Source organism: Endozoicomonas sp. G2_1 (assembly GCF_017744155.1).
Lineage (GTDB): Bacteria > Pseudomonadota > Gammaproteobacteria > Enterobacterales > Alteromonadaceae > JAGHQT01.
In genome coordinates this window covers 346,030-403,700 of record NZ_JAGHQT010000002.1, presented here as the reverse complement: position 1 = coordinate 403,700, position 57,671 = coordinate 346,030, and the positions used below count along the sequence as shown (strand labels likewise).

Genomic DNA, 57,671 nt, shown 5'->3' with positions numbered 1-57,671 from the left:
CTATGGATATTGCCCGCGGTGGTCGCTTTCAACAGGTGCCAGCGCAATATCCCGAAGGCGCCTGGTATACTTACGACGACAAAACCTGTGACTACAGTTGTATGGTGACTGAATACACGTATTGGGCATTAACCTCAATATTGGGCGGTCAAGAATTTAATGGTCGCTTAGCAGAAATTCAAAATGAATGGCGTTTAAACACCCGTGAAAAAGTCCGATTAGGTGATCCAAGGGTTTATGCTATTTTAACCAATCAAGCGTATTTGTTACCGACAACACTACCTGACGGTGTTTACAACTCCACTCAGTTTACCATTCAAAACAGTGTGACAGGGCAAACACCTGCACCTACGCCAACCCCAATAACTGGCGTTATTGGCGCCAGTTCAGAAACGGCATGTCGTCAGGCACAAGACAGTGACAATGGTAGTGCATGTTTTATTATCAATCAGAACAAAGCGGAAATGTATGGCTCAATAGGATCGCGCATTGTCGCAAAAGTCACTGAATTAACCGATAAGTATCCGGCCGTAAAAACGATTGTGCTAAGAAATGTTCCAGGTTCAGTTGACGATGACAGCAATTTACGAGCAGCTAGACTCGTTTACGATAAAGGCTTAAATACTGAGTTATTGGCCAATAGCGATATTGCCTCCGGTGGTGTCGACTTTTTTCTTGCTGGCAAGCGTCGAACCATCGCCAGCGGCGCTCGTCTTGGTGTTCACTCATGGGGCACTGACGACGGTACCATTGCTGCGCAATTACCTCGCGACCATGCTGAACACAAACCATACATTGAGTTTTATCAGCATATTAAGTTAGCAGAACCAACAGAGTTTTATTTCTTTACCTTGAACGCGGCACCCGCCGAGAGCATTCATATTATGACGCCAGCTGAAATTACCCGTTGGAAGATGGCGCGGTAACAAATACGGTTTGCTAGATTAAGAAGGCGCAGGTAACAAGTTATCTGCGTTTTTTTATCAGCTCTAAGCAAGTGTTGCTTGCTTAGTGGCTTGGAAAATTGTTTAAGCCGCTGTTTGTTTAGTGGAAGCTCGAACCTATTGGTAATCTATCGCGTTTTTTATCTATTTAGTTTTATGTATGTGCTTGTTTTCAAATGTAGCCTTTTATTGAAAAGTGCTACAAATCACATAAATTTCGCCTACTTATCAACACACCTTTTCTAACAATGCCAGTTTTGTAGCTCGTTAGTATTTCGTCACTTAGTACATTTTAGGTGTTGTGATGAAAAAAGACTATCGAGATAAACCCAAAGGCATCAAGCGAATCTTTTTTGCGTTTGTGAATACCGGTAAAGGCTTTGTTTGGCTGAGTAAAAACGAAGCAGCCTTCAAGCAAGAATTAGTGTTTTGTATTGGGCTAGTTGTGCTGAGTTTCAGTATAGGGCTTGGCGTGTTAGAGCAGGTATTGCTGATCAGCACTTTGCTGTTTGTTTTGTTTGCAGAGATTGTTAATACCGCGATTGAAGTGGTTGTTGATCGCGTTGGTTTAGAGCGTCACCCGTTGTCAGGTTTAGCTAAAGATTTGGGCTCAGCAGCCGTATTTCTCAGCCTAGTTATGGCGGTGATTGTTTGGGGAGCAGTGCTATGGACAGCTTAGTAATAACGCCTATTTACTCTAAACAAAAGACGCTCAAAATCAGCCAGATAACAAGATCTTGGTTGTTGTCTTGTGGACAATCCTTAGGGCCAATTTGGCCGTTGTTGGTGTTTTTCTTTGCTGGTTTAGTTGTGCTCTCTAGTTCTCGTCTTGCTTTGATGGCTTGGCAAAGTGAACGCATTGATAGTGATGTTTGGTTGTACATGATTACACAAGGTATTCGCGTTGATATTTCAAGCTTAGCTTATTTGTTGGCAATACCTGTTCTGATCAGCAGCATCAGTTGGCTAATAGGTAAAGGCACAAAATTCACCTACTGGTTCTGTAAAGTATGGTTGGTCACCATGCTAGCCACTCTAGTCTATCTGGAGGTACTAACCCCGACTTTTATCAATGAATACGATTTGCGTCCCAATCGATTGTTTATTGAATACCTGATTTACCCCAAGCAAGTTTTTTCTATGCTATGGACGGGCTATAAGCTTGAAATAGCACTGAGTACCTTGGCACTTATAGCTACTGCAGGCGTTGGTATTAAGTTATTTAAACGTCATTGGGGACAAACCAATAGGTTAAATATATGCCTCAAACTGTTGGTGGTTGCGGCATTGATGGTTGCTATGTGTATTGGTGCTCGATCGTCTTTTGGACACCGCCCTATGAACCCGGCAATGGTGTCTTTTTCTACCGATCATTTACTCAATGATTTAGTGCTGAATTCGAGTTACTCAGTGAGCTTTGCCATTAAACAAATGGCACATGAAAAATCGAGTGAGCACTATTACGGCGCGATGCCGATTGAACAGGTAATAAACACCGTTAAACAGACCACTATCACGCCACTGTCTGAATTTAGTCATGATGACTTTCCCACTAACCACTATTTGTCAGCCAGTTATCAAGGCAAGCCGAGAAACTTGGTGATTATCTTACAAGAAAGCCTAGGTTCTCGTTATGTTGGTGGCTTGGGGGGACTGCCATTAACGCCAAACTTAGATAAATTAATGCGAGAAGGTTGGAACTTTACCAACTTATATGCCACAGGTACCCGCTCTGTGCGTGGCATTGAAGCCGTAATCGCTGGTTTTACGCCAACACCAGCAAGATCAGTGGTTAAGCTGGATAAGTCTCAACACAATTTTTTTACTCTCGCCAGCTTTTTGAAAAAGCATGGTTATCACAACCAGTTTATCTATGGTGGCGAAAGTCATTTTGACAATATGAAAAGCTTTTTCTTAGGTAACGGCTTTAACGATATCGTTGACTTACCTGAGTTTGCCAAAGCTGATTTCGTTGGTTCATGGGGCGCATCTGATCAAGATTTATTCGACCAAGCTCACCTCGAGTTCAGCCAATTGGCTCAACAAAAACAGCCGTTTTTTAGCTTGGTGTTCACCAGCTCAAACCATTCACCTTATGAGTTTCCCGACAATACCATTAGCTTGTATGACCAAGAAAAACACACGCGTAACAACGCGGCTAAATATGCTGACTTTGCACTGGGACAATTTATTGAACAGGCCAAGAATTCTGAATATTGGCAAAATACTGTTTTTATTGTTATCGCCGATCACGACTCGCGAGTCGCAGGTGCTAGCTTAGTTCCTATTGAGCACTTTAAAATTCCCGGCGTTATTTTTGGACAGGGCATTGAACCAAGAGTTGACGATCGTTTAGTCAGCCAAATTGATATTGCGCCTACGTTGTTGTCATTACTCGGTACTAGTGGCTATACGCCAATGATTGGCCATGATTTAACCCAACAAGTCCCTGTTGATAAGCAACGGGCGGTTATGCAGTACGACAAAAATTTTGCCTACATGAGCCCTTTAGGCAACAGCCAACAAGTCACTATTCTTCAACCGAAGCGAGAGTCGATGACCTTTCAATATGGTTATCAGCAGTTTAGTCGGATGAAGCTAGATCACGATCAGGCCAGTAAGGCGAAAGCAATCGCTTTGTTTGGCAGCTACGCCTACCACAATCGCTGGTTTTAATAATTTTCATTTTCGACAGGACATCATCAAAAATGCCAAAAAGCACCTTTATTTGCCGAAAGATTAACCTTTGTCTCTTCACTTATATCGCTACTATTAGCATAGCTAACGGACAACAAGAAAATACAAGTAGCGATACGCCATCAGTTGCTGACGAAGTCATTGAAGTGCACGGTCGCAAAAACCAACCCTATACCGAAGTGAGTCAAACCACGAAAGAGCTGCTCAATGTCGCTGGCATCGCTAGTGATCCCTTAGCAGCGGTTTACAGTTTGCCGGGGGTTGTATATGCCGGAGGTGACGATGGCGGTCAACCCGCAGTGAGAGGATCATCGCCAGATGACAACGCTTTTTACGTTGACGATATTCCCGTCAATTATATTTTTCATTTATTCGGCGACAGTATTTTTAATGAAAATGTCATTCGGGATTTTGATTTAAAGGCGGCAGCTTTTGGCAGTGAATACGGCAATGCGACTGGTGGCATCTTTGACGTTCAGCTCAGGGACCCGAAAAATAAAGATATCCAAACAACTCTTGAAGCGAGCATGATTAAAACTGGTTTCTTTGTCGAAGGAGGTATTTCTGAAAATCAAGCATTTTACTTTTCTTATCGCCGCAGTTTAATCCACTTGTTTTTAGAGGAGGATGAAGAAGAAGATGGTTTGAAAATCCTCAAGCACCCAATTAGTGATGACTATCAAGGTAAGTATCAGTGGTTGATTGGCGATGATCAAAAACTTACAGTGACCGTTGCCGGTGCCAGTGATTTAGGTGCGATTAATTTATCGGCCGCCTCTGAAGAGGGGCGAATTGATCCTGACAATATTGGTGAAACCAGTTTTAACAACAAGTTTAATAGCCAATCGCTATCATGGCAGTATTTTGGTGATCACAATAGTGCATTGAAAGTGGTGCTTGGTCACAGTCAAGGGCAGCGCAAAGAGAAATACGGTACCGGCCAGTTTTTAAATTTAGAAGATCAGGAGGTTAATCTGCGCCTCCAATATGGACAAGATTGGCTGACGGATCATCGGTTTTTTGTTGGTGCAGATTGGCAAAATATAGATTACGATTACCAATACGACACCATTCCATACTTTTGTACTGAACACACGGAGGATTGCCAAAGCCAGCGCGGTTTACGCACTCAAGATCGCGGCAAATTATCAAGGGGCACATCGGCGGTTTTTGCAAAAAACTTATGGCGTATTAATCAAGACTGGCAGTTAGAGTTGGGTTTTAGAGCTGAGCGTCAAGACTCGACAAAGCAGAGTTTTATCCACCCTAGAGCACAGCTGACCTGGTTAGCTACTGATAATTTAACCTTAACAGCAAAAGCAGGGACCTATAGCCGTTTACCCAATATTCTCAATACCTTTACTAAAATTGGTAATCCTAAACTAAAAGCGCCCAAAGCGACTCATTATGTGCTTGGCGCTGACTATCAACTGAGCGATTTGTGGAATACTAAAGTAGAGGTGTATTACAAAGACCTTAGCGATTTGGCGCGAGTAGCTGAGAATCAACAAGGAAACAATCAGCCCTTATTTACTAATGATTTATCAGGCAGTGCCTACGGAACCGAGTGGGTACTTAAACGCGAACAGCAAGACGGTTGGTACGGCTGGCTCTCGGTGAGTTGGTCCAAAAGTGATAGAACCGATGATATTACTGGCAAAACAACTGAATATTTTTTAGATACACCGCTCTTAGCTAATTTGGTTGTCAATTATCAGTTAAACGAACGCTGGGACTTTGGTTTGCGTTGGTCAGTGCGCAGTGGTCAGCGTTATACCCCAATTACCGGAATTCGAGTTAACCCCAATCACCCAGATAACTTTTTACCGGTTTATGGCGCGCTTAATTCAGGAACACTGCCAACTTATTCTCGATTAGACGTTCAGGCTAATTACAAGAGAAAATTCTGGGGCCTAGACACAGAGCTCACTTTTGCCATATTAAACGCCACCGATAGCGCTAATATCTCTGGTTATTACTACGAGCCAGATGATAACGATAGTGTCGATAACTATAGAGTGACAGGAGAAAATGGTTTTGAAGTGTTTCCTTCGATAGGAATTAAAGTGACTTTTTAATACTATAGAGCCAGCAGAAAAATTTGTTGGCTAATTAAGGAATCAGTGTATGAAAAAAGTGGCAGTAATTTTAAGTGGTTGTGGCGTTTTTGACGGCAGTGAGATTCACGAAGCGGTGCTGACATTACTCGCGATTGAACAAAATGGTGCCCAGTATCAATGCTTTGCCCCAGATGTTGAGCAACTACATGTGGTTAATCACCTGTCTGGCGAGGTTGCTGAAGATCAAACGCGCAATGTTTTGGTTGAATCAGCTCGTATTGCTCGCGGTGAGATTAAAGCAATTACTGAACTAGCGGTTGATGATTTTGATGCACTGATTTTACCGGGTGGTTTTGGCGCGGCCAAAAACTTGTCTGATTTCGCTGTTAATGGCGACCAAGCTCAGGTACAAAACGACGTTTTGACCGCTTGTCAGGCTTTTGCTAGCGCTGGTAAAGCGGCAGGTTATATCTGTATTGCGCCAGCGATGTTACCGCTTGTTTACGGCACAGGCGTGAAAGGGACCATTGGCAGTGATGAAGGCACAGCACAAGCGATTGCTGCCATGGGCGGACAACACGTTAATTGCCCAGTGACTGAATTTATCGTCGACGAGCACCATAAAGTTGTTAGTACGCCCGCTTATATGCTTGCCGGTTCGATTAGCGAAGCAGCGACAGGTATTAACAAGCTGGTCGAAAAAGTTATTTCGCTAGCGTAATCATTTGTGCCCAGTTGATTAATACAAGAGGTTAACTGGGCACAAATGCTTAACGAATGTAAAAGGCGACTGGTACCGCGATAGTTAACGCACTATCTGGGCTGTCCTTAGGTGGAATAGGCAGTGGTTGTGCGCGCTTTACCAGTGCAACTACTTCTCGGTCTAATGCGTTAAAACCACTGCTTTTATGGAGTTCAACCGATAACACCTTACCTTGTCGATCAAGGGTGAATTTAACCCAAGGCGAGCCTTGCTGCCCTCTCATTTTTGCTTGGCTTGGATAACGTTTTCTGCGTTCTAAATGGGCCAGTAAAATGCTTTGCCAATCGGCAATAGCTTCAATAGTTTGTTGACTTATCGCACCTATTTGTGGCGCTGTTACTTGCTTTGCATTGTCGCTGTTTATCGATATTGGTGCACTACTGGTCTCAACATATTTTTCTCCACTATTGTTGCCTGAGCTGTTGGCGTTTTGTTGACTTTCTATCATTTCGATGACGGGCTCTGGCACGTGCTCAGTTGGCGCTTGCGTTGGTTCTTGTGCTATTGTCGTTTTTGTATCTTTAATCGTGCTATCAGGTGTTTTTGGGTCAACCGTTTCTTGAATATTGACCTCAGCTTTATTCTCTAATAATGGGGCTAAGAGTTGTTTTGTATTGGATGAAGCGACAACTTGTTCATGCTTGTGATGTTTTTTTTGTGGTGCGGGCGATGACTCTTGTTGTGCTGGTGCAATTGTTTGTTCTGATTTTGGCATTTTAGGCGCAGCGACGACACTCACTTCAACATAAATGGGAGCGGCTGCCGGTGCTCTCGTCAGTGGATTGTTATCTGGCCAGTATAAAACAGTAATAATGAGTACATGCAACACTAACGCTCCGGCAAATGCCGCCAACCATAGTGGCCTTTGCTGAGAGCGCTGCTTAGCGTTTTCGGTACCAGAAAATATACTCATTGTGAGTTTTTCTTTGTCAAAGTATCTAATTCAGCTCCTGCGTCCAAGTTTTCCTGTGCTAGACCGACCAATGCTATTTTTTGGTAACCCGATTTGGCAAGGGCATTCATCACCTTGATAAAATCACCGTATGAAACGGCTTGGTCAGCCCTCAAGAACAGCTGTCGTTCAATATTGATATTATTGTTTTCTAATTGTTTTGCCAATTGCTCCAACAATATGGTTTGATCTTCGCCCAACACTAAGGTCAAATCTTGTTGCAGGGTTAGATAAACCGGCTGATCGGGTTCTAGTGCGGGCTCGGTATCAACTCCAGGTAGGTCAACAGGCACACTGACAGTTGCCAACGGCGCCGCAACCATGAATATAATCAATAATACAAGCATAACGTCTATAAACGGCGTAACGTTAATCTCGTGCTGTTCGCTTAATTGATCACTGTTTTTAGATTGTTGTGAAAATGCCATGATTGCGTCAACACTTAGCTTGGGCAGTGACAACGCTATTATTACCACTGACAATTGATGTTAACACTTGTCTTTCTCGATGCTGCTGGTCCAAATCTCTACTTAGGGTAATCATTAACGCAGTTGAAATATCTGTTAATAGCGATCGATAACTATTAATCGCTCGAGCGAAGTAGTTGTATATGATGACTGCCGGGATTGCCGCGACTAACCCCAATGCGGTCGCCAATAGAGCCTCGGCGATACCTGGCGCTACGATTGCCAAATTGGTGGTTTGACTTTCTGCTATCCCAATAAAGCTGTTCATTATGCCCCATACGGTACCAAATAAGCCGACAAATGGCGCCACTGAGCCGATAGTTGCTAGTACACCAGTACCTGTGTTGATGTCAGCGAGTAAACTGTTTTGCACGCGCTCTAAGCGCGCATTAACTCGCTCTTTAAGGCCGTGGTCAGTGATCTGTCCTTGTCTTGATAAGTTAAATTCTTGGCGACAAGCCTTTACTAAAAGTTGAGCTGATTGCGTCGCCTTGTCGCCACTCGGCTTGAGGCTCTCTTGAGCTTTACGCTCAACTTGCGCAAAGCTCTGACAGTCAATGAGTTGTGCAAGTAGCAACTGACTTCGACGACGAGCAAATGCCAATTGAACAACCTTAAAAAGCCATATTGTCCAAGTAAGTAAAGAGGCCAAAACAAGGCCAACCATCACGCTTTTAACAACAATGTCAGCTGCTTGATACATGCCCCAAGGTGATAAATCATGGCCTGCGAAAGCACTAGTGACGCTATTATGATTCTGTGGCTGAGCTGTTTGTGCGTTGGCAGAGGTGTGAAAAAAGGTCAATTGTAGCAAGCACAATAGCAAGCCAATTCGGGTTTTCATCGCTTAGTCCTTATCGGTTTAATCATTAAGCAGATTGAGTTATGAGAAAATGTCGTGTCAAAAAACTTCTAGCAGTAAAGCAAGCGGAGTATGGGCCTTATATCAATATCGTATTTTATGCCCTTTGTAAGAGTGACGAATGAAAGTCTGATTCCCGTACTTTTTGAACAAAAATTTATTGGGTATAAAAAACATCAGTTTATATAAGACTTTGCTATCAACCTTCTATTTTTAAGTAAAAACTAGTCTTAAATCACTCACTATATCACTTTAAATGAGAATGAATATCATTTAATATTTGCGCCCGTTAACTTGCATCAGCAATCCAACTTGCGTCACAGGAAGTCATTTTGTCCTCTAATAGCGACTTATCAATTAATATCGACAAGCTTTATCAAGACCACCATCAGTGGCTGGTCAGTTGGATTGCCGGCCGTACATCCGGTTGGGATAATGCGCAGGACTTGGCTCAAGATACCTTTATGCGTTTGTTAGCAAGACCAAACACCACGGAAAATATTCGAAGCCCGAGAGCTTGGCTTGCTAAAATCGCCAACAATTTGGTGGTAGATCAGGCTCGTCGAAAAATATTAGAACAAAACTATTTGTTGGCACTGGCCAATGTGCCCGAAGCAGAACAACCTTCACCTGAACACCAACTGGCGTTGTTAGCGTTACTCGAACAAATAGATGATTTGCTCTGTAGTTTGCGGGCAGTAGAAAAAACGGCTTTTTTAATGGTGCGATTAGAGGGCGTAAGCTATCGACAAGTGGCCAAGCAACTTGGCGTTAGTTTGTCATCGGTGGAGAAGTATGTCGCTAAAGCGATGTTCCAGTGTTACAACTTGGTATATGGCGACTTATAGCCTGAGTAAATAAAATGGCGGTAAAAAAAGTACCCGAAAATATTGTTCAGCAGGCGATAGCTTGGCATATTCGATTGGCGTCGAGCCAACAGCAGAGCACTGATGTAGAAGCTTGCAATCATTGGCGCGCTCAGCATACCGATCACGAACTCGCTTGGCAACGACTGCTGGAGATGGATAGCACCTTTGCTCAAGTTGCTGATCAAGCGCCGACCTTAGCTCAATCAATTTTATTAAAAACAGACAGCGATTACAGATCTGTGAATCGACGCCAAGCACTAAAAGTTATGGCGAGGTCTGCAATGACGGTCGCTGTGGTTTCAGGTATTGCCTATCAGCAAGGAGCTATCGATTATTTGGGCGCTGACTACGTTGCGTACAGCGCATCAAAGTTCTATTTGTTACAAGACAACAGTGAGCTTTGGCTAAATAAAAATAGTGCAGCTAAGCTCAATTTTAGTTCGTCCAGCCGCCAGTTGGACCTGAGTCGTGGAGAATTAAAGCTCAATGCGGTGGCAGAGCATCGCCCTTTTAGTATTCAGTTGCCCTTTGTCAAAATAAGCAGCCAGCAAGCAAGCTTTTTTGTCCGGCACCACGACGAAGAGGTCATTGTTCAGGTTATGGATGGTAGTGTCTCTGTTAATCATTTGTCCCAAAATAGATTTGATATAAAGGCCGGGCAGAGTTATCGCGTTGGCGCTCACTCAGTGCAATTGCTCGACAATAAAATGTTTGACTATAGCAGCTGGGTTGATGGAATTTTCTCCGTCCGCAATATGCCTTTATCGGCGCTGTTAGCTGAACTCTCGAATTATCGTTCGGGTTTTTTGCGCTGTGCCCCCAGTTTAGCTGAGCACCTTGTTTCAGGTGTTTACCAACTTAGTGATACCGATCTTATTTTGAAAACACTCGCCTTATCAGCACAGGCTGAAGTTAGATATCTCACTCGTTGGTGGACTGAAATAATCCCGAGTAGATAAACGTTTAATCGATAAAAATAATCAACACAAACGCGCTTTCTTTTGACCGTTGTACATCATTTTTTCAACAAAAAACTTTATTAAAAATAATTCTCATTTAGTTTACGGCTTTTGGTTTTTTGTTCGGCTTAATAGGTATATCAACAAAAACTGGATAGAACTCAATGCGCTTTGCAGCGATAAAGCCGATTAAATTTGTCATTCATTTTATCTTTGTGTGTTTGTTATTAAACACAATAACCGTGTACGCAGAGCAAGCGAGTAAACTACTGATTCAATTTGATTTACCCGCTGGTGAGCTTGGTGATGTACTCAATTTGTATTCGCGCCAAGCGGGCGTCACTTTATCTTATGAAGAGCGAATTGTTCAAGGTATCAAAGTGCCAGCGAACAATGGCAATTACAGCGCAGAAGCAATGTTGTTTTCACTGCTGAATAGTACCAATTTATTGCCAGTGAAAGTGGCTGATAACGCTTGGCTTATTCAAGATAGAGGCCAGCAAAGTATTACAACATTGGAAACTATTCAAGTTGAAAGTCGTCGCGACCAAGTAAAAGACAAAGCCTATCGCGAGTCAGCGTCAGTAAATGTGTTAACTCAAGAAAACATTGAGCGCTTTCGGGGGACAAGTGTTGGTGACATTTTTCAAGGTATTCCTGGCGTTTTAATTAGTGAAAACCGAAATTCAGGCGGTTTAGATGTCAATATTCGCGGTATGCAAGGGCAAGGCAGAGTCCCTGTATTGATAGATGGTAGTCGTCAAGAAACGACTGTCTATAGAGGTTACTCAGGAGTGTCTAGTCGCAGCTATATTGATCCTGACTTGATTGGAAATTTACAAATTAGTAAAGGGCCAGTAATGACAGCTCAAGGCACGGGTGCAACGGGTGGCTTGGTTAGTGTTAATACATTGTCTGTCGCTGATATTGTTAAACCCGGCGAAGACTTGGGCTTTCGTCTAAGAGCTTCTGGTATAGGCAATAGTTCATCAGCACCAGCGCCGGGTACATATGCCGGCTATCACCTGCCGGGTACGCCTTTGACACCAGATCAAAATGCGGTTCGATTAAATAATCAATTGTCACGAGTTGTCTATCGTTCTGATTGCCGTTTTGCTCAAGATTGTCCAACAAGTTACCTGATGCCAGAGCGATTTGCACCAGAGCAGGGCATGGATAGACCTGCGCTGTTTGAGTTTTCTGATTACGCAGCTAGTTTTGCCGCGGCTAAACGCTTTGATTGGGGCGATGTTGTCGCCGCGTATGCCAAACGTGAGCAAGGCAATTACTATGCAGGTACTAAAGGTACAGTGCCAGTAGTTCACGTTAATGAGCCAATCAAATTGCCTTTTTACACTGAAACTTTAGTGACGTTGAACGGTGTCGCTCGTTTTCGTGCTGGTGAACGAGTTGCCAATACCAACTTTAGCAGTGAGTCGTTATTGCTGAAATCTAGTGTTTATCTGCCCGACGATCAAAGTTTAGAGTTTAGTTATATTCGCTACGATAGCGACTATGGTGAAATGATGCCATCGCAAATTCGCGGCTTTGGACAAATTCGTCAATGGCTTAACAGTGAAGTGCTTAACCAAACCTATACCGCTCGTTATCGCTGGCAACCAGTCGAGTATGATTGGGCTGATCTGAAGATAAACTTATGGCACACCAATGCAATCACTGATTTAAACACGCCGTCTGTTGGTTCAATTGAACTTGCTGACAATATCGCCCGCACTGACGACTATCAGCGTTGGGGCATTGATATTGCCAATACTATGTTGTTTTATCCCATCGGGGAACTCAAGTTTGATTATGGTCTTGCTGGTCAGTGGGAAGATATGGATAACAACACCCCAGAGGCTGATAGTGGTTTTTACGCTGGCTCTCGCAGAGGTTGGCGTAGAGAATTTAGCGCTTTTACTCATTTAAGTTGGCAGCCGTGGCAAGACTGGACATTCGCTGCAGGCCTGCGTTACACCCATTTTAGTGCTAAAGACAATAATCCAATCGATGACCTCACACCAGAGCATCCAGCTTGTCAATCAGACGGCAATAGCGGCTGTTTGCCAGTAACTTATCGCAATAGCCAATCTGGTGGCGCGCCATCGTTTACTGTGACTTGGGAACCATTGGCTGGCTTACAGTTTTATTTACGTCACGCTCAAGCGTTGAGAATGCCGAGTTTATTCGAGAGCAGTTCAGGTTTGTCGGTAAGTCCTGCGTTGGATATTACTCTGAAACCTGAGCACGCTAAGAACAGCGAATTTGGTATTAATTACTTAGCGAGTCAAGTCTTCAATGACAGCGATAAATTTAGAGTCAAATCAGCGTATTTTGCTAATCACGTTGATGATTATTTGACTCGCACCGGCTTGAATGCTTTTGAAACACCGAGATCATCAACAGATTTCTTCCGTTTACGCAATATTGACAGTCTTGACTTACGCGGTATTGAATTTGACCTAAGTTACGATGCTACGACTTGGTTGTTCGAGCTTAAAGGCACAAAATATAGCCATATTGAAGTCTGTAATGTTGCTAGTTATGTTCGCTATTACTGCACTGACTGGGGCTTAAATCAAAGTTACTTCAATAACATGATACCACCGAATTGGCACGCTAGTGCTCATGTAGGTGCGCGTTTGTTCGATCAAATCTTAGAGCTTGGTCTGCGTGCAACCTTAATGGGTAAGCGCAATAGAATTCCTCAATACAATGCAAGACCAGGTTTTAACAGACCTGTGTTATGGGAAAATTATCGGGTTTTCGATCTCTATGCCAATTATCAAATCACTCCTGATGTTGCTGTCGATCTCACTATCGACAACATTACCGATCGCTATTACCTCGATGCTTTGAGTTTAGGGCTAGTACCGGCTCCAGGCCGCACAGCAAGGCTGAGCGTTAATCTACAGTTTTAACTCTTCGCTTTAGACATTCACTTTAGAAATTAGATGGAGAACTTTATGAAACGAATAATTGGCCTTTGGGCCATATTTGCCTTATCACTTGTGCTTAGCGCTTGTGGTGGCGGTGGCGGCTCTAGTGCGCAAACACCGGCGGCAAAACCTACCGCTAGTATTAGCATGCAATCTCCGGCGAGTAAGAGCTTTTCGCTCAAAGATGGTGCAGTTACTGTGACCCTTGATGGTTCGAAAAGTACTACGCCAAATAATGGCACTATGACTTATGCTTGGGAAATAGCCAGCCGTCCTGACAACAGCCAAGCAACTTTGACCAGTGCTGATGGTAAAACAACAGGTTTTATCGCAGACGTAGCCGGTGATTATATCGTTAGTTTGGTGGTTAAAGACGGCGTTGAAACTAGCGCCGTTAATCGCTTTACTGTAACGGCAACTGACGCTGTACCAGTGCCTAAGCCAACCGCTTCAATTGACATACAAGCACCTGCGCAAAGTACGTTTTCACTGAAAGATGGTGCCGTTAAAGTAAACCTTGATGGTAGCAAAAGTGAGAGTCCTCGCGGTGGCAATGTTAGCTACTTGTGGGAGTTAATTGCTGCGCCTGATTTAAGTATTGCAGCGCTAACTAGCGCTAACACGAATGCTACAGAGTTCACTGCTGATGTTGCCGGTGAATATATTATCAGCTTAATTGTTGACGATGGCACGGCTAAAAGTGACGTTAGTCGAGTGACTATCACGGCGACTAGTCCGGTACCTGTTGCTCATACTGAAACCGTTCACAGTGCTGTATTGGGGACCAAGTCGATTAGCTTGGATGCGAGAAAAAGTACATTGCCTACAGGTGAAACGGGTGAACTCACTTATCAGTGGACACTGACGAACAAACCCGAAAATAGCGATGGCCACATCACTAACGCTGATAAGGCACTAGCAAACCTAGTGATTGATCTTGAAGGTGAATATAGAGTTGCTCTGGTTGTTAAATTTGGTGACGTAGAGAGTCAGCCAGTTGAGATCAAAGCAACGGTTGCATCGGGTAACGCACAACCGGTTGCCAAGGCTGATGATATTACGATTAAACTTGGCCAAGAAGCCGTGCTCGATGGCAGCGCTAGTAGCGACCCTGAAGGTAAGAGGTTGCAATACCGTTGGCAGTGGACGCATAGCCCTGTTGAGCCAGACGAAAATCCAGTACCTGAGCTTGTTGACGGAAAAAAATCAATTGCCCGTTTTACCCCGAAAGCGGTCGGTGAATATAAGTTAACCTTTTTTGTCTTCGATGGTAACCGCAAGAGTGACGAAAAGGAAATTACTGTTAAAGTTGAAAAAGACACCAATGCAACCACAAACCAATTGCCCGTAGGTAACCTAGTAGCAACGGGTTATTACCCCTCATATAGTATCGGTGAACAAGAGCTGGGTTTACGTGCTAACTTTGAATTTGTTGGCTACGACCCAGAAGGTGAACCACTGCAAATTGTTAGTGCTGAGCTCATAGAGAAGCCAGCAGGCAGTTCTGCCCAGTTAGTTAATATTGGCAGTTGGGCTCCGCTGGGTAAAAAAATTCAAAAACTGGATAAGCTTGGTGATTATCGAGTTCGTATGACGGTATCAGACGGTGTTAATGAGTTGGTTTCAGAAGCCACAATGACAGCGCGCATCGGGCAAGTAAATGGCCAACCGTCTACTCGCGGTGTTGATGTTCAAGCTAAATCTGTATTGTTGGGACAAGCGCTAGTTTTTGATGCTTCAAGCCGTGACCCTAACGATGATCCGATGACTTTTCATTGGGAATTAGTCGACAAGCCAGATAACAGTAACGCTAAAATCGAGCCGATCGTAGAACCAAATAGCGGAGAGTTGCGCAGAGCACGTGTCCTAACTGATGCTCCGGGCTCATATACCGCGCGATTGATTGTTGAAGACGATCGCGGTTTACGCGCCAAGTCTTATGAGCAAGATACCGGCTTTGCTAAGTTATCAAACAGTAAGCCTGAAATTCGTTCTGTGGTATGGGCGCGCAATTGGGGACGTTTAAAGCCGGGCGAAAATTACTATCAGATTTTGACTTGTATGTCTTTATTGCACCGCCCAATCGTAGTTGATCCTGACGGTGATGAAATTGATATCTTTAAGCACACTCGAAATGAGTTAGTGACTACCCCTGAAGGCGGTACTTTCACAAGTTCATCATCGGCGAAAGCAGCTGATTGTCCTGATGCTCGTGGTCAAGTGTTTACTAAGCCTGGTACATATGTCTTCCGTTACTACGCCAGTGACTTGATTGAAGATGCCGATCCATATGACTTTGTTGTACAAGTGGATGACGTTGCCAATGCCAAAGGTGTGCGCTTACGCAGCTTAAATTCTCGAGATCAGAGCTTGTGGTACCCGTTGCCTTATGAGAACAAGCCGCCATATGGCAATGTCTTTAGACCTACGACTCGTCCGATTGAAGACGATCAAGCTATTCGTTGGTCACTTGAAGCTACCGATGGCGACTACACCATAGAAAACGTTAAGGTAAGCCATATTAACGGTGGCTTAAAAGACTTAACGCCTTACTTTGAGGGATTAGAAGAGGGACAAGTGATTAAAAAAGGCGAATCGCTAGAATTTAAGACTTGGATGCGAGCAATTCCATGTGTGCGCACCGATATTAAAGGTGAAGGTTTCCACTTTTCTTTTAATATTAAAGAAATTCCAGAAATTACTTTTGTTTACGAAAACTGGCTGGGGGCAAGCAGCAGCCGATTCAGTAGATGGAAACAATGTGAACCTGGTCAAATAAACTAATGAAATCTTAGTGTTGATTGAGCAGTATCGAGATTTTTATCCGATACTGCTTTTTTCAGTATATACCTAGGGTAGTTCAAGGTGTTTTTATTAGCTGTAATTTATAGCGAGTTTGACAATATGCTGATTGCTAATGATATTTTTAGTTCGCTTAAGACACCGTTGTGAACAGAGTAGCTTTTAAGTTATTACCCAATACTGGCAGTTATTTTGATGGTGTTTGTTCTTGCTTTGCCAACGCTTCCTTACGGGCTGCTTCGGCAATACGCCATTTTTTTAGTTCGGCGTAGTAGTGATCCCATACGCATGGGCAACAAGCGCCTCCGCCGCAGCAATCGTCGTCAGCAGGTGGTTGTGGTTTTGGGTTAATTGTGGTCATTTTTTTCGAGCTGTTTGCGTAATATAGCGCTATTTTAAAACAAAAACCTCAAAGTAAAAATCTCAAAACCCAAACCTTAAATAAAAAAGAGGATCGCAATGCGATCCTCTTTTATATTTTATAATGATTGATGTTATTAAGGGGTTAGCCGTTAATAAAATCAACACCTTCTTGGATATCTTTGTTAAGTGTCGCAAGCATGTCGTCTTTTGCTTTTTGCTCAAACGCGCTTAACTCACCGTATGGTAAAATTTCAACGATACCGTCTTTACCTAGGCGAACTGGGTGTGCGAAGTAAGGCGCGTCACCGTTTTCAATGTCAACGTAAGCGTAGTCAACCACTTCTTCACCTTGAAGGCCTTTAACAAGTGATAAACAGAAACGAGCTGCCGCTTGACCCATAGAAAGCGTCGCACTACCGCCACCTGCTTTTGCTTCAACAACTTCAGTACCTGCGTTTTGGATGCGTGGCGTTAAACTCGCAACTTCTTCGTCAGTGAAGCTAGCGCCTTCTACTTGAGAAAGTAGTGGTAAGATAGTCGTACCTGAGTGACCACCGATAACTGGTACTTTCACTTGGCTAACATCTAGGCCTTTTAATTCAGCAACGAATGCTTCAGAACGAATCACATCAAGCGTTGTTACACCGAATACGCGGTTCTTGTCGTAAGTGCCCGCTTTTTTGAATACTTCAGCAACAATTGGCACAGTGCCGTTAACAGGGTTAGTGATAACACCAACAAGTGCTTTTGGACAGTTTGCAACAATGCCTTCAGCAAGTGTTTTAACGATACCAGCGTTAACGGCAAATAAGTCAGCGCGGTCCATACCTGGCTTACGTGGCATACCAGCAGGAATAATAACAATATCAGCACCAGATAAAGCAGGAGCTAAGTCGTCAGCGCCGTAACCTTTTACGTCAACAGCAGTAGGGATGTGTGATAAGTCAACAGCAACACCCGGAACAACAGGGGCAACGTCGTATAGTGCTAGTTCAGAGCCAGCTGGTAATTGAGTTTTAAGTAGTAAAGATAACGCTTGGCCGATACCACCAGCAGCGCCTAATACAGCAACTTTCATTTGAATGTCTCCGGAATTGAGTAATTACGTAAAATCTGCCGCCAAAACTTAACGCATCTAATGGAAAAAAACAATGAATATATTAACGGCTCTGTGCTGTTTTATGGAATAATAACTATGGATAAAATGAATACTTATCGAATTAATTTAGATAAGTAACTTAGATTAAAGTAACAGCGTAACCATAGATTATGTCAGCACAACAAAAACAAGAAGCTTTGATACAAGCCTTTAAAGAATTATTGAAACAGGAACAGTTTGGTTCGCAAGGGGATATTGTTAACGCCCTTAAAGCGCAGGGTTTTGACAATATCAGCCAGTCAAAAGTGTCGCGCATGTTGAGTAAGTACGGCGCTGTTCGCACCCGCAATGCACGTCAAGAAATGGTTTACTGCTTACCGGCAGAGCTCGGTGTACCAACGGCTAAAAGCCCGTTAAAGCAATTGGTGTTAGATATTGAACACAATGATGTCATGATCATTATTCGCACCAGTCCAGGTGCCGCGCAGTTAATTGCTCGTTTACTGGATAGTTTGAGCAAGAAAGACGGCGTGTTGGGTACCATTGCCGGTGATGACACTATTTTTATTGCTCCGACCGATACCAAAGATATTAAAAAGACTATCGTCAAACTTGAATTATTGTTCTTGAAGAACCTTTCTTAAAACGTTTGTAAAAGAGCAGGGTACTAATCCTGCTCTTTACTGTCTTCACTCACTTCTTGGTGAGTTTCTTTATCGGCCAAACTGGCTAAAAAGTTCAAACTTGGGGCAAAGAACGCCGCACCGGTCTCTGCTTGGGTGTATTTGAGTAAGTGATCAAAATGACCGTGATCATCACTGTGAACCATGGCTTTTAGCATTAGCTCGAATGGTTTGGCGGAGTGGCAGTAGGAAACAAAAAATAAGCCCTGATGCTTAACGTCACCGTAAGGCATACTTTGGCGCAGTATCTCTATACTATTACCGTCATCATCCTTTAAGTTGACTCTTTTAATATGTGCCGTCGCGGGTTTGTCTTCGCTGGCGTATTCAATGTTATCAATTTTAGTTCGGCCAATGGTATCTTCTTGTTCTTTTTGCTCAAGGGTATTCCACAAGCGCATATTGTGTCGATAGCGTTGAATATGTAAATAACTGCCGGCAGCAAACGCTTGGTCTTGATCATCACTAACTAGTGCGACTTTGCGACGATGCTGACCTTGCGGGTTTTCAGTTCCGTCGACAAATCCAGTTAAATCGCGCCCGTCTAAATAGCGAAATGAACGCACTTGTTCAATTAACTCAACGCTGTCGCCGAGTAATGAGCACACCTTCTCACTGACAATGTGATTAACGTCAGCGCGATCACTGCGAATTTCGATGTATAAATCGTAGCTCATGGCGGGGGCAAAGCGATCATCACAGGCCATTGCTGAAAACGGTTTTAACTCTTTTGGTCGGCCATTTGGTGAGAGTTCGTCCCAGTAGGTTGCGCCAATGGCAATGACACCGGTTAAGTTAGATTCCGAGAAACGGTCGGCGTAGTGGTCAAACAGTTCAGGTAAACTTGCGAGTGCTTGACGAATGTAACGATTGTTATCGTCAATGACATTGAATAATAAATAGTAACCGTGCAGGTTGGGTTCCGCACAAACGCCAAATTGCTCTCTCGCCATCTTAACTTTCTTTTTATTTTGTTGTCATTAATTTGATTTTATATGGTTTTTCAACAATCTGCTACGAGGATTTATGCGATTATGACTCATAGCTTTTACTGCGACAGATGCAACAAAGCCCAGCTAAATAGTTAGCTGGGCTTTGTTTTAGTTTACTGAGTAAAGTTTAGCGGTGATTAGCTTTTTACTGAAACGAACTCAGGGTAAGCTTCAATACCACAGTCTGACTTATCAACACCGTTGTATTCCTCTTCTTCACTTACGCGGATACCCATAGTTTTCTTCAATACAGCCCATACGATGATGCTTGCTGCAAATACCCAAGCGAAGATAACTGCACAGCCGTATAGTTGAGTTAAGAAGCTTGCATCGCTGTTGTTTAATGGCACAACCATAACGCCGAAGAAACCAACAACACCGTGAACTGAAATTGCGCCTACTGGGTCGTCAATTTTTACTTTGTCTAAGCCAACAATTGAGAATACTACAATAACACCTGCAACCGCGCCGATTAAGCTAGCAGCAATTGGTGATGGTGACAATGGGTCAGCAGTAATTGCCACCAAGCCAGCTAATGCACCGTTTAGAATCATGGTTAAGTCAGCTTTGCCCCAGAATGTTTTATTCAATAGTAACGCGGCTACTGCACCAGCAGCGGCAGCGGCATTAGTGTTTAAGAAGATTTGACCAACAGCAGTTGCATTTTCTGTATTTGATAGGGCTAATTGAGAACCACCGTTAAAACCAAACCAACCCATCCACAAGATAAAAGTACCTAAGGTTGCTAAAGGCATGTTAGCACCAGGAATTGGTTGAACTTCACCGTTCTTACCGTACTTGCCTTTACGAGCGCCTAATAATAAGACACCAGCAAGCGCTGCGGCAGCACCGGCCATGTGAACAATGCCTGAACCTGCGAAATCACTAAAGCCAGCTTCTGATAAGAAACCACCACCCCATGTCCAGTAGCCTTCAATAGGGTAGATAAACGCGGTTAATACCACAGTGAAGGTTAAAAATGCCCATAATTTCATGCGCTCAGCAACTGCACCCGAGACGATTGACATTGCCGTAGCAACGAATACAACTTGGAAGAAGAAGTCAGACTCTAGTGAGTGATCAGCATCAGCTGCTTGACTGCCAATTAAGCTACCAAAGCTTGGGATAATGCCACCTTCGGCGTTATCAACATACATGATGTTGTAACCAACTAATAAGAACATGACGCAAGCAATCGCGTATAAACAAATGTTCTTGGTTAAAATTTCAGTGGTGTTTTTAGAGCGAACCAAGCCTGCTTCAAGCATGGCAAAGCCCGCCGCCATCCACATAACAAGGGCACCTGAAATCAGGAAATAAAAAGTGTCTAAGGCGAACCTGAGTTCAGTGACACTAGTTGATACTTTTGCTAACTCTTCCATCTGGAAATCCTCTTACTAATTTTATTATTCTTTTATCTTTGCGTTATCTCTGAGACTAAATAGCTTCGCTGTCCAATTCGCCAGTACGAATACGCACAGCTTGTTGCAGGTCGTAAACGAAAATTTTACCGTCGCCGATTTTGCCGGTGTAGGCCGCTTTAGAAATGGCTTCAACGAGGCGCTCAACGACGTCTTCGTTAACGGCGATTTCCAATTTAACTTTTGGTAGGAAATCGACTTGATATTCGGCGCCGCGATAAAGTTCGGTGTGGCCCTTTTGACGGCCAAAACCTTTAACTTCGCTAACGGTTAACCCTTCAACACCGATTTCTGAAATTGCTTCTCTAACGTCGTCAAGCTTAAATGGTTTTATAATTGCACTGACTAATTTCATTATTATATCTCCTAGAGTATTTGCGTAAATTAATCCAATCCCTGTGCCATGGTTTTAAAATCAATGTTTTTCAATGTCTTAAGTTGGTTTTACGATTTTGTTTATGGGGTTTTGCACTATTTTGGTGCGCGAATTGTGTGGGCTTGCTTAGTGTTTGTGCACAGACTTTGCGCATTGTGTTTTACAGCTAAGTTTTTAATAAAAAATCTTTTTAAATTTATTTAACCCCTTTTTTTTATCCGCAGCGTTTCTATTAATAACCACTGCGGTGAGTTACCGGAATGAACGCCGATAGTGGTGAGAAACAGGCCGTTTCACTTGACACTATTTTTTTAACTGAGGGGATAAATATGACTAAATACATTCCAGTTACCGGCCTTGCGGGCGTAATAACTTTTGCACTATTCACTTTTATGGCATTTCTGGTTGCGGAAAAAATGTCACCGACCATTGTTGATGATCCGACACCTGTGATTACCATCGCGCAAACGCCTGATATCAGCAAAGCAATTCCTAGAGTGAAGTCGTTACCTGAGAAACCACCAGTACCGCAGCCAATGAAGCCAAGTGTTACTGATGTAGAACCGACGGGGACTGATTATGATTTTTCGGTTGATGTGCCAAGAGTTTCAACCGGAGGCATAGGTGATGACATTGGTCCGAGCTTTACCATGACTGATGGCGACGCTAGGCCAATTGTCAGGGTTGATCCTAAATATCCGATTGACGCTGCCCGTGACGGTAAAGAAGGTTGGGTGATCTTGTCTTTTAACATCAATAAATTAGGTGAAGTGACCAATATTGCTATTGTCGACGCTGAGCCTAAGCGGACATTTAACAAGGCAGCGAAACAAGCGCTGAGAAAATGGAAGTATCGCGCTAAAATAGTTGATGGTAAGCCAGTCGAACAGCACAATTTAAGTGTACAATTAGACTTTAAATTAGATGCGTAAATAAATATTCAAGGAAAAGGTTTGAAGTTACCGTCAATGATAAAAGGCTGGTTTAATAATAGTAGCTCTCCTGAGCTACTATTACAGCGTTATATTGAGACTCAGCAGCAGAGCTATTTAACATCTCTTGTTGAGCTGTTTAACGACAATCTTTACCACTATTTATTAACGCAATCTGACGCTGAATTGGCGAAAGACGTCCTACAAACAACTTGGCTAAAAGTAATGACCAAAGCTGCTTGTTTTCAACCTCAGCATCCCAATAGCGGCTCGCAACCTAGCGTTAAGGCTTGGTTGTTTAGTATTGCGAGAAATAGCTTGATTGACGAACTGCGCAAGTTAAGCCGCTGGCAATTTGAACAACTTGAGCAGGAACACATAGTTAGTGAAAATTTGCTGGATAGCATTGCCTCAGAACAAACACTCGCCCGCTTCAACCGGTTATTGGAGTCATTGCCTTTTCATCAAAAGGAGGCCTTTGTTTTACAGCAAGAGGGTTTTAGTTTAGTGGAAATAGCACTGTTGACTGGCGTTGAGCACGAAACGGTAAAAAGCCGACTTCGCTACGCGCGTAATTTTATTAAACGTTATTTGGAAAAAAAACAATGAGTGCTGAACACGACGATCAGTTAGCTAAGCTGTATCAAGCGCGCAAGCAAAGTATTGTTGCGCCAACGCCACAACTTGAGCAACAAGTCTCGCCGACTAAACCCAAAGATGGCGGCTGGTTAAAAACGCTGGCCTTGCTAGGCAGTGCGACTACGGCATCGTTTGGTGTTTTTGCGTTAGTGAGTTACTTAGCCAAGCCTCCTTCAGTTGCACCTGACGTGAAGGCTGGAGTTAGCCAAATGCAAGTAGTAACAGCTAAGCAAAATCGAGTCACTAAGCAAGACAGTTTGCCTGTGGTACCGCCATTACCCGATTTACCTGCGCAGCCATCATTACCAACTCAGCCAAACTTAATTAAGCCTGAGGCTAGCGAGAGTGTTACCAGTGAACCTATTGACACTATAGTGTCGACTAATGATATCGCCGGCGCCAATATTCCACGTGTACATTGGTCTGAAGACAGTGCTGCACCAACCCTTATTCGCAAGGTATTGCCCCAATATGACCAGCAATCTCTGAGTAAAAAACTTGAGGGTAAAGTGGTGTTTAGCTATCAAGTTAATAGCACCGGTGAAGTGACAGATATCGTGATTGAGTCGACTAGTGCTCGTAAACCATTGCAAATAGCAGCGCGAAAAGCGTTAAAGCAGTGGCAATATCAGGCGTCTAAAAACGCCAGTAGTGGGACTCGCTATCAAGTTGAGTTTGATTTTTCTTTACAGCAATAAGCGCAATAAAAAAGAGCGCATGTTGAGTGCGCTCTTTAAGTTGGATAAGTAGATTTTTAGCATTAAACGCAGACTATTTTACCGCGACGGTGCCAGCATCTGGACGTCTTGGGTCTGATACACCGAAGAACTTACCATCTTTATACATAATTGATTGTACGCTACCCATGGTACGGCCATCTTTGACGTTTTGACCTTTAGCTTTTAACAACTTGATTGTGTCTGGGCTAAAGCCCGGCTCAAGTTCAAGTTGGTCAGGTAACCATTGATGGTGAATACGCGGCGCGTGAACGGCTTGAGCGATATTCATATCGTGGTCCATAACGTTGATCAGCACTTGTAAAACGGTCGTAATAATGCGGCTGCCACCTGGGCTACCGGTAATAACAAAAGGACGATCATCTTTGAAAATCATGGTTGGCGTCATTGAACTCAATGGACGTTTAGTCGGTTGAATGGCGTTGGCTTCGCCGCCAATTAAACCAAAACCGTTAGGAACACCTGGCTTTGATGAAAAGTCATCCATTTCGTTGTTCATTAAGATGCCAGTACCTGGAATCACAATGCCTGAGCCGTATGAAAAATTTAACGTGTAAGTATTGGATACTGCGTTACCTTGGGCATCCATCACCGAAAAGTGAGTCGTGTCTGGGCTCTCATAAGGTGCTGGGTTGCCCGGCTTAATCGCTGTTGATGGCGTCGCTTTGCTTAGAGATATTTTGTCAGCAAGCTCTTTTGCATAGGCTTTACTGGTTAGGCCTTTAATTGGTACCTCGAAGTGATCTGGATCGCCGAGATATTCACTGCGGTCAGCATAGGCAAGCTTCATCGCTTCAGTAATCGCTTGAATACTGTCGGCGCTGCCGTAACCCATTTTTGCCAGTGGGAAGTGTTCCAAAATATTGAGCATTTGTGCTACGTGAACACCGCCAGAACTAGTCGGTGGCATTGAAACTACCTCGTAACCGCGATAGTTTGTCGTGACCGCTTCGCGTTCAGCAACCTTGTAGTTAGCTAAGTCTTTCAGCGTGATTAAGCCACCGTGCTTTTTCATATCAGCAGCAATCTTTTTCGCGATTTCACCACGGTAGAATGCTTGAGGACCGTTTTTCGCAAGTTGCTTCAAGCTCCATGCTAAGTCGGGCTGCACTAATACTTCACCCGGCTCGTAAGGTACGCCCTTAGCTTTGTAATAAGCATTGGCAGTAGCTTGATTTGCCGTTAACCACTTGTGACGACTTTTTAAATTTTCAGCCAGGTCGTAAGAAACTAAAATACCTTGCTCAGCTAGCTTAATTGACGGTTTTACCACGTCTTGCCAACTCATAGTGCCGTACTTTTTAAGCGCGTGAGATAAGCCCGCCACTGTGCCTGGAACACCTGAAGATGCGTGGCTAAAGCGAGCTTTTTGGTTATCAACATCGCCGTTCTTATCTAAAAACATATCGCGATGAGCGGCAGCTGGCGCCATCTCACGGTAGTCGATGGCAACGGTCTTGTCTTGTTCGGCTAAATAAACCAACATAAAACCACCACCGCCTAAGTTACCGGCACGTGGCAAGGTCACTGCAAGGGCAATACCTGTTGCTACTGCTGCGTCGATGGCGTTGCCACCTTGACGTAGGATCTCTGCACCTACTTGGCTAGCCAGCATACGCTGACTTGACACCATACCGCCTTCACCAATCACTGGGTGATGAATGGTGTTGTAACGAATAATGGCGTTGCTTTCGTTAACATGACTCGCTGCTTGCAATTGTAGTGGTGCGCTGATTAAGGTGACAGCAAGCGCTGAGCCTAGTATCGATTTGTTCAATAGTGTTTTTAAGAGATTTTTTTTCATTGGATAAAACCTATTGTGAGCATAAAATAAAAAGGTGAATCAGTTAGCTGATTCACCTTTTTGGTATGTGGGGTGAACAGTACGCCACCTCAATGTGATTCGTTAATGTTATACTATCACATTAACGTGTGGCGACAATGTTTAACCAAGATTAATTTAGCCGATTAACGCCATCATTGATTCAAGCGTTTGTTGGGCGCGATATTCTTCTAACTCGAGAGTACCGTCTTTTTCTTCATAGCCGTAAACAGCCGATGCTGGTAGTGAGTTGTAGAAAAACGGGTTAGAGAAATAGTAAGCGCCAGTGTCGTGAATAACAACACAGTCACCGCTGTTCAATTTTGGCAATTGACGTTGATGCGCGATGACATCACCAGCGAAACAACACGGGCCAGCGACGTCTTGTTCAATAACGTCTGACGTTTTGTGGTTACCATCAGCATCGAATGCTGACAGTCTTAGTGGCCAAGACTCGGGCATAAAGATGGTACGAGCTGCTATTTGAGCACCGGCGTGACTAGTGGCAATATGACGTCCGCCGCTGTTTTTAGCATATTCAATACGGGCTAAAATGGCACCGTTTTTCGCCATTACCGCACGGCCAAATTCAGTTTTAACACGGAATTCGCCAGTGAATAAATCTGGTACATTTTCTTTCAAAAATTCAGCGTAGTCGGCGAACGTTGGAGTAATTTCTTCTGTTTCAAAGTTAACGCGTAAACCACCACCCATATCGACTGATACGATGCGTTGTTCACCTGCACGCTCATTGACTTCTTTTGCCAGTGCAATAATTTTATTTATACCTTCAGCGATTAACTCAAACGGACAACCTTGAGAACCAACGTGAGTGTGCACCGTGCGCATCCAAGGATTGGCTAAGTAATCTTGAATAATACGTTCGCGATTACCTTCATCTTCAAGTGGTACACCAAACTTTGAGTGTTGGCCGGCAGTACTCATTGCTTTAATTTTACCGCTACCCACTTGTGGGTTGATTCGGTAACCAACTTCACCGTCGTAACCGTCGGCGAGCAATTCTTTTACGCGCGCCATTTCTTCAAAGTTGTCAACGTGTAGCGTTGCGCCAATGGCAACAACTTCTTTCATCGCGTGTAAGGTTTTGGCTGGTTCGTCAAAGACGATTTCGCTACCGGTAAAGCCTGCGCCAAGTGCTTGCTTTAGCTCACCCGGGCTAGCCGTTTCTGCGCGCATACCATTTTCGCGCAATAGCTTTAATACCGACGACATACCGTTTGCTTTTACTGCAAAGTGATGCTCAAAGTGGTCGGGAAAGGCTTGTTTCAACGAGGCAACGGTTTGTCGAACACCAGCAATATCAATAAAGCCAACAACGGGCTTCTCTTCGGTTAACAAACCTTTCGCAATAGCAGTTTTTACTAGTGGTGCATTGGCGGCTGCCACTGCAATCTCCCTGTCACCATAGCCATTTTGAAATGTCATCTCGCTCATTTTTATACCTTTTTTTATTGTTATGTCGTCGTTTTTTACTTTGTATTTAGTTGTTCAAACAACCAGAAAGTTCGCCGACATTTGATAAATTGTTATTTGATTATGGCGAAAATGTTATCAATAGCCATTGACAGTGATTAAGTTAACTATAACTTTCGGCTATGAATGCGGGTTTTTTGCACTATCTCAAATAAAAAAGCCTAGTTTAATAAAATTAAACTAGGCTTAGTGGTTTTCGCTTAATTAACGAATATTGTCTTATTCTTCTTCAGCAAGTTTTTTCTCTAGGTAGTGAATGTTGGCACCACCGTTAACAAAACCTTGGTCAGATAAAATATCTTTGTGTAGTGCGATGTTGGTCTTAATACCATCAACCACTAATTCGTTAAGTGCGTTACGCATACGCGCAATAGCGACATCGCGGTTATCACCGTATGAGATCAGTTTACCAACCATTGAATCGTAATAAGGCGGTACTGAATAATCAGCGTATATGTGAGAATCCCAGCGCACACCCATGCCACCCGGCGGATGGAAACGAGTAATTTTACCCGGTGAAGGGATAAAGGTACGTGGATCTTCGGCATTAATACGACACTCGATAGCATGGCCATTAATTTTGATATCGTCTTGGGTGTAAGACAATGGCTGACCAGCAGCAACGCGCAATTGCTCTTTGATTAAGTCAACACCGGTGATCATTTCGGTAACCGGGTGCTCAACTTGAATACGAGTATTCATTTCAATGAAATAGAACTCGCCATTTTCGTACAAGAATTCAAAGGTACCTGCACCGCGATAGTCAATCTCGATACAAGCATTACAACAGCGCTCACCAATTTTGGCGCGCATTTCTGGTGTAATACCTGGAGCCGGAGCTTCTTCAACAACTTTTTGGTGACGACGTTGCATTGAACAGTCACGCTCACCTAAGTGAATAGCATTACCTTGGCCATCAGCGATTACTTGAATTTCAACATGACGAGGGTTTTCAAGGAATTTCTCCATGTAAACCATGTCGTTGTTGAATGCTGAGCGAGCTTCAGCTTTGGTTAATTGAATCGCTTCAATAAGCTCTGACTCTTCGCGAACAACGCGCATACCTCGACCACCGCCGCCACCTGATGCCTTGATGATGACAGGGTAACCAATACGCTTACCGTGTGCTAGGTTGACTTCGGCATCGTCAGTTAATGGCCCGTCTGAACCCGGTACACAAGGTACACCGGCAGACTTCATTGCTTGAATTGCGGCAACTTTGTCACCCATGATGCGGATGCTATCAGCTTTTGGACCGATAAAAGTAAAGCCAGATTGTTCAACTTGCTCAGCGAAATCGGCATTTTCGGCTAAAAAGCCGTAGCCAGGGTGAATAGCAACGGCATTGGTTACTTCGGCAGCCGTTAAAATGCTTGGAATATCCAAATAACTTTCTGTTGCTGGTGGCTTACCAATACAGATGGTTTCATCTGCTAGCAATACGTGTTTAAGGTTTTTATCGGCAGTTGAGTGCACTGCGACTGTTTTTATACCGAGCTCTTTACACGCGCGCAGTATGCGTAGTGCAATTTCTCCTCGGTTAGCGATAACGACTTTTTCTAACATGGAATTACCCTTACTTAGTTGGGCTTATTCAATGACGAATAGCGGTTGGTCAAATTCAATAGCGTCTTCGTTTTTCGCTAGAATTTCTTTGATAACACCCGACTTGTCAGCTTCGATTTGGTTCATCATTTTCATTGCTTCAACGATACACAAAGTGTCACCGGCGTTAACGTGTTGACCTACTTCAACAAATGCTGGTGCATCTGGTGAAGCTGCTGAATAGAAAGTACCAACCATAGGTGAGCGAACAATATGACCTGATAATGCAGGTGCCGCTGCTTCTGCTGGAGCGCTTGCCACAGGTGCTGCTGGCGCAGCAGCAGGGATTGCTTGAACTACTGGAGCAGCTGGCGCAGTTACTACGGCACCACCACGGCTGATGCGAACAGACTCTTCACCTTCAGCAATTTCTAATTCATTGATACCTGACTCTTCTACCAATTCGATCAGTTTTTTAATTTTGCGAATATCCATTGGAACACCTTAACTTTGTTTATTAGTTTAGTTGCTTTGGCAACTGTTAGTTGTTAATTGGTTTACTGCAGCGGTCAAGGCAAATTGATAACCTTGAGCACCTAAACCACAGATAACGCCTTTGGCGACATCTGATAAATAAGAGTGTTGTCTAAATGGCTCACGGGCGTGAACATTAGACAAGTGAACTTCAATAAAAGGAATGCTCACTGATAACAGAGCATCTCTCAAAGCAACACTGGTATGAGTAAATGCTGCTGGATTGATAATGATAAAATCAATTTGTTGATGTGCTTGGTGAATCGCGTTAATCAAATCAGCTTCAGAATTTGATTGAAAGTGACTGAGTTCAACTGAAAGTGTTGCACTAATTTTGGTCAAGTCGTCGATAATATCGGCGAGCGTTTGGCTGCCGTAAAGCGCTGGTTCACGCTTGCCTAGCATGTTTAGGTTTGGACCATTTAGAACTAAAATCTTATATTTTGCAGTCATCTTCGGTAAAAATGTTTCTATCTATTGTTTTTTCTTCATGTTTACATACAACAAGCAAAAATCAAAAGAAAAATTAAGTTTTATCAATATTCCTACAGATTATAGCTTTTTCGCAGTATTTCGCAGCAAAATACTGGTCTAATCAGCTGCAAGGTTTATTTTTGACCATTTTTTTGGGGATGTTGTAAAAAATAATGACACTTGTTATTGTGTTGTAAATGCATAACAAAAAAGAAAAACAACGCAAAACTTCGCGTGCTTTCAAAAAGGTTTATCACAGGCTGCAAGTAAAATGATAATGATAGTAGTATTTCTTGCAAACCCTAATACAGAGGCGCTAGATGGTTAAGGTACTTATCTTAGCGATCTGTATGCTGTTTAGCATCACTCACACTCATGCCAGTGCGGCGGTACAGGTGATCATCAATAGCAGTATGAAACTTGATTCACTCACTACGACGCAGCTTCGGCGAATATATTCAATGCGTCAGTCGGTTTGGCCTAACGGCCAACCTATTACTGTTTATGCGTTGCCAAGATCACATCCCACTCATCAAGTATTTAGTAAAAAAACATTAAAGATATTCCCTTATCAGCTCGATAGAGTATGGAATAAGCTTGTTTTTTCAGGCACAGGTAAAAAACCTATTATTGTTGATACCCAGGCGCAGCTACTCGAGGCAGTGAGTAGCACAGAAGGTGCGATAGGTTATATTGATAACATGGAAATTAAGGATGCAGTCAATGTTGTTAACGTTCATAAATAAGGGAAGAACTCATACCTGTAGGCAGCTACTAGCGCTGTTTTCTACTTTGGCTTTATATAGCCCAATGAGCAATGCTAACAAAAATTTTGATTGGCATGGCTTTATTGCTCAAGGTTTAATTCAAAGTTCAGACAGTGATTTTGTCAATAATGACGGTGATTTATCAACTGAGCTTACCGAAGTCGGTGTCAATGCTAGCTACCAACTAACACCTACGCTAAGAGCAACTGGGCAACTCGCTTACATCAATGGCGGCAATCGATTGAGTGAAGGGGTTAAGCTCGATTATTTATTACTTGATTGGACGGCATTTAACAACCTTGATTGGCAGGTTAATTTTTATTTAGGACGAATTAAAAATAACCATTGGCTGTATTCTAGTATTCGCGATGTGCCGGTTGATCGCCCGAGTATTGTGTTACCGCAGTCCATATACTTTGATGGCTTTCGCGATACTGCCATTGGCGGTGATGGCGCGGCAATGAACGTAAGTTACAGCGATGAAAAACTCGGCGAGTTTGATTTTAGCGTGAGCTCCGGACCCACTGAGCTATCAAGTAAGCAAGTGATGACCTTACTCGGAGAATTTGCACAAGGAGAGCTTGAACACGATGATGACCGGCAAGCCAGTTTTTATTGGCAGCCCAGTTTGTCAAATTGGCGTTTTGGTGTTGTTGGCCTCGATAGTAAATTTACCTATTTGTCTGAACAGCAAGATATTTTTGTAGATGGCTGGCTAGTCGTTCAGCGTTTGATGGTTAACGCCATCTACCAAGGTGAAAACTGGGAGTTTAGTTCAGAACTCATCCAGGAGCGTTTGAATCAAGAAGGTTTCTTCTCGTCAAATTTTGTTATTGATGTCAAAGGGCAAGGTGGCTTTGTACAAGCAAGGTATCATATTAGTGATAGGCTGCGCTTTTTAGCGCGTTACGAGAGATATTTTGGCAACAAAGATGACAAAGATGGCTCGCAAATCGTCGCATTGTCTGGCGGCCGTATTCCAGCATACTTCGGTTATCAACATGATGCTACCATCGGGCTTACTTTTGATGTTTTAGATAATTTAAGACTACAAATAGAGCAACACTGGGTACAGGGCACGGCTCGTTTAACGCCCGTGGTGGCGCCGAATGTTGAACTCAATGATAGTGAATTTTGGCAAATTTCTGCTGCTCAATTGATCTATTGGTTCTAGTAGAAATAATTTGAGTTATAACTCGAGAAAATAGTAAGAATCTGTAATATCATAAGCACTTAGATGGAAATTTCTAATACTTACTGATATAAATAATAGTAGGTTTTAGCGATATGTTAGATTGCGTTTAATGCATTTGTTTATTAACAAGCGAATGTAGAACAATAGTAGTTGACAAGACATTGTCTTGTTTGTTGATTCGGTTGATCTAGTTAGTGTTTTTTCGCCGTTTGTTGTAATGAAGTTTTTTCTTGGTTAACAAGGATATAGTTATTAAACGTTTGCCTTTCTTAATCATATTTGGCTTTTGCTCATTGCTTAGCCCAATGACCCATGCTGTGGAAGTAATTACACACCGTGGTCTAGATGTTGACGCCTTGTCAACGACGCAGTTGCGGCGAATTTATTCCATGCGCCAATCGGTATGGCCGAGTGGCGAAGCTATTGTTGTCTATGTCCTACCTAGTGAACACCAAGTCCATAAAGCATTTAGTCGCGAAGTTTTAAAGATATTTCCCTACCAACTCGATAGAATCTGGAATAAGCTAGTATTTTCGGGTGTGGGCAAAAAGCCCATTGTTGTCGATTCACCTGAAGCATTGCTCGAAGCAGTAAAAACTACGCCGGGTGCAATTGGTTATACGCCGATGCTGAATTCTCAGGAAAGTATAAGTGTTGTTAAAATTAATCAATAAGCATAAGTTTACAGTGGCCGCTGTTGGCGTGCTACTAAGCAGTATGAGCTATGCTGATGAGCAGAGTTTTGTTTGGCATGGCTATATTTCTCAAGGTGTTGTTCAGAGCGAGAATAGCAACTTTATCAATGACGATGGTGACCTGTCATTTGAATTGACTGAGCTTGGTATTAATGGCTCTTATCAAATATCACCGAGCTTAAGAGCAACAAGTCAGGTGACCTATATCAATGGTGGCAATCGATTAAGTGATGGTGCCCGGTTAGACTATTTACTGCTTGATTGGGCGGCAGTTAACACCTTTGATTGGCAGGTAAATCTGTATTTAGGGCGAACCAAAAGCTATAACCTACTTCATTCTAGTACCCGTGACGTGCCTATGGTACGCCCGAGTATTATCTTGCCACAATCTGTTTACTTTGATGCTTTTCGCGATACTGGTATCGGTGGCGATGGTGCTGTGCTCGCTGCTAGTTATTCCTCGTCAAAATACGGTGAATTTGATTTTACGTTAGGGTCAGGGCCGACCCAATTAACAACAAAGCAAACTAAAACTTTGCTGGGAGAGTTAGCAGAAGGCGATTTAGATCACAGAAAAGATCTACAACTTGCACTTTACTGGCGACCTATTGATAGCAATTGGCAGTATGGTATCGCTTTACTCGACGCAGCTTTTCAATACAAGGCCTCTGAATTTGATCGCGTTTATCAAAGCGGCAGATTTATTATCGAGCGCGCTAATATTAATGCGATGTATCAAGGTGAGCACTGGGAATTTGTCACCGAGCTTAATTACAGTCGTTTGATTATTAATGACTTTATTGCACCGGGCTTTTTTAGAGACAGTGTCGGTCAAGGCTTTTATTCGCAGGTGCGTTATCACTTAACCGATAAAACCCGTTTGTTAGCGAGATACGAGCGCTTCTACAGCAATCGAGATGACAAAAATGGCAGTTTAGCGTCTGCGGCAACGGGTGGGCGCGTACCAAGTTATTTTGGTTTCCACAACGATGTCACAGCTGGCATTAGTTATGATGTTGCCGACAACCTGCGCTTGCAGTTGGAGCACCACTGGGTTAAAGGTGGTGCTCGTTTAGCTCCAGCATTGACGCCTAACGTTGAGCTCAATGACAGTGAGTATTGGCGTGTTTGGGCCGCTCAACTAACTTACTGGTTCTAACTATGAAAAAAATATTTGTAAGTGTACCCAATAAGTTGATGGCGTTGACCTTGGGAACTCTGCTATTTGTCAGTATTGGTTTTAGTTTGTTGTCTTTGAATCGACTGCAAACTGAATTCGAACTATATCAAGTCGATGCTTTTAAGCAGGGGCAACAACAATTCGACATGCATCAGCATCAATTGACCAGTCAATTGCGAGTTTGGCTAGAGTCTTTTGCTGATATTATGCAATTTCAAAATAGCGATGACTTTGGCAATTTTGCCAGTGTGTTGTCAAAGCAGTTTGATGGACTACAGCTCCACTTAGGTGTTGAAAATCTTTGGTTAGTGAGTAACAAACAAGAAGTTATCTATGCCTCTAGCTATTTGCCTGATTACGCTCAAGTTAGTATTGCTAACGTATTACTGCGGCAAGAACCGATAAGCCAGCTTTATTGTGATACCTTGTGTAAGCAATTTATTGCTGTGCCAGTATTGAATCAAGCAGGCGAAATTGCTGTTGTTGCTTTGACAGCTTCGCTAGCTGATATGTTGTATTCAATGAATAGCGTATTAAAGAGCGATATTGCCATTGTTAGTGTTAATCGCCAGCTATATAGTAAGTTAGCTGATGTTGAGGTTCACTCCAGTTCTAACCCAGCTATTTTCGAACAGATTTTAGCGGGCGAAGACCAAGTTTCACTGCGTGATGTTGAACAAATAGGGCTCAATAAACAAGTCGGTGAGTATTTTTATTTATTCAATTTACTGCCTTTATCAAATGACGGGAAAAAGGCCTATTACTTGGCGATGGTCGGTGATTTAAGTGCTTATAAAGCAGAAAGCGACCAGTATCGTTATCAGTTTTTGCTCTCAGTCTTAGTTATTTTTATTACCTTGATGTCGTTTATTTTCTTCGTCGCCAGTCCATTTACTAAACGCCTGCTGCGTTTGTCTAATGCTTTACCCTTACTCGCTAAGAAAGAGTTCGCCCAGTTCAGAGAAGCAAAAATTGTTCAACAGCGTTTGGTTCACGATGAACTCGATATTGTAACAACGGCTGCTCAATCGCTGAGTTACGAATTAGAACAACTCAATATCGAAGTCGAACAAAAGACCAAAGAGCTTGAAAACATTGCGATGTACGACTTACTCACGGGTTTGCCGAATCGCAATATGCTCAACTATCAATTGCGCAAAACGGTTGCCAAGCTCGGCCGTTATGAAAGCAGTGTTGCGGTCTTGTTTTTAGACCTCGATGACTTTAAAAAGGTCAACGATAGCCACGGTCACAGTGAAGGTGATCGACTATTAATTGAAGCGGCAAATCGCATTCGCTTGAGTATTCGAGAATTTGATCTCGCATGTCGTTTTGGCGGCGATGAATTTGTTGTCATACTAAGCCAAATGAATACCAAACAAGATGCCATTGATGTAGCAGAGCGCATTTTGGCTAACTTTAAAGAGCCAATTCGCATTGGCACCAGTATTTTTTACGTCTCGACCAGCATCGGTTTAGTGTATAGCGAAGAGGTTGGTATTAAAGCTGATGATTTGGTCAGTTTTGCTGACATTGCTATGTATGAAGCTAAAGAACACGGTGGTGGTCAGCTCTTTGTGTATCACGACGATATGTACCAGAGAGTGGCTCAACGAGTCATGTTAGAAGGTGAAGTCAGACAAGCGTTAGCCAAGAATCAATTTAGTTTGAGCCTACAGCCGCAACTAGAAACCAAGAGTAAAAAATTATTTGGTTTTGAAGCCTTATTGCGTTGGCATCATCCTGAACGAGGAATGGTTTCACCCGATGACTTTATTCCTATTCTCGAAAATTCAGAACACATGATTGAATTGGGGTACTGGGTCATTCGTCACAGTGTCGAATTATTAATCGAGCTTAAAGAGCAAGGGTTAGAAGACATTAAAGTCGCGATTAACTTGTCTGCCGATCAGTTTTTAGACCCTAACTTAGCGAATTACTTAATTGGCTTAATGGATGAATTCAGAATCTCAGCGAGTCATTTCGAGTTAGAGTTGACTGAACAGACGCTAGTGAAAGATATCGAACACGCTATCGATGTAATGAAAACGCTCAAAGATATCGGCTTTAGCTTTGCCATTGATGACTTTGGTACAGGTTATTCGTCTTTGGCTTACCTTAAACGGATGCCAGTTGATGTGATCAAAATTGATAAGAGCTTTATCTTCGGCATGTTGGAGAACCACGCCGATTATCAAATCATTATGTCGACTATCGCAATGGTTAAAAACTTAGGGCTAACTGTAGTTGCTGAAGGGGTTGAAACCGGTGCCCAGCTTCGACACTTGCGCTCAAATGATTGTGACATTATCCAAGGCTATTACTTCTCTAAACCAGTACCTGAAGCTGAGTTGGCTGAATTTGTCGATAACCAGTTAATCGACGGTCACTGGAAGACCGAAGCGAAATAATACCGAGCTCCTATAGGCATTTGGTTAATTTATGAGTTTTCGCTGATAACTACTCATTAAGGCTGTTTAAGCGTGAGCGCTAAATATCTCGTTAGTCAAGTTGAGGCTAGTAAGCTCTGGTATAAGAACTCATAAAGCGCTTATGTAATTTAGCGCCACTTAAATAAAAAAAGACAAAGAAAAAAGCGGCTAACACTTGGTGTTAGCCGCTTTTTTGTGTTTGTTAATCAACCCAAAAGCCGATTAACTGTATACTGTACATTACTGATTAAACGTACTGTTAACATGAGCTGCGAATTCATCGGCACCCATAAAGCCCGTCACGCGTTTTAAATCTAATTCGTTGCCGTTTAAGTCAAAGAATAAAATAGACGGTAAGCCAAACACTTCAAAGTGTCCCATAAGCTCGACACTTGATTCTGAGCCTGTATCAGTCAAGTCAATTTGAATTAACACACTGTTAGCTAGTGCTTGTTGCACCTGTGGTGTTGGGAAGGTGTACTTCTCAAATTCCTTACAAGCGATACACCAATCGGCATATAAGTCTAACATCACGGTTTTACCGTTGGCGTTAGCCTCTTTAACCGCTGATTGCAATTCAGCTAAATTAGCCACTTTGGTAAAGTGCTGTTCATGACTTTCGGTTGAGGCTTGGTGTGAACCTGTATTTGGCAATACTGTTTGATACAAAAGATTAGCGCCAAAGAACATCATCACGAAGATAACCATGCTTCTCAGGCCAAACCAGAAGTTCTTAGTGCTATCGCTATTGGCAACGTAGAAGTATGTTGCCGTTGAAAGTATTAACAATGCCCATAAAACATTGGCTGCCGCTGCTGGAATAAAGCGCTCGATTAAGAACACAGGTACCGCTAGTAATAAGAAACCAAAGATGTTTTTAATCACCGTCATCCAGTTACCGGCTTTTGGTAAAATCTTACCACCTGAGCTACCCAAAACTAATAGTGGTAAACCCATACCTAAGCTAAGTGCGTAAAGTGCTGAAGCGCCTAAAACGATATCACCCGACTGCGAAATATAAATTAACGCGCCAGTTAACGGAGCTGTAGTACATGGCGATGCCACTAAGCCTGAGATTGCACCCATAGCAACAACACCTTTGTACGAGCCACTTTTTTGTTGGTTACTCAGGTTGTTTAATTTGTTTTGCCAGCTACTTGGCAGGGCTAAGTTGAAAACACCAAACATTGAAAGCGCTAAGAAAATAAACAAAATACTCAGGGCGATTAATACCGCAGGGTGCTGGAACATCGCTTGGAACTGAGCACCGGCAAGTGCGACGACAACACCTAACAAGGTGTAGGTAATCGCCATACCTTGAACATAGAAAAACGACAAGCTAAACGCGCGCTTAGTGGATAAGTTATCCCCTTGGCCAACAATGATACCGGTTAAAATAGGGTACATTGGGAATACACATGGCGTGAATGAAAGTAACAAGCCACCACCAAAGAAGGCAATTAAGGTAATCCAAACGTTACCACTGGCCAGCATGTCGGCAAGTTTGAACTGTTCGCTACTTTCGCCGCCAGCCGCTGCTTTAGCGTCTGTTGTTTGAGTGGCTGATACTTGCGTTGATTTTTGTTCGCCGGCTAATGCGTTTAATACCGCATCTGAGCTTGCAGTAACGGCCGACAAGTCAATTTTCTTGGTTGTTGGTGGGTAACACAACCCTTTTTCGGCACAGCCTTGGTAGCGAATGCTAATGACACCGTTAGCGTCAGCTTGGTTAATATCAACAACAAACTCTAAACTATCTTTGAAAATTTGCTGAACGCCAAAAAATTCATCTTCGTGCTCAATGCCAGCGGGTAATTCAACTGGTGTAATATCGGCATTTTCAGCACTGATTTTGAATTGGTGGCGATAGAGGTAGTAGCCCTCTTGAATATTAAAGGTTACTTCTAACTTGTCGCGTTTTTGAAAAAAATCAAAAACGAAAGCTTCTTCTAACGTTAAAAATTCATCATCATTGCTAAATAGCGACGACGATGAAGTGTCGAATAACGATTCTTGAGCATAACTTAACTGAGTGCTGGCGAGCTGACTCAAAAGCAGCATGCTGACTAGGCTAAAAAGTCGGACAAAATTTTTCATTCAAATTACTTCTACTGCAACGTTTCGTTTATCCAGTTTAAATACGCGTTATTGCCTTGCTGGATGTTCACAGCAATAACTTCAGGCACATCATAAGGATGTTTTTGTTCGATATATTGCACCAAGTCATCAAATAAGTGGACTTGGCTTTTGATCAGAAGTTGAACTTCGCGATCTTGGTTTATTTCATTTTGCCACATGTAAACAGAGGTGACACCTGCAATCATGTTAACACAAGCGGCAAGCTTTTCTTTGACTAAACCCGTTGCAATATCTCGAGCAACATCTTCATTAGGGCAAGTACACAATATCATTTGGTACTGACTTACTGTCATTTGGCTCGTCCTACTCAAAAACCGAGTGGTTAGTGTCTCAGGTTAATTTGTTAAATGCTATCAAATAGATAGACGAGCCAAGCTAACAGTTAACAAGCCCTGCCTCGCTAACTTGCTTGAAAAAGACCAGAACAGCCCAATATAAGTTTCATAAAAATTAATTTTCAGGCTCAACCATGTTTCGTTTTCTGTTTGTCTTTTTTGTTGTTGTACCAATTATTGAAATTGCTGTCTTGATGCAAGTCGGTAGCTTGCTGGGTACTTGGCCAACGGTCGCGCTAGTTATAATCAGCGCGTGGTTGGGCGCTAAATATGTGCGCCAGCAAGGATTGGCAACATTACAAGCGGTCCAAACCAAGACTGCGCAAGGCGAGATGCCATCAGCGGAAATAGTCACAGGTTTAATGTTACTGATTTCTGGTGTCTTGCTAGTAACGCCTGGCTTTGTCACCGATGCTTTTGGCTTGTCATTGCTTATTCCATCTGTGCGCGCCAAGTTATCGGCTGGTGTTCAACAAGCGTTAGCTAATCAAGCGACCATGTCTGTTCACTCAAGCGGCTTCAATAATACACAGGGGCACAGTGGTTTTCAGTTCCATCAATCGTTTCACAGCCAACAAACCAATCAATTTGACCAAGACGGCTTTCAGCCGGCCGCGAAAGGCCAAGCGGAGCCCAAGTCTAATAAGCAGCATCAAGGCGATGTTTTTGAAGGTGAATATGAGCGAAAAGAGTAAAAATTTTTCCTCGATGACTTGTCTCAAAAAAATTGATCCCCATTTTTAAATCAATCGAATAAATTCGACAGTATTTAACCCTATTTTATTGTAAATAAGTAAAACTCTCAGGAGAGCATAAATGAGCATTCGTCCTTTACACGATCGCGTAATCATTAAGCGTCAAGAAGTAGAATCTAAATCTGCTGGCGGCATTGTATTAACTGGTAGTGCGGCCGAAAAATCAACCCGTGGTGAAGTGGTTGCAGTAGGTAACGGTCGTATTCTTGAAAACGGTGAAGTACGCGCTTTAGACGTTAAAGTTGGTGATCAAGTTATCTTCAACGAAGGTTACGGCATTAAATCAGAAAAAATCGACGGCGAAGAAGTACTTATTCTTAGCGAAAGCGACATCTTAGCAATTGTTGAATAATCACAAATATTATTAGCTATTGCCACGGTAACTGTAGCACAACATGCAGTTACACACGGCAGTAACACAGTAAAATATAGGAATCATTAAAATGGCAGCAAAAGACGTACTATTTGGTAACGATGCACGCGTTAAAATGCTTAACGGTGTTAACGTACTAGCAGACGCAGTAAAAGTAACCTTAGGTCCAAAAGGCCGTAACGTTGTATTAGACAAATCTTTCGGCGGTCCAGCTATCACTAAAGACGGCGTGTCTGTGGCGAAAGAAATCGAACTTGAAGACAAGTTTGAAAACATGGGCGCACAAATGGTGAAAGAAGTTGCGTCAAAAGCAAATGACGAAGCAGGTGACGGTACCACAACCGCCACTGTTTTAGCACAAGCTATTGTTAACGAAGGCTTAAAGTCAATCGCTGCGGGTATGAACCCAATGGATCTTAAGCGCGGTATCGACAAAGCCGTTGTTGCAGCAGTTGAAGAGCTTAAAGCAATTTCTACTGCTTGTGCCGACAACAAAGCGATTGAGCAAGTAGGTACTATTTCTGCAAACGCTGACTCAACTGTTGGTGAAATCATTGCAACAGCAATGGACCGCGTAGGTACTGAAGGCGTTATTACTGTTGAAGAAGGTCAATCGTTAGAAAACGAATTAGACGTTGTTGAAGGTATGCAATTCGACCGCGGCTACTTATCACCTTACTTCATCAACAACCAAGAAAGCGGTGCGGTTGAGTTAGAAAACCCATTCATCTTATTAGTTGATAAAAAAGTATCAAACATTCGCGAATTGCTCGGTACTTTAGAAGCGGTTGCTAAAGCGGGTAAACCATTATTGATCATCGCTGAAGATGTTGAAGGCGAAGCACTTGCAACATTAGTTGTTAACAATATGCGTGGTATTGTTAAAGTTGCTGCTGTTAAAGCTCCGGGCTTTGGCGACCGTCGTAAAGCGATGTTACAAGATATCGCGACATTAACAGCTGGTACTGTAATTTCTGAAGAAATCGGTATGGAATTAGAGAAAGCAACTTTAGAAGACCTAGGTCAAGCTAAGCGCGTTGTTATCTCTAAAGACAACACAACAATCATCGACGGTATTGGTGAAGAAGCAGACATCGAAGCACGCGTTGCTCAAATTCGCGGTCAAATCGAAGATTCAACATCTGACTACGACAAAGAAAAACTTCAAGAGCGCCTTGCTAAGCTAGCTGGCGGTGTTGCGGTAATCAAAGTAGGCGCTGCAACTGAAGTTGAAATGAAAGAGAAGAAAGATCGCGTAGACGACGCCCTGCACGCAACTCGCGCTGCCGTTGAAGAAGGCGTAGTTGCTGGTGGTGGTGTTGCTTTAGTTCGCGTTGCTGAGAAAATCAAAGCGCTTACCGGTGACAACGAAGACCAAAACCACGGTATCAACGTTGCTATCCGCGCAATGGAAGCTCCACTTCGCCAAATCGTTGCTAACTGTGGTGACGAGCCGTCGGTAGTACTTAACGAAGTGCGCAACGGTGAAGGTAACTTCGGTTACAACGCTGGTAACGGCTCATACGGCGACATGTTAGAAATGGGTATCTTAGACCCAGCTAAAGTGACTCGCAGTGCATTACAATTTGCTGCCTCAGTTGCTGGCTTAATGCTAACCACTGAAGCTATGGTTACTGACGCTCCGCAAAAAGACGCTGGTGCACCTGCAATGCCTGATATGGGCGGCATGGGTGGAATGGGCGGCATGCCAGGCATGATGTAATTTCACTGGTTAAAATCGCCATTAGCGGCGTTATTGTTGCGCTCGCATAGAAAACCACCTATGCGTCGCTGACAAAGCCTTGCTACTGACAATTTTTCCGGCGTGAAAGCCATACCAAAAAGCCCGAAGAGAAATCTTCGGGCTTTTTCATTCTGATTGTTTTGTTCTAAATGATGTTTAACCAAGCGCCATAGCAAATTAATACAAAGCCAAGTATTTGTGGTTTTAAACTACCTACTGCAGAATTTATTATTTTTGTTTCTAATGAATTAACTTCTGTTTTGGTTGAAGCTATTTTTTCAGACAGCACAGAGTGTTGCTCATTAATTTTCTCGCTTAGTTCTCTATGGTGATTTTTTAGGTCATCTTTCAACCAGTCTATTTGCTTTTGCAAAACTTCTATATGTTCTTCAATGGTACTCGGGCCTTTGTATCCTCTATTTTTTATATTACTTTCAAAGTTCAGAACGAAGGTATGCTGTTTAGTTACTGTTGTTAGTTTTTTATTGAGCGGAAAGCTTTTTATAATTGCTAAACTATGTGAAACAATGTTGGTCTTTTTAAACAAGCCTAGATTTGAATCTATGTTTAATATGATTATTCCTCCTCCAAGTAACTGGATTGTTGAGGCGTAATATTTATTTATCTGCGTTTCTGGTATGCAGACCAAGCTTAATTCATTGCAAGGTAATAAAATTAGTTGATGGATGAGATAAACAATCAAAAATACCCAAATTAACCAAAACGCTTCATAAGCCCACTTTATTAACGCTTTAAATAGTGTCATAACGATCCTTGTATCTATTATTAGTTGTTTAGAAATAACGCTCTGAAGAGTTTAAGCTCTTTTCTTTACTTTATGCACGTTCAAGTTAAGTTTTGTATGTTAAAAATTAAACCTCAAGCTTATAGCCCAAGCTGTAAACCGAATGTATGAGTTCGTGTTCGGAATTTATATCGTTCAGCTTCTTTCTCAGTTTTTTGATATGGCTGTCGATGGTACGTTCGCTGACAATGCGATGATCGCGGTAGGCGAGATCAATAAGTTGGCTACGAGAGTAGATTCTTCCCGGTTCTTTGGCGAGAATTTCCAGCAAGTTAAACTCTGTTGCAGTTAGGCTAAGTTCAACGCCATAAATCTTAACCTGATGCTTATTGTGGTCAAGTTCGATAGGGTGTTGACGACTCTGATCGTCTTGTTGCTGATTGCTGGGAGTAATACGCCTGAGCACGGTTTTTACTCTAGCAACCACCTCACGAGGTGAGAACGGCTTACAAATGTAATCATCAGCGCCTAGTTCCAAGCCCATTAAGCGATCAATTTCTTCAACTCGAGCAGTCACCATAATAATAGGCACTTGCGAAAACGATCTAATTTCTTTGCACAAGGTTAAACCATCTTTACCCGGTAACATTAAGTCGAGTAACACCATATCAAAGGTATCTCGTTTGAATACATCGATAACGTCTAAACCATCGTGGCACAAAACTGTCTCATAGCCAGCTTGCGATAAGTAGTCTTTTAGCAGCTTAGCAAGTTTTATTTCATCTTCAACAATCAGTACTTTAGCCATATTTTTTGCTACCTTTACTCGCCGGTTAAAGATTATATCAACGGCAGTTTAATCACAATGGCGAGGCCACCTAGTTTACTGTGCTGGGCGGCAATTTCGCCTTGGTGGGCGTGGACAATGTTTTTTGCTAACGCTAAGCCAATACCCAAACCTCCTGTTTTGCGATTGCGGGAGTTTTCAACGCGAAATAGGTGGTCAAAAAGCTGGTCTAGCGCTTCGTTCGGCACGGCCGGCGCACTGTCTGCCAAAGTGATTTCGACAAAATTATTTTTCTTTTCAACAACTAGTGTCAATTCTCCAGGGCTATCAGTATATTTAACAGAGTTAGTTATTAGATTGTCTAGAAGCTGATTAAGCCTAGTTTCATCGGCCCAAATTGTTAGCGCGTGGGTTGGGGTATTGAGCACAAAACTCAATTGCTTTTGTTCAATGAGATATTGATGTCGAGCGGCGTTGAGTTCTATTAGCTCAACAATATTGAGGTTTTGCTTGTGGTAATTTAGCGTGCCTATTTCAGAATTGTTGAGTTCGTTGAGGTCGTTAATCAGTTTTTGTAAGTGATTAACTTCTTCATTAATCGACATTAAGTTAGACAAACTTAGCGTTCTAATACCATCTTCAAACGCTTCTAGTTCGCCTTTTAGAATAGCAAGCGGTGTTCTAAGCTCGTGAGCAATGTCGGCAATCCAGCGTTTGCGCGAGCTTTCGTTTTGCTCTAGTGTTGCTGCCAAGTCATTCAAGTTTCGAGCTAATGTTGCGATTTCATCTTTGCCATTAACCGTAACTCGTGTTGTTAATTGACCTTGGTTGAGCGCGACCAGCGCATTTTTTAGTTCGGTAATCGGCCTGACGAAATGGCGAGATAGCGCAATGGTAATCAGCACCATAAACGCAAATATTGCGCTGAGTATCAAGGCAATATTTTGGCGCAATTCTTGTGCAAAACTTAAATCAAAACTGTCGGTTAAGGTTTGCTGTGGTGTCATTGCGACAAAACCAATAACCTCTTTTTGGTGAGTAATAGGTTGTAGCTTGTCTGTTGCGCGATAGCGACCAATCAGCACCTGTTTGTTTGCATCGAGCAAACTGGGCTTACGTTGAGAAAAGGTCATAGCACGACGATTTTGTTGGTTGGCCGCCAAGCTTATTTCGTTTTGTTGTTGGCGATTTAATTGAGAAGGGGTAGGGCGTGAACGCGCTCTGGGCGGACGCTCGGTCTGCAAATAAGTTAAACCTATATCAAGGTCAGTGGGGTACTGTAGGCCGCGCTCCGACAATATCATCAATAGGCGCCAATCCCGATGATTTATCGAATTTCCTGCTGGTTGCTGTGGTGGACGTTTACGGGCAATACGCTCTCGCTGTCGCAGGCGCTCAACTGGGCGCTGCCTGCTGTGAGATGATCTGTCGAGCTTAGATTGTGCTGTTGTGAGAGTGTACCAACTGCCAGTTTCACTGTAGTAGCGAGCGAGATTTTCAGCCAAAAGAGTTAAGGTTTGCTGCTCTTTTTGATTGATATAGTTGAGTAAACCGCGGTCAAAGCTCAATTGGATTAACCAATACAAAGCGCATAACAACAAAGCACTGGTAAACAGAAGTGCGAGTAGTAGTTTGGTAAAAATGCGCATTATTTCAAAGTCTTGTTAGAGCGATACGGTCAATAGTTAGTCTACACTTATTTTCCTGACTTTTCGCAGTGTTCAATGTATTTGCACAGTTTTTCCTTATTTGTTGCACTTTTTTTCCTTAATCATCGCGTAAGCTAGAAATACCCAAACCACCTCAAGATGCGTGATTCAGCGCTATCACAGGGACTTAATATCAAGGCGCAGCTAGCAGGAATGGTAATTAGCTGCAACGATGAGAGTAAGTTCCTGTGAAGCGCCCGAAGGGTTGGTTTAAAAGACGATTTATGCGGCGTTATTGATTTTAACAAGGGAACAACCATTCTTTGCAATCAATGCCTTGCCTAAATCGCTTTTAATTCCAACTGAACAAGTATATTGAGGTGGTTTGGGTATATTAGTTTTTGTTGTATGGGGAAGGCAATAATGTACTCAATAAATACTTACGCGAAGAAAAATGGTTTTGTGCAAACTAAGTTGGCGGTTTTAGTTACATTAAGTATCGCTATGAGCGCGTGTGGTGGCAGTGGTGAACAAGTTGACCCGATTAGTGTTCCACCACAAAATACACCAGCACCAAGTCCGGCGCCTACTCCTGCACCAACACCGACACCAGCGCCTCCCGTTGAACAGCCTATTTCAGCACTTGACCAAGCGCTGACCGACCTAGTTGAACAACTAGACCTTGATGTTTCACCGATTCAAGGTCGAGAACTTCCTGCCATTGACTCACCAATCGCGCAACTGGGTAAAAAGCTGTTTTTTAGTAAGAGCTTAGGCGGTGCTTTTGATAGCGCTTGTGTTAGTTGTCACCACCCGAGTTTAGGTGGTGCTGATGAACTTAGCTTGCCGATTGGCATTGATGCTATTGAGCCAGATGTACTTGGACAGGGGCGTGTTAACTCAACGGGCTTACCTATTGTGCCACGCAATAGCCCAACGATAGTGAACAGCGCGCTTTGGGACACCAGTTTGTTTTGGGACTCACGGGTTGAAAGCTCAGGCAAAGAGCCTGGACAAAATGGTGCTAGTTCTGCCATTAGCACGCCCGATTCTGGCTTTGGTATCGCTGACATCAATGCGGGCGCGAATCTAGTGGCTGCACAGGCGAGATTTCCGGTGACTTCCAGTGAGGAAATGAAAACCGCGACTTTCGAAGCGGGCAACAGTAATCAACAAATTCGCCATCATTTGGCTGCTCGCCTTGGCGATTATGACATTGGCGCAGGAGAGCTGGCGTTAAGTGCGTGGCTAGAGGCGTTTCAACAGGGCTTTAACAGTAGCGATGGTGCAGAGCAGTTAATTACTTTTGATAACATTGCCCATGCTCTTGCTGAATATGAGCGCTCAATGGTTTTCGTTGACTCGCCTTGGCAGAACTATTTAGCAGGGAATCTCAACGCACTGACCGATGAACAAAAACAAGGTGCTTTGCTGTTTTTTCAAGGGCCTGAGCAAGGTGGTGCTGGCTGCGCGGCATGTCACAATGGCCCGCTGTTTAGTGACGGTCAACACCACACGGTGGCATTTCCACAAATTGGTCCGGGGAAAGGAGACGGCATTAGTGGTGACGATGACTTTGGCCGTGAGCGGGTCACAGGTAATACTGATGATCGCTATCGCTTTAGAACTCCGAGTTTGCTTAATATTGCCTTAACTGCACCTTATGGTCACGCAGGTAGTTACGATTCATTGACTCGTGTCGTTCGCCATTACAATAACCCTGGGCAAAGTGCTCAAAACTATGCGCAAGATGCAGGTTGGTGTGAGCTTGAGCAGTTTGAATCGGTCACAGCATGTCAGGACCTGTACCCAAACACGTTAACTCATGCCCAATCAGCAGCGGCTAAACTCGGTCAAGAGCGCAGAAATGGCACCTCGAGATTACCGCAAATTAACCTCAACAATGACGAAGTGGCGCAGTTGGTGGCATTTTTAACTAGCTTAACAGACCCATGTTTAACCGATAGAGCTTGTCTTGCGCCTTGGATCGCCGATGCTAATAGCGATGACCCCGACGGCCAATTACTGATTGCCACTGATATTAACGGAGAAGCTTTATAAAACGTTTAAATAGCTGAGTCACTGTCTCGAACAAGCGCTAATTATCTGGTGATAGTTAGCGTTTTTTCTTGTTAGAATAGCCTTCAGTATCTCGCGATATTGTGCAATCGTTAAAGGCTGTTTATAGATGGTCGTTTTATGGTCTTGTTTTGAAGGTATAGTCGGGTGACAAAAGAAAGTAAGGGCAAAGCAGCCAGTAAAGAAAAAGCTAAAGGAAATCGTCAAACGACGGCTAAAGCAAAACAAGCCGCTAAAACTAAAACAAGTGCAACCAAAGCACGCTTTGGCCTGCCGCCAGGCTGGTTACGCAGAACCAGTTGGTTTTTAGTCAAACTGACCCTAATTGTCATTGTTGTGCTCGCAGCGTACACAGTTTACCTCGATGCCAAGGTCAGAACCAAGTTTGAAGGTCAGCGCTGGAAAATCCCCGTTCAGGTATATGGTTATGTACCGATATTCGAGCGCAGTGACAGCATTTCGTTAAACAAGCTTGCCAAACAATTAAAGCTGTCGGGCTATCGCAAGGTTAGTCGAGTGCAAACACCGGGGGAATTTGCCCAATCATCGAAGCGTTTAATTGTCTATCGACGCGCGTTTGATTTTGGAGAAGGTCTGACTCCAGCCAGTAAAGTCACCATTGACGCCAGTGCAGGACGCGTTACTCGTTTACACCAAAGCAATAGCGATACTGGATTAGAACAAGAGGTGAGTCGCGTTCGTCTCGAACCTGCTTTGATTGACCGTATCGTTCCTGAAAATAAAGAAGATCGCGTGTTACTGGCACTTGAAGTTGTGCCTGAACGCTTAATGGATACCTTGTTATTGGTGGAAGACCGAGATTTTTACTTTCATCACGGGGTCTCTCCGCTGGGGATTATTCGCGCCTTATTTGCCAATATTAAAGCTGGGCGAACCGTTCAAGGTGGCAGCACCTTAACTCAGCAGTTGGTTAAAAATATGTTTTTAACTCGAGAAAAAACGCTGATCCGCAAGTTCAATGAAGCTTTGATGGCGTTAATCCTCGAGTATCGCTACAGCAAAGACCAATTACTCGAAGCTTACATTAACGAAGTGTACTTGGGGCAACACTACGCCAATGGTATTTACGGTTTTGGTTTGGCCGCCGAATTTTACTTTGGCAAACAAATTAGTGAATTAAGCCCTGCGCAAATGGCAACTTTGATTGGTCAGGTGAAAGGACCGAGTTATTACGATCCTTGGCGCTTTCCCGAGCGCGCGAAAAAGCGTCGTGACTTGATTTTAGGCCTGATGTTTGAACACCATTTATTGTCACGCGCTGAATTTGAACAAGCAATTTACAGCCAGTTGTCGGTGCGAAAAAACAGACGTTTGCGCAAACAAAACTTCCCTGATTATTTGCAGTTAGTCAAACGCGAGTTAGCGGAAATTCTGCCGGCAGATATGCAGCAAACTGGCATTAAAGTGTTTACCGGCTTTGATATCGCTAGCCAACACACGTTAACCAATACGGTTGATAAACAGCTGGCGAGTTTAGAGAAAAAATACAAACAGCAAGATTTGCAAGCGGCGATGCTAGTAACCGATATTGATAGCGGTGAAATTCGAGCCTTGGTTGGTGGTAAAGCGCTTGGTTATGCCGGCTTTAACCGTGCGTTAAACGCAAAAAGGCCAGTTGGTTCCTTGGTTAAGCCAATTGTCTATTTGGCAGCACTTGAACGTTACGAGCAATACAATTTAGCAACACCGTTGGCCGACAAACCGATCACACTGAGCAGTGAGCAAGGGCAAAAGTGGCAACCGAAAAATTACGATGGCGAATATCGCGGCCAAGTAACTCTACTCGATGGCCTCGTCAATTCAATTAATATTCCTACTGTTAATCTCGGTATGCAGCTCGGTTTAAACCGCGTTGCCGACGCTTTTCATTTACTGGGTTATCAAGACGATATTAACTTGCAGCCATCAATGTTGTTGGGCGCTATTAATATGTCGCCGCTTGAAATTAATCAGCTTTATTTACCACTGGCTGCGAATGGCTTGTATCGACAAAGTCATGCCATCAATAAAGTGGTGCAAGCAAACGGCGAATTGCTGTGGCAGTTTAGCCAGCCGACCCGTTATGTCTTATCGAGCCAAGCAACGTATTTAACCCGATACGCGATGCAAGAAGTAGTTAAACGAGGCACGGCTAAGTCGCTAACTTGGCGTTTAGCAACACCAAGTGTTGCCGGTAAAACCGGTACCAGTAATGAACAGCGTGACAGCTGGTTTATTGGTTTTGATAACGAGATTGTTGTCACTACTTGGCTCGGTAAAGACAACAACCAAGAAACGCCAATAACTGGTAGTAGCGGCGCGTTAGTGTTGTTTGCCGACTTTATGAAAAAACACGGCGTAAGTGAACTACACGACGAATTACCCGATGGTATTCAACAAACCTGGTTTGCGGTTGATAGTGGTCAAGCGTTTAGCAGTGAATGCCAAGGCAGCGTGCGTTATCCAGCGATTAGTGCGGGCGTCATCAATACTAAGGTATGTCAGGAAGAGCGCGTAGTTGCTAAGAAAAAATCTTGGTTAGAGCGTTTGTTTGGTGGGTGATTTTTAATATTACTAATCTATAGAAAGAAAGGGGCTATAAAGCCCCTTTCTTTTACTCTGTTTGCTTATAACTGAGCGAAACAGCGATCGGCTGCTGCTAAGGTTTGCTCAATAATGTCATCAGTGTGAGCGGTTGACAAAAAGCTCGCTTCAAATGACGATGGTGCTAAGTAAACGCCTTCTTCTAGCATTAGGTGGAAGAAGCGTTTGAATTTCTCGCCATCACATGCCATTGCTTGTTTAAAACTAGTCACGGTTTCTTCTTCGGTGAAGAAAAAGCCAAACATGGCGCCAACGTAATTAATCGTCAATGGCACGCCGTGCTTATCTGCCGCTGTTTTAAAGCCTTTGGCCAGTTTCTCAGTTGCTGCTGATAACTGTTCGTGCTTGTTACCTTGGGCCAGTTCGTTTAATGATGCTAAACCCGCGCTCATTGCCAGTGGGTTGCCCGATAAAGTTCCGCCTTGATAAACTGGACCAACCGGCGCTATGTAATCCATAATTTCTGCTTTACCGCCAAAAGCGCCTACTGGCATACCGCCGCCAATCACTTTACCTAAAGTGGTTAAATCAGGCGTAATGCCGTAGTGAGCTTGTGCGCCACCTAAGGCAACGCGGAAACCCGTCATCACCTCGTCGAGAATTAAGACGCTGCCATATTGATCACAAACTTCACGCAAACCTTCCAAGAAGCCTGCGACAGGTGGAATACAGTTCATGTTACCTGCGACTGGCTCGACAATAATACAGGCAATGTCATCGCCGCACTCGGCAAATACTTGCTTTACTTCGTCGATGTTGTTGTAGCTTACGGTCAGGGTGTGTTTAGCGAAATCTTCAGGAATACCCGGTGAACTTGGTACGCCTAGGGTCAAAGCGCCAGAGCCTGCTTTTACTAGCAATGAGTCAGCGTGGCCGTGGTAACAACCTTCAAACTTCAAAATTTTGTTGCGATTGGTGTAACCACGAGCTAGGCGAATTGCACTCATGGTCGCTTCTGTACCCGAGTTTACCATGCGCAGTTTTTCCATCGACGGCACTAATTCACGTACTTTTTCGGCAATGGTGATCTCGATTTCGGTTGGCGCACCAAAGCTCAAGCCATTTTGTGCGGCTTCGATAACGGCATTGCGAATCACTGGGTGATTGTGACCTAAAATCATTGGCCCCCATGAGCCGACATAGTCGATATAGGCGTTGTCGTCAGCGTCAAAAATGTGAGCGCCGTCAGCGCGTTTAATAAAACAAGGAGTACCACCAACGCCGTTAAAAGCGCGCACTGGCGAGTTTACACCGCCAGGAATAATCGTTTTGGCGTTTTCAAATAATTGAGCAGAGTGTTGCATAAGGTTAGCCTTAATATTTGTTGCTATACCAGGTAATTGGTTTTTCGTATTGAGTTAATTTGTCTTCAACCCCTAAGGTTAAAGCGAATAACGCCATTCTTACTAAGACGCCGTTTTGCGCCTGACGGAAAATAGCGAGGTTGTCTAAATCGTTTAAATCTGTGTCTAGCTCATTTGCTTCAGGGCGTGAATCGCGCGGCAATGGGTGCATGATCACGGTATGGTTTTTACAGTACTGCTGATAAACATGGCGATTTAAACTAAAGTGGCCACGATACAAATCAGCTTCATCTTGACTGGCGAAGCGTTCTTGCTGGATGCGAGTTTGATAAATCACATCACAGGCAAGGTTGTCTTCAATGGTATCGGTAATTTCAACCTGGTGACCAGCGTTAACTAGCGTATCGACGACATTTGTTGGCATTTGCAGTGCTTTTGGCGAAATCATTGTCACTTTAACATTGTCGTAAAGGCTCAACAGTTTCGATAGTGAATGTACGGTGCGGCCGTGTTTAAGATCACCCATCAGTACGATATTCAAGCCGTCTAAACCTTTTTGATACGGGGCCATTTCCGATTTTATGGTAAACAAATCGAGTAGCGCTTGAGTAGGGTGCTCGTTAGCGCCGTCACCACCGTTGATGACAGGGACATTGCTGCCCTTGGCAAACTCAGCGACTGAGTGCATTTGCGGATGACGCATGGTGATAACATCGGAATAACCGCTAATTACTTGCGCGGTGTCATAGAGTGATTCACCTTTGCTCAGTGACGAGTTTTCTTCGCCTACTGTTTCGCGGACAAAACCACCTAGCAGGTTAAACGCGGTACCAAAACTAACTCGCGTACGCGTACTTGGCTCAAAGAACAAACTGTTTAAGATGGCGCCGTCGAGTACATGACAACGTTTTTGTCTGGCGGCATACGGGGCCATTTGCGCAGATACGTCTAAAATTCGACTGATGGCATCGCGATCAAACTGCGATACCGACAAAATATGACTACCTTGAAATGTCATCATTTGAAGTTACCTATTGCAACTGCACACGGGCGATTAAGCCTTTGTTTAGTCGCTGAGAATGGAGCTAATTTTGCTGCCGGAATATAGCACAAATTGCCACCATTCCCTAGTCTTGTTCGCGTCAAATTTACATTGGTTTGACGTAGGCCAAAATAATGATGATGAACAGGGCAATGACGGGAATTTCATTGAATAGACGATAAAAGCGACCCGAACGGGTATTTCTGTCTTCGCGAAACTTTTTCAACAAAACAAAACAATAGCCGTGATAAATAAAAAGACCGATAACTAAGGTTAATTTTATGTGCAACCACTTGGCGGCGACAAACCATTCTTTGCCATAAAAATGAATTAAGGCAAGGCCAAAAGCCAAGGTTAAAAAGGCAAATGGCGTAATAAAATAAAGCAGGCGCTTTTCCATGCCTTTTAGCTGCTCAATAACATCTTTATTGTCGCTTTCGGCGTGGTTGACGAACAAACGCGGTAGGTAAAAGATGCCCGCGAACCAAGCCACCATAAAAATTACGTGAAATGCTTTGAGCCATAAAATCGTATTCATTAAGAAATTTTTCCTTCCTGCAAATAAGCTTGAATATCTCTAAACAGAATGACACCAATGATATCAGATTGATCGCGCTGATAAATATAGACGCCGCCTTGGCGTTTATCTTTGAGCGCTAAATAAGCCTCTGCCAGTGTTGCTTGCGACGACAACGGCAGTAGTGCTTGGCGAACCACGATTTCTTGTGCGGGCACTTTGTCATCAAAGCTTAACCACTCAAAACAATTTTGCCGTTCGTGGTTCTGATATTGGTTAATAATCAGTGCATTGTTATCGTTATTGGCCAAGTGATAGCGAGCTTGGTTATTGTCAGCGCTTTCAGTTAACGTTAACTGGTTTCTAAGAGAACCTAATACGCCAATACCTTGTAAGGAATTTTCAACCGGTGATTTGCGATATGCCAGTTTTTGTACGTTCAATTGCATAATAAAGATTGAACGATTGCCAAACATTTGTCCTGCTACTAAGCAAGCAACGGTGATAACAATCATTGCCGGAACAATAATTTCCAGTTGCCTCGATAGTTCTACTACCGCCAGTAATGCCGCTAATGGCGCATTTAGCGTGGCCGCCATAAATCCTGCCATACCCAAAATAGCTAAATCACTGGCAATGTGTTCACCTGCAGGTAGGAAATGACCGGCGATAAACGAACCGCACATACCCGTTAACGCGCCAATCATTAAAATAGGGCCAATAACACCACCGGGAATGCCTAAACCAATTGCGGCTATAGTCATCAGTACTTTTACTAGTAAAAACACCGCTAATACTTGAAATTGCCATTGATTGTCGATGGCGTTTTGGATTGACCCTATATCATTGAGCATACCATTGGGCACTAGATGGCTAAGTGCCCCCGTAATAAGTGCCGCAACTAGTAAGCGGTTAAAAATATGCCAGTGTTGAAAGCGTTCTATGGTTTTCGCTAAGTAATGGTTAAAGCCCGAGGCAAAGGTACCCAAAACTGCACCAAAAATAATCAGAAGTGGATAAAAAATTAAATCAAGCTCGAGTTCAGCAAAAAAAGTGAAGCTGTGTTCATTGCCAAGTAAGCTACTAGTAACCACCGAACCGACAATTGATGCCAGCATCACGGGAATAAAAATGTGAACTTTGTATTCCCGTAAAATTACCTCCATGACAAATACTACAGCAGCAATGGGCGTATTAAAAACCGCTGAAATACCTGCTGCGATGCCGCAAGCGCTCAAGGTGCGAATGGCGTTGTATGGCAAATGTAGTCTGCTGGCAAGAAAGCTAGCACTTGCGCTACCCAAGTGAACTGATGGGCCTTCTTTACCCACCGAAAAGCCTGACGCAATGGCAAAAGCACCGCCAAAAAACTGATTGAGCGTATTGCGAAATGGCATAGCGCCATAAGCGACCTTCAAACGGTGCAGAACAAAGGGGATACCTGAGCGGATATATTGATAGCCAGTCACCCGAGATAATAATAAGATAAATACCACCGCAAGGATCGGAATTTGAAAACGACTTAGCCAGTCGATGCTGATATACTGGAATGCTTCGCTGCTATAAAAGTGTTGGATGTTTTCAATGGTTATTTGGAAAAGTACCAATAGCAGTGCCGCGGCAAAACCACAAATGATGGCAAGTAGACAAATTTGCCAGCTGGTTACCGGAAGGGCTAAACGTTTTTTAAAAGCTGAAACAACGCTCATATTTTAGAAAATTATTATAAATTATTATTCGGGGGTGAAGTTGTAACGACTTCATCAACTTAAACATCATCATACTTTACAAATGAATTGGTTAGCAAAAATTAATTTACGCGTTGTCGTCGAGCGCTTGGGCTCGTTTCGTTCAGCGTTACTGCTATTGGCAATAATGTTGATTTGTCTGTTTTGCGGGTATCGAGTTGGCAATTTTTATCACAGTTATCAAGCACAAACGATTACAGTGCAAGAGCAACGACTGACAAAACTGTATCAAGAGCAGCAACAACAAGTGAGCCGAATTAACACCTTGGAAGTAGAACTTGAGGTTGAACGCCTTGCAAGTGAACGTTCGATGGCTTTGCTTAAAGAAACTGAAGCAGAACATTTTGAAATTAAAAAGGAACTGGCGTTTTATCAAAAAGTCATGGCGCCAGAGAAACAAGTCGGTGGCTTGGTTGTTGATAGTGCCAAAGTATTCTCAACAGCTAGCGATAATCACTATAGATTTCAAGTGGCTTTAGTGCAACAACAAGTGCAAAAGCGCTACGCCAAAGGCTATATTCAACTGTCGATAAAAGGTAGTTTAGCTAACAAGCCCAAGCTATATGCGCTTGGTGATCTATCTGAGCTAACTCAAAAAGAGCTTTCGTTTAGTTTTAAGTACTTTCAAATCGTCGAGGGTGAGTTTGTTTTGCCACAGGGGTTCGAGCCTGAAAGTATCGCTATTGAGGTAGTGTTACCGAAGGGTAAATGGCAGAAATATCAAAAATATGACCGCGGTTATCAGTGGACAGATATTTTACAATTGGGTTAGTAGTAACGCCTTTCGTATTGATTTTGTCATTAGCTAAAGCAAAATAGCATGACACAATACTTGATTAAAATAGTCAGGTTTAAGATAATACGCGCCTGTGCAATTTATCAGCTGTTTTAAATAACTAAACAGTTATAGATAAAGTTAATGAGCACTGTGGCCTGAGTTAATCAATTTAGAAAAAGCAAGAGTAGTATTCATCATGTCGAATCCAGAATTACCAATACAATTTACTGACGCTGCAGCGAGTAAAGTATTGACCTTGATTACCGAGGAAGAGAACCCAGAATTAAAACTTAGGGTTTACGTTACCGGTGGCGGCTGTTCTGGTTTTCAGTATGGCTTTACCTTTGATGAAAAGGTTAACGAGGGCGATATGACCATCGAAAAGCAAGGGGTTACTTTGGTGGTTGATCCAATGAGCTTACAATATTTAGTTGGCGGCGAAGTTGATTACACCGAAGGCTTAGAAGGCAGTCGCTTTTTGGTGACTAACCCAAACGCGACCACTACATGTGGTTGTGGCGCATCATTCTCGATCTAACTCGGTCAGTAAAAATTTACTGTTAAGACGCTGGCCTTGGCCGGCGTTTTTTTGTTTTTAGTGGTTTGATTTCAAAGACAGTGCTGACCTTCAAAAACGACAATTCGTCCTATCCCTGCATCATTAAAAACTCAATTATTTTGTTCATATCAAGTTTGTAATCTTCGGCTCGACATCCTTTGAGGATTTTTTCCGAACTTTGGCTTAAATCAATGTCTTGAGTCATGATATAGCGTCGATCAGTGAGATCGTAAAAGCTGCGCACTTTCGGTTTTAAGGTATCTTGTAGATTCCTAGCTTCAACAATGGCCAACTTTTGCGAACTCAACTCCACCAGCGAGCCAACCGGATAAACGCCTAAACACTTGATAAAAGCATCAACTAACTGAATATCAAGTTCTTGCTTTTGACCCATTTTGCGCAAAATGGCAAAGGCTTGAACATGGCTGTAGCCGTTTTTGTGTGTCTTATTGGAAATTAACGCGTCGAAGACATCGCAGATTGCGATCATTCGGCCGTACTGACTGATTTTGTCTGCGGTTAATTTGTAGGGATAACCGCTGCCGTTTAGTCGTTCGTGATGAAGTGCAACCACTTCCATGCTGATTTCGGAGAGCCCTGGAATTTGCCGCACCAGCTCAATAGAATGGTTGACATGGGTTTTTACGATCGCGTATTCGGTTGGCGTTAATTTACTGCGCTTGTTGAGCAGTACATCGGGAATCTTGACCTTACCAACGTCGTGTAGAAAGGCACCCAGTGCGAGCTGCTGACTAATTTGATGATCAAGTGCGAGATAGTGGGCAAAAATACTCATCAACATTGAGACTGCGACCGAGTGTTCGAGCAAGTATTCGCTTTTTTCGCGAATGTTAATGATACAGGCCAACGCGTCGGGATTTTTATAAATTGCGTTTAAGGTTTGGTTGCTACTTTCGACGATTGGCGTGAGGTTAACGGGCTCACCGGAAGCAAAGTCTTGCAGTAATTGTTGCTGCAGTTGTTTTGATTGGTTGAATAATTTCTTGGCCTTAGTAATTTCAACAATAGCGGGTAATTGTTCATCGTGAAAACGACCAAGTTTTGCATTGCCTTCTTGGTTCGATTCACTTTTACTAGTGTCGATAAGAACAGAAAGTACGCCTTTACGCTTGAGTGACTCAATAACTTGTTGATTTTTAATATGTCCAGAGTTTGTTAAGGCGTAACTAGCTTGTTGTTTGACAATATCAACAACATAATGGCCTTCGCTGAGTTCTTGGATATCAATTTCAACGATCATTGAGATAAGCGGGTATGCAATAATTTAACAGCGTTTATTGCTTAACATCTAACCGCAAATTGCGAATTTTTGCAAATAATGCTGAGTTACTTTGGTATCTGCCATTAACGTGACAGTAATCTGGTATTTATATTGCTAGTGATATCACTAAAAGTATCAGGCAATTTATCTAGAACACTACAGAAAATTTGTCTGTCGTCGATAACAGTATAGAGCATATCTTGATAGCTGTGGGCGTAATCAATAGAGGTAGTAAACAGTGACGATGCGTTTATTATGGACCATTTTGTTTGTTTTTGGTGTCAACCAAGGCGTTAACGCGCAAGAATTACGCGCAGTGCAAATTTATAGCGACAACCAACTTCTAGACTTGATAAAAGAAAACAAACACTTAAGCCAAGTTGTTATTGATGAGTGTCAACTGGTTCAAGATATTGAAGCACGTGCAGTGAAAGCCAAAATGCCATCATACCAATTTCTGTGGGGTGATATGTTGGCCTATGGTGTTTGTATTAAAAAAGACATCCCGCTTGGCTTACATTATATGAAATTGGCGGCGGATCAGGGCTTGGCTGAAGGGCTTGAACAATTGGGACGTTATTACCACGTCGGCAAATTTATGCAGCCCGACATGGCAAAAGCGATTGTGTACCTGCGTGAAGCGTCAAATTTAGCTAACCTAAAAGCACAGTTGCGTTTGGCGAAAATTTATAATCAAGGGCATGGTAGCCCGCTTGACTACCCAAGCTTGTATAGCCAGTTACACAATGCCGTGACCGACGATAAATCGACTTATAAACAAATCAGCCAAGCACTGAGTAAATTAGCGGAAAAAATGCCAGAACACGTGGTATTGGCGGCAAAGGCCGGTAAATACTAAAAAGCTATCATTAAGTGTATGACATTCCTATTTTTTGATCGTAAACTGCTGAAATAATCAATGCTTTATAATCGCGGTTTAGATGGAAAATATGATGAATAAGTTTTGGCTAACGATCAGTTTCACGATTGCTTTGGCACTTGCCGGCTGTAATGGCAGCTCCGGTGAAAACGAGACAATAACCGACGGCAGCGGTGTGACCACTGCAACGCCTACTTCAATTGTCTTAACGGTTACCGACAGCAACGGCGCGGTTAAGTCCAGTTTTAATACCGATGAAACCATCACCTTTACCGCGACACTGCGGGATCAAAACAATAATCTACTGACCAACCAACGCATTGATTTTACTGCCGACTTAGGCGACCTATCGCCCGCCGCTAAGCTTACCGATAGTGCCGGGCAAGCGGTTGTTTCATTGTCGAATAGCGATGCCAGTATTGGTGCGGCAACGGTCACTGCAAGTATTGGCGATGTGTCTGCAGAACAAGCGTATGAATTTGTCCGCGCTGATAACCCACAAGCGCAAAGCACGTTAACCAGCCAACTCATTCTTGATGGCAATGCTGTTAATCAGTTTAGAGCTGATGAAACCGCTAGTATTAGCGCGGTATTGGTCAATTCAAGTAATCAGCCAATCGTCAATGAAATTATTACCTTTACCGCAGAAGTCGGTAC

50 protein-coding genes (2 of these 50 only partly in view) are annotated in these 57,671 nt (G+C 43.2%); 27 read left to right on the top strand and 23 right to left on the bottom strand.

Annotation, left to right across the window (positions count from 1 at the left end; genetic code table 11):
* From J7384_RS04865 to elbB, 5 genes are all read left to right on the top strand, one after another.
* Window positions 1-926 carry the 3' portion of a hypothetical protein gene (locus J7384_RS04865; protein WP_209111744.1) on the top strand. The gene continues 601 nt to the left of window position 1, outside the view, so 926 of the gene's 1,527 nt are visible here — the last part of the coding sequence; its start codon lies beyond the left edge, outside the window; its stop codon occupies window positions 924-926.
* A 322-nt stretch (window positions 927-1,248) separates the two neighbouring features.
* Window positions 1,249-1,623 carry a diacylglycerol kinase gene (locus tag J7384_RS04860; protein ID WP_209111743.1) on the top strand — a complete coding sequence of 125 codons (375 nt, stop codon included), beginning with the start codon at window positions 1,249-1,251 and terminating at the stop codon, window positions 1,621-1,623.
* Window positions 1,611-3,620 (top strand): LTA synthase family protein, encoded by a 2,010-nt coding sequence (locus tag J7384_RS04855; protein WP_247741623.1) that lies wholly within the window; start codon window positions 1,611-1,613, stop codon window positions 3,618-3,620. Before J7384_RS04860 ends, J7384_RS04855 begins: the two co-directional genes overlap by 13 nt.
* Before the next feature lie 32 nt (window positions 3,621-3,652).
* Entirely contained in the window at window positions 3,653-5,719 is a 2,067-nt protein-coding gene (locus J7384_RS04850; protein ID WP_209111742.1) for a TonB-dependent receptor, read from the top strand.
* Window positions 5,720-5,768: 49 nt separating this feature from the next.
* Entirely contained in the window at window positions 5,769-6,422 is a 654-nt protein-coding gene (gene elbB / locus J7384_RS04845) for an isoprenoid biosynthesis glyoxalase ElbB (RefSeq protein ID WP_209111741.1), read from the top strand.
* A 49-nt stretch (window positions 6,423-6,471) separates the two neighbouring features.
* Here elbB and J7384_RS04840 read toward each other — a convergent pair whose 3' ends face one another.
* Genes J7384_RS04840 through exbB form a run of 3 tightly spaced genes read right to left on the bottom strand, consistent with a single transcriptional unit; the run spans window position 6,472 to window position 8,727 of the window.
* The gene (locus J7384_RS04840) at window positions 6,472-7,377 is read right to left on the bottom strand and encodes an energy transducer TonB (protein WP_209111740.1); all 906 of its coding nucleotides are present in this window, start codon (window positions 7,375-7,377) and stop codon (window positions 6,472-6,474) included.
* Window positions 7,374-7,844 carry a biopolymer transporter ExbD gene (locus J7384_RS04835; RefSeq protein WP_209111739.1) on the bottom strand — a complete coding sequence of 157 codons (471 nt, stop codon included), beginning with the start codon at window positions 7,842-7,844 and terminating at the stop codon, window positions 7,374-7,376. Before J7384_RS04835 ends, J7384_RS04840 begins: the two co-directional genes overlap by 4 nt.
* Window positions 7,845-7,851: 7 nt before the next feature.
* Window positions 7,852-8,727 carry a tonB-system energizer ExbB gene (gene exbB / locus J7384_RS04830; RefSeq protein ID WP_209111738.1) on the bottom strand — a complete coding sequence of 292 codons (876 nt, stop codon included), beginning with the start codon at window positions 8,725-8,727 and terminating at the stop codon, window positions 7,852-7,854.
* A 350-nt stretch (window positions 8,728-9,077) separates the two neighbouring features.
* Here exbB and J7384_RS04825 point away from each other — a divergent pair, with 350 nt between their 5' ends.
* From J7384_RS04825 to J7384_RS04810, 4 genes are all read left to right on the top strand, one after another.
* Window positions 9,078-9,593 carry a sigma-70 family RNA polymerase sigma factor gene (locus J7384_RS04825; RefSeq protein WP_209111737.1) on the top strand — a complete coding sequence of 172 codons (516 nt, stop codon included), beginning with the start codon at window positions 9,078-9,080 and terminating at the stop codon, window positions 9,591-9,593.
* 14 nt (window positions 9,594-9,607) lie between these two features.
* The gene (locus tag J7384_RS04820; RefSeq protein WP_209111736.1) at window positions 9,608-10,573 is read left to right on the top strand and encodes a FecR domain-containing protein; all 966 of its coding nucleotides are present in this window, start codon (window positions 9,608-9,610) and stop codon (window positions 10,571-10,573) included.
* A 164-nt stretch (window positions 10,574-10,737) separates the two neighbouring features.
* The gene (locus J7384_RS04815) at window positions 10,738-13,494 is read left to right on the top strand and encodes a TonB-dependent receptor (protein WP_209111735.1); all 2,757 of its coding nucleotides are present in this window, start codon (window positions 10,738-10,740) and stop codon (window positions 13,492-13,494) included.
* A gap of 45 nt (window positions 13,495-13,539) precedes the next feature.
* A complete protein-coding gene (locus J7384_RS04810; RefSeq protein ID WP_209111734.1) occupies window positions 13,540-16,296 on the top strand; it encodes a hypothetical protein in 2,757 nt (918 codons plus the stop codon).
* A 205-nt stretch (window positions 16,297-16,501) separates the two neighbouring features.
* On the opposite strand, the gene J7384_RS04805 is transcribed toward J7384_RS04810, so the two are convergent.
* Both J7384_RS04805 and mdh read right to left on the bottom strand, forming a co-directional pair.
* Complete coding sequence (locus J7384_RS04805; RefSeq protein WP_209111733.1) at window positions 16,502-16,675, bottom strand: oxidoreductase-like domain-containing protein; 174 nt, start codon at window positions 16,673-16,675, stop codon at window positions 16,502-16,504.
* A gap of 144 nt (window positions 16,676-16,819) precedes the next feature.
* Window positions 16,820-17,755 (bottom strand): malate dehydrogenase, encoded by a 936-nt coding sequence (mdh, locus tag J7384_RS04800; protein WP_209111732.1) that lies wholly within the window; start codon window positions 17,753-17,755, stop codon window positions 16,820-16,822.
* 191 nt (window positions 17,756-17,946) lie between these two features.
* Here mdh and argR point away from each other — a divergent pair, with 191 nt between their 5' ends.
* Window positions 17,947-18,420 carry a transcriptional regulator ArgR gene (argR, locus tag J7384_RS04795; RefSeq protein ID WP_209111731.1) on the top strand — a complete coding sequence of 158 codons (474 nt, stop codon included), beginning with the start codon at window positions 17,947-17,949 and terminating at the stop codon, window positions 18,418-18,420.
* Between the two features lie 23 nt (window positions 18,421-18,443).
* On the opposite strand, the gene J7384_RS04790 is transcribed toward argR, so the two are convergent.
* The 3 genes from J7384_RS04790 to glnK all read right to left on the bottom strand — a co-directional run bounded on the left by J7384_RS04790 (window position 18,444) and on the right by glnK (window position 21,227).
* Window positions 18,444-19,412, bottom strand: coding sequence for a Dyp-type peroxidase (locus tag J7384_RS04790; RefSeq protein ID WP_209111730.1), 969 nt, complete (start codon window positions 19,410-19,412; stop codon window positions 18,444-18,446).
* 176 nt (window positions 19,413-19,588) lie between these two features.
* Complete coding sequence (locus J7384_RS04785) at window positions 19,589-20,833, bottom strand: ammonium transporter (RefSeq protein WP_209111729.1); 1,245 nt, start codon at window positions 20,831-20,833, stop codon at window positions 19,589-19,591.
* 55 nt (window positions 20,834-20,888) lie between these two features.
* Entirely contained in the window at window positions 20,889-21,227 is a 339-nt protein-coding gene (gene glnK, locus J7384_RS04780; RefSeq protein WP_209111728.1) for a P-II family nitrogen regulator, read from the bottom strand.
* 350 nt (window positions 21,228-21,577) lie between these two features.
* On the opposite strand from glnK, the gene J7384_RS04775 reads away from it, so the two are divergent.
* Genes J7384_RS04775 through J7384_RS04765 form a run of 3 tightly spaced genes read left to right on the top strand, consistent with a single transcriptional unit; the run spans window position 21,578 to window position 23,517 of the window.
* On the top strand, window positions 21,578-22,180 hold the full coding sequence (locus J7384_RS04775; RefSeq protein ID WP_209111727.1) for an energy transducer TonB: 603 nt from the start codon (window positions 21,578-21,580) through the stop codon (window positions 22,178-22,180).
* Window positions 22,181-22,201: 21 nt separating this feature from the next.
* On the top strand, window positions 22,202-22,789 hold the full coding sequence (locus J7384_RS04770; protein ID WP_209111726.1) for a sigma-70 family RNA polymerase sigma factor: 588 nt from the start codon (window positions 22,202-22,204) through the stop codon (window positions 22,787-22,789).
* On the top strand, window positions 22,786-23,517 hold the full coding sequence (locus J7384_RS04765) for a TonB family protein (protein WP_209111725.1): 732 nt from the start codon (window positions 22,786-22,788) through the stop codon (window positions 23,515-23,517). The genes J7384_RS04770 and J7384_RS04765 overlap by 4 nt, the downstream gene beginning before the upstream one ends.
* A gap of 73 nt (window positions 23,518-23,590) precedes the next feature.
* Here J7384_RS04765 and ggt read toward each other — a convergent pair whose 3' ends face one another.
* The 5 genes from ggt to aroQ all read right to left on the bottom strand — a co-directional run bounded on the left by ggt (window position 23,591) and on the right by aroQ (window position 29,404).
* Window positions 23,591-25,360 carry a gamma-glutamyltransferase gene (gene ggt, locus J7384_RS04760; RefSeq protein WP_209111724.1) on the bottom strand — a complete coding sequence of 590 codons (1,770 nt, stop codon included), beginning with the start codon at window positions 25,358-25,360 and terminating at the stop codon, window positions 23,591-23,593.
* Between the two features lie 156 nt (window positions 25,361-25,516).
* Window positions 25,517-26,833 (bottom strand): diaminopimelate decarboxylase, encoded by a 1,317-nt coding sequence (locus J7384_RS04755; RefSeq protein WP_209111723.1) that lies wholly within the window; start codon window positions 26,831-26,833, stop codon window positions 25,517-25,519.
* A 258-nt stretch (window positions 26,834-27,091) separates the two neighbouring features.
* Complete coding sequence (gene accC / locus J7384_RS04750) at window positions 27,092-28,438, bottom strand: acetyl-CoA carboxylase biotin carboxylase subunit (RefSeq protein WP_209111722.1); 1,347 nt, start codon at window positions 28,436-28,438, stop codon at window positions 27,092-27,094.
* A gap of 24 nt (window positions 28,439-28,462) precedes the next feature.
* A complete protein-coding gene (gene accB, locus J7384_RS04745) occupies window positions 28,463-28,912 on the bottom strand; it encodes an acetyl-CoA carboxylase biotin carboxyl carrier protein (RefSeq protein ID WP_209111721.1) in 450 nt (149 codons plus the stop codon).
* A 27-nt stretch (window positions 28,913-28,939) separates the two neighbouring features.
* Window positions 28,940-29,404 carry a type II 3-dehydroquinate dehydratase gene (aroQ, locus tag J7384_RS04740; protein ID WP_209111720.1) on the bottom strand — a complete coding sequence of 155 codons (465 nt, stop codon included), beginning with the start codon at window positions 29,402-29,404 and terminating at the stop codon, window positions 28,940-28,942.
* A gap of 341 nt (window positions 29,405-29,745) precedes the next feature.
* On the opposite strand from aroQ, the gene J7384_RS04735 reads away from it, so the two are divergent.
* From J7384_RS04735 to J7384_RS04715, 5 genes are all read left to right on the top strand, one after another.
* Window positions 29,746-30,171: a hypothetical protein gene (locus J7384_RS04735; protein WP_209111719.1), complete on the top strand. Its 426-nt coding sequence runs from the start codon at window positions 29,746-29,748 to the stop codon at window positions 30,169-30,171.
* On the top strand, window positions 30,149-31,366 hold the full coding sequence (locus J7384_RS04730; RefSeq protein WP_209111718.1) for a hypothetical protein: 1,218 nt from the start codon (window positions 30,149-30,151) through the stop codon (window positions 31,364-31,366). The genes J7384_RS04735 and J7384_RS04730 overlap by 23 nt, the downstream gene beginning before the upstream one ends.
* A 410-nt stretch (window positions 31,367-31,776) precedes the next feature.
* Window positions 31,777-32,061 carry a hypothetical protein gene (locus J7384_RS04725; RefSeq protein ID WP_209111717.1) on the top strand — a complete coding sequence of 95 codons (285 nt, stop codon included), beginning with the start codon at window positions 31,777-31,779 and terminating at the stop codon, window positions 32,059-32,061.
* Window positions 32,039-33,241 (top strand): hypothetical protein, encoded by a 1,203-nt coding sequence (locus J7384_RS04720; RefSeq protein ID WP_209111716.1) that lies wholly within the window; start codon window positions 32,039-32,041, stop codon window positions 33,239-33,241. The genes J7384_RS04725 and J7384_RS04720 overlap by 23 nt, the downstream gene beginning before the upstream one ends.
* Before the next feature lie 2 nt (window positions 33,242-33,243).
* On the top strand, window positions 33,244-35,673 hold the full coding sequence (locus J7384_RS04715; RefSeq protein WP_209111715.1) for an EAL domain-containing protein: 2,430 nt from the start codon (window positions 33,244-33,246) through the stop codon (window positions 35,671-35,673).
* A 261-nt stretch (window positions 35,674-35,934) separates the two neighbouring features.
* Here the strand turns inward: J7384_RS04715 and J7384_RS04710 are convergent, their stop codons facing one another.
* Both J7384_RS04710 and cutA read right to left on the bottom strand, forming a co-directional pair.
* On the bottom strand, window positions 35,935-37,791 hold the full coding sequence (locus J7384_RS04710) for a protein-disulfide reductase DsbD (protein ID WP_209111714.1): 1,857 nt from the start codon (window positions 37,789-37,791) through the stop codon (window positions 35,935-35,937).
* 11 nt (window positions 37,792-37,802) lie between these two features.
* Window positions 37,803-38,126, bottom strand: coding sequence for a divalent-cation tolerance protein CutA (gene cutA / locus J7384_RS04705; RefSeq protein ID WP_209111713.1), 324 nt, complete (start codon window positions 38,124-38,126; stop codon window positions 37,803-37,805).
* Window positions 38,127-38,302: 176 nt separating this feature from the next.
* Here cutA and J7384_RS04700 point away from each other — a divergent pair, with 176 nt between their 5' ends.
* The 3 genes from J7384_RS04700 (at window position 38,303) to groL (ending at window position 41,019) form a co-directional block, all read left to right on the top strand.
* Window positions 38,303-38,863 carry an FxsA family protein gene (locus J7384_RS04700; RefSeq protein ID WP_209111712.1) on the top strand — a complete coding sequence of 187 codons (561 nt, stop codon included), beginning with the start codon at window positions 38,303-38,305 and terminating at the stop codon, window positions 38,861-38,863.
* Window positions 38,864-38,984: 121 nt separating this feature from the next.
* On the top strand, window positions 38,985-39,275 hold the full coding sequence (locus J7384_RS04695) for a co-chaperone GroES (protein ID WP_209111711.1): 291 nt from the start codon (window positions 38,985-38,987) through the stop codon (window positions 39,273-39,275).
* Between the two features lie 91 nt (window positions 39,276-39,366).
* A complete protein-coding gene (gene groL / locus J7384_RS04690) occupies window positions 39,367-41,019 on the top strand; it encodes a chaperonin GroEL (RefSeq protein WP_209111710.1) in 1,653 nt (550 codons plus the stop codon).
* Window positions 41,020-41,185: 166 nt separating this feature from the next.
* Here the strand turns inward: groL and J7384_RS04685 are convergent, their stop codons facing one another.
* The 3 genes from J7384_RS04685 to J7384_RS04675 form a co-directional block, all read right to left on the bottom strand.
* Window positions 41,186-41,806 (bottom strand): hypothetical protein, encoded by a 621-nt coding sequence (locus J7384_RS04685; RefSeq protein WP_209111709.1) that lies wholly within the window; start codon window positions 41,804-41,806, stop codon window positions 41,186-41,188.
* Between the two features lie 106 nt (window positions 41,807-41,912).
* Window positions 41,913-42,593, bottom strand: coding sequence for a response regulator (locus tag J7384_RS04680; RefSeq protein WP_209111708.1), 681 nt, complete (start codon window positions 42,591-42,593; stop codon window positions 41,913-41,915).
* A 32-nt stretch (window positions 42,594-42,625) separates the two neighbouring features.
* A complete protein-coding gene (locus J7384_RS04675) occupies window positions 42,626-44,221 on the bottom strand; it encodes an ATP-binding protein (protein WP_209111707.1) in 1,596 nt (531 codons plus the stop codon).
* A 423-nt stretch (window positions 44,222-44,644) separates the two neighbouring features.
* On the opposite strand from J7384_RS04675, the gene J7384_RS04670 reads away from it, so the two are divergent.
* Both J7384_RS04670 and mrcB read left to right on the top strand, forming a co-directional pair.
* On the top strand, window positions 44,645-46,282 hold the full coding sequence (locus J7384_RS04670; RefSeq protein WP_247741622.1) for a cytochrome c peroxidase: 1,638 nt from the start codon (window positions 44,645-44,647) through the stop codon (window positions 46,280-46,282).
* Between the two features lie 165 nt (window positions 46,283-46,447).
* Window positions 46,448-48,862 (top strand): penicillin-binding protein 1B, encoded by a 2,415-nt coding sequence (mrcB, locus tag J7384_RS04665; RefSeq protein ID WP_209111705.1) that lies wholly within the window; start codon window positions 46,448-46,450, stop codon window positions 48,860-48,862.
* A gap of 65 nt (window positions 48,863-48,927) precedes the next feature.
* Here the strand turns inward: mrcB and hemL are convergent, their stop codons facing one another.
* The 4 genes from hemL to J7384_RS04645 form a co-directional block, all read right to left on the bottom strand.
* Complete coding sequence (gene hemL, locus J7384_RS04660) at window positions 48,928-50,208, bottom strand: glutamate-1-semialdehyde 2,1-aminomutase (protein ID WP_209111704.1); 1,281 nt, start codon at window positions 50,206-50,208, stop codon at window positions 48,928-48,930.
* Window positions 50,209-50,218: 10 nt separating this feature from the next.
* Window positions 50,219-51,229 carry an aspartate carbamoyltransferase gene (locus J7384_RS04655; protein ID WP_247741621.1) on the bottom strand — a complete coding sequence of 337 codons (1,011 nt, stop codon included), beginning with the start codon at window positions 51,227-51,229 and terminating at the stop codon, window positions 50,219-50,221.
* Window positions 51,230-51,356: 127 nt separating this feature from the next.
* Complete coding sequence (gene hemJ / locus J7384_RS04650; protein ID WP_247741620.1) at window positions 51,357-51,788, bottom strand: protoporphyrinogen oxidase HemJ; 432 nt, start codon at window positions 51,786-51,788, stop codon at window positions 51,357-51,359.
* The gene (locus tag J7384_RS04645) at window positions 51,788-53,476 is read right to left on the bottom strand and encodes a chloride channel protein (protein ID WP_209111703.1); all 1,689 of its coding nucleotides are present in this window, start codon (window positions 53,474-53,476) and stop codon (window positions 51,788-51,790) included. The genes hemJ and J7384_RS04645 overlap by 1 nt, the downstream gene beginning before the upstream one ends.
* Before the next feature lie 82 nt (window positions 53,477-53,558).
* Between J7384_RS04645 and J7384_RS04640 the strand changes: the two genes are divergently transcribed.
* Window positions 53,559-54,287, top strand: coding sequence for a DUF6776 family protein (locus J7384_RS04640; protein ID WP_209111702.1), 729 nt, complete (start codon window positions 53,559-53,561; stop codon window positions 54,285-54,287).
* A gap of 202 nt (window positions 54,288-54,489) precedes the next feature.
* A complete protein-coding gene (gene erpA, locus J7384_RS04635; protein ID WP_209111701.1) occupies window positions 54,490-54,831 on the top strand; it encodes an iron-sulfur cluster insertion protein ErpA in 342 nt (113 codons plus the stop codon).
* 109 nt (window positions 54,832-54,940) lie between these two features.
* Here the strand turns inward: erpA and J7384_RS04630 are convergent, their stop codons facing one another.
* On the bottom strand, window positions 54,941-56,113 hold the full coding sequence (locus J7384_RS04630) for an HD-GYP domain-containing protein (RefSeq protein WP_209111700.1): 1,173 nt from the start codon (window positions 56,111-56,113) through the stop codon (window positions 54,941-54,943).
* Window positions 56,114-56,378: 265 nt separating this feature from the next.
* On the opposite strand from J7384_RS04630, the gene J7384_RS04625 reads away from it, so the two are divergent.
* Both J7384_RS04625 and J7384_RS04620 read left to right on the top strand, forming a co-directional pair.
* Window positions 56,379-56,993, top strand: coding sequence for a tetratricopeptide repeat protein (locus tag J7384_RS04625; RefSeq protein WP_209111699.1), 615 nt, complete (start codon window positions 56,379-56,381; stop codon window positions 56,991-56,993).
* A gap of 91 nt (window positions 56,994-57,084) precedes the next feature.
* Window positions 57,085-57,671, top strand: the beginning of a protein-coding gene (locus tag J7384_RS04620; RefSeq protein ID WP_209111698.1) for an Ig-like domain-containing protein. Its footprint extends 1,837 nt past the window's final position; only the first 587 of its 2,424 coding nucleotides appear in the window; its start codon is at window positions 57,085-57,087; its stop codon lies beyond the right edge, outside the window.

Excerpts from the sequence above, each read along its gene's own strand:
- J7384_RS04860 (WP_209111743.1), top strand. The coding sequence starts at position 1,249 with ATGAAAAAAGACTATCGAGATAAACCCAAAGGCATCAAGCGAATCTTT.
- J7384_RS04855 (WP_247741623.1), top strand. The coding sequence starts at position 1,611 with ATGGACAGCTTAGTAATAACGCCTATTTACTCTAAACAAAAGACGCTC.
- J7384_RS04850 (WP_209111742.1), top strand. The coding sequence starts at position 3,653 with ATGCCAAAAAGCACCTTTATTTGCCGAAAGATTAACCTTTGTCTCTTC.
- elbB (WP_209111741.1), top strand. The coding sequence starts at position 5,769 with ATGAAAAAAGTGGCAGTAATTTTAAGTGGTTGTGGCGTTTTTGACGGC.
- J7384_RS04840 (WP_209111740.1), bottom strand. The coding sequence starts at position 7,377 with ATGAGTATATTTTCTGGTACCGAAAACGCTAAGCAGCGCTCTCAGCAA.
- J7384_RS04835 (WP_209111739.1), bottom strand. The coding sequence starts at position 7,844 with ATGGCATTTTCACAACAATCTAAAAACAGTGATCAATTAAGCGAACAG.
- exbB (WP_209111738.1), bottom strand. The coding sequence starts at position 8,727 with ATGAAAACCCGAATTGGCTTGCTATTGTGCTTGCTACAATTGACCTTT.
- J7384_RS04820 (WP_209111736.1), top strand. The coding sequence starts at position 9,608 with ATGGCGGTAAAAAAAGTACCCGAAAATATTGTTCAGCAGGCGATAGCT.
- J7384_RS04815 (WP_209111735.1), top strand. The coding sequence starts at position 10,738 with ATGCGCTTTGCAGCGATAAAGCCGATTAAATTTGTCATTCATTTTATC.
- J7384_RS04810 (WP_209111734.1), top strand. The coding sequence starts at position 13,540 with ATGAAACGAATAATTGGCCTTTGGGCCATATTTGCCTTATCACTTGTG.
- J7384_RS04805 (WP_209111733.1), bottom strand. The coding sequence starts at position 16,675 with ATGACCACAATTAACCCAAAACCACAACCACCTGCTGACGACGATTGC.
- mdh (WP_209111732.1), bottom strand. The coding sequence starts at position 17,755 with ATGAAAGTTGCTGTATTAGGCGCTGCTGGTGGTATCGGCCAAGCGTTA.
- argR (WP_209111731.1), top strand. The coding sequence starts at position 17,947 with ATGTCAGCACAACAAAAACAAGAAGCTTTGATACAAGCCTTTAAAGAA.
- J7384_RS04790 (WP_209111730.1), bottom strand. The coding sequence starts at position 19,412 with ATGGCGAGAGAGCAATTTGGCGTTTGTGCGGAACCCAACCTGCACGGT.
- J7384_RS04785 (WP_209111729.1), bottom strand. The coding sequence starts at position 20,833 with ATGGAAGAGTTAGCAAAAGTATCAACTAGTGTCACTGAACTCAGGTTC.
- glnK (WP_209111728.1), bottom strand. The coding sequence starts at position 21,227 with ATGAAATTAGTCAGTGCAATTATAAAACCATTTAAGCTTGACGACGTT.
- J7384_RS04775 (WP_209111727.1), top strand. The coding sequence starts at position 21,578 with ATGACTAAATACATTCCAGTTACCGGCCTTGCGGGCGTAATAACTTTT.
- J7384_RS04765 (WP_209111725.1), top strand. The coding sequence starts at position 22,786 with ATGAGTGCTGAACACGACGATCAGTTAGCTAAGCTGTATCAAGCGCGC.
- ggt (WP_209111724.1), bottom strand. The coding sequence starts at position 25,360 with ATGAAAAAAAATCTCTTAAAAACACTATTGAACAAATCGATACTAGGC.
- J7384_RS04755 (WP_209111723.1), bottom strand. The coding sequence starts at position 26,833 with ATGAGCGAGATGACATTTCAAAATGGCTATGGTGACAGGGAGATTGCA.
- accC (WP_209111722.1), bottom strand. The coding sequence starts at position 28,438 with ATGTTAGAAAAAGTCGTTATCGCTAACCGAGGAGAAATTGCACTACGC.
- accB (WP_209111721.1), bottom strand. The coding sequence starts at position 28,912 with ATGGATATTCGCAAAATTAAAAAACTGATCGAATTGGTAGAAGAGTCA.
- aroQ (WP_209111720.1), bottom strand. The coding sequence starts at position 29,404 with ATGACTGCAAAATATAAGATTTTAGTTCTAAATGGTCCAAACCTAAAC.
- J7384_RS04735 (WP_209111719.1), top strand. The coding sequence starts at position 29,746 with ATGGTTAAGGTACTTATCTTAGCGATCTGTATGCTGTTTAGCATCACT.
- J7384_RS04730 (WP_209111718.1), top strand. The coding sequence starts at position 30,149 with ATGTTGTTAACGTTCATAAATAAGGGAAGAACTCATACCTGTAGGCAG.
- J7384_RS04725 (WP_209111717.1), top strand. The coding sequence starts at position 31,777 with ATGCGCCAATCGGTATGGCCGAGTGGCGAAGCTATTGTTGTCTATGTC.
- J7384_RS04715 (WP_209111715.1), top strand. The coding sequence starts at position 33,244 with ATGAAAAAAATATTTGTAAGTGTACCCAATAAGTTGATGGCGTTGACC.
- J7384_RS04710 (WP_209111714.1), bottom strand. The coding sequence starts at position 37,791 with ATGAAAAATTTTGTCCGACTTTTTAGCCTAGTCAGCATGCTGCTTTTG.
- cutA (WP_209111713.1), bottom strand. The coding sequence starts at position 38,126 with ATGACAGTAAGTCAGTACCAAATGATATTGTGTACTTGCCCTAATGAA.
- J7384_RS04700 (WP_209111712.1), top strand. The coding sequence starts at position 38,303 with ATGTTTCGTTTTCTGTTTGTCTTTTTTGTTGTTGTACCAATTATTGAA.
- J7384_RS04695 (WP_209111711.1), top strand. The coding sequence starts at position 38,985 with ATGAGCATTCGTCCTTTACACGATCGCGTAATCATTAAGCGTCAAGAA.
- groL (WP_209111710.1), top strand. The coding sequence starts at position 39,367 with ATGGCAGCAAAAGACGTACTATTTGGTAACGATGCACGCGTTAAAATG.
- J7384_RS04685 (WP_209111709.1), bottom strand. The coding sequence starts at position 41,806 with ATGACACTATTTAAAGCGTTAATAAAGTGGGCTTATGAAGCGTTTTGG.
- J7384_RS04680 (WP_209111708.1), bottom strand. The coding sequence starts at position 42,593 with ATGGCTAAAGTACTGATTGTTGAAGATGAAATAAAACTTGCTAAGCTG.
- J7384_RS04675 (WP_209111707.1), bottom strand. The coding sequence starts at position 44,221 with ATGCGCATTTTTACCAAACTACTACTCGCACTTCTGTTTACCAGTGCT.
- J7384_RS04670 (WP_247741622.1), top strand. The coding sequence starts at position 44,645 with ATGTACTCAATAAATACTTACGCGAAGAAAAATGGTTTTGTGCAAACT.
- hemL (WP_209111704.1), bottom strand. The coding sequence starts at position 50,208 with ATGCAACACTCTGCTCAATTATTTGAAAACGCCAAAACGATTATTCCT.
- J7384_RS04655 (WP_247741621.1), bottom strand. The coding sequence starts at position 51,229 with ATGATGACATTTCAAGGTAGTCATATTTTGTCGGTATCGCAGTTTGAT.
- hemJ (WP_247741620.1), bottom strand. The coding sequence starts at position 51,788 with ATGAATACGATTTTATGGCTCAAAGCATTTCACGTAATTTTTATGGTG.
- J7384_RS04645 (WP_209111703.1), bottom strand. The coding sequence starts at position 53,476 with ATGAGCGTTGTTTCAGCTTTTAAAAAACGTTTAGCCCTTCCGGTAACC.
- J7384_RS04640 (WP_209111702.1), top strand. The coding sequence starts at position 53,559 with ATGAATTGGTTAGCAAAAATTAATTTACGCGTTGTCGTCGAGCGCTTG.
- erpA (WP_209111701.1), top strand. The coding sequence starts at position 54,490 with ATGTCGAATCCAGAATTACCAATACAATTTACTGACGCTGCAGCGAGT.
- J7384_RS04630 (WP_209111700.1), bottom strand. The coding sequence starts at position 56,113 with ATGATCGTTGAAATTGATATCCAAGAACTCAGCGAAGGCCATTATGTT.
- J7384_RS04625 (WP_209111699.1), top strand. The coding sequence starts at position 56,379 with ATGCGTTTATTATGGACCATTTTGTTTGTTTTTGGTGTCAACCAAGGC.